60 protein-coding genes, 3 pseudogenes and 1 riboswitch (2 of these 64 only partly in view) are annotated in these 57671 nt (G+C 35.2%); of the genes and pseudogenes, 45 read left to right on the top strand and 18 right to left on the bottom strand.

Annotation, left to right across the window (positions count from 1 at the left end; translation table 11 throughout):
• From AB1284_RS11390 to AB1284_RS11375, 4 genes are all read left to right on the top strand, one after another.
• Nucleotides 1-50, top strand: partial view of a fumarylacetoacetate hydrolase family protein gene (locus AB1284_RS11390; protein ID WP_429749312.1) — the final stretch only. It extends 910 nt beyond the left edge of the window; 50 of the gene's 960 nt are visible here — the last part of the coding sequence; its start codon lies beyond the left edge, outside the window; it ends in the stop codon at nucleotides 48-50.
• Complete coding sequence (locus AB1284_RS11385; RefSeq protein WP_429749313.1) at nucleotides 50-547, top strand: DinB family protein; 498 nt, start codon at nucleotides 50-52, stop codon at nucleotides 545-547. Before AB1284_RS11390 ends, AB1284_RS11385 begins: the two co-directional genes overlap by 1 nt.
• A gap of 20 nt (nucleotides 548-567) precedes the next feature.
• On the top strand, nucleotides 568-1683 hold the full coding sequence (locus AB1284_RS11380) for a cupin domain-containing protein (RefSeq protein WP_429749315.1): 1116 nt from the start codon (nucleotides 568-570) through the stop codon (nucleotides 1681-1683).
• A gap of 130 nt (nucleotides 1684-1813) precedes the next feature.
• Entirely contained in the window at nucleotides 1814-1993 is a 180-nt protein-coding gene (locus AB1284_RS11375; protein ID WP_429749317.1) for an aspartyl-phosphate phosphatase Spo0E family protein, read from the top strand.
• A gap of 317 nt (nucleotides 1994-2310) precedes the next feature.
• On the opposite strand, the gene AB1284_RS11370 is transcribed toward AB1284_RS11375, so the two are convergent.
• Nucleotides 2311-2613 (bottom strand): iron-sulfur cluster biosynthesis family protein, encoded by a 303-nt coding sequence (locus tag AB1284_RS11370; RefSeq protein WP_429749318.1) that lies wholly within the window; start codon nucleotides 2611-2613, stop codon nucleotides 2311-2313.
• Between the two features lie 399 nt (nucleotides 2614-3012).
• Here AB1284_RS11370 and AB1284_RS11365 point away from each other — a divergent pair, with 399 nt between their 5' ends.
• Together AB1284_RS11365 and AB1284_RS11360 are read left to right on the top strand one after the other, a co-directional pair.
• Nucleotides 3013-4074 carry a M4 family metallopeptidase gene (locus AB1284_RS11365; RefSeq protein WP_429749319.1) on the top strand — a complete coding sequence of 354 codons (1062 nt, stop codon included), beginning with the start codon at nucleotides 3013-3015 and terminating at the stop codon, nucleotides 4072-4074.
• Between the two features lie 38 nt (nucleotides 4075-4112).
• On the top strand, nucleotides 4113-4430 hold the full coding sequence (locus tag AB1284_RS11360) for a protealysin inhibitor emfourin (RefSeq protein WP_429749321.1): 318 nt from the start codon (nucleotides 4113-4115) through the stop codon (nucleotides 4428-4430).
• A 230-nt stretch (nucleotides 4431-4660) separates the two neighbouring features.
• Here the strand turns inward: AB1284_RS11360 and AB1284_RS11355 are convergent, their stop codons facing one another.
• Nucleotides 4661-6130, bottom strand: a complete 1470-nt coding sequence (locus AB1284_RS11355) for an amino acid permease (protein WP_429749323.1) — start codon at nucleotides 6128-6130, stop codon at nucleotides 4661-4663.
• Nucleotides 6131-6237: 107 nt separating this feature from the next.
• Nucleotides 6238-6431: riboswitch (Lysine riboswitch) on the bottom strand.
• Between the two features lie 302 nt (nucleotides 6432-6733).
• Nucleotides 6734-6940 (bottom strand): annotated as a pseudogene (locus AB1284_RS11350) (sulfite exporter TauE/SafE family protein); the annotation flags it as partial.
• A gap of 255 nt (nucleotides 6941-7195) precedes the next feature.
• Between AB1284_RS11350 and AB1284_RS11345 the strand changes: the two are divergent.
• Both AB1284_RS11345 and AB1284_RS11340 read left to right on the top strand, forming a co-directional pair.
• On the top strand, nucleotides 7196-7999 hold the full coding sequence (locus AB1284_RS11345; RefSeq protein WP_429749325.1) for a VOC family protein: 804 nt from the start codon (nucleotides 7196-7198) through the stop codon (nucleotides 7997-7999).
• 24 nt (nucleotides 8000-8023) lie between these two features.
• Nucleotides 8024-8209 (top strand): annotated as a pseudogene (locus tag AB1284_RS11340) (aminoglycoside phosphotransferase family protein); the annotation flags it as partial.
• Between the two features lie 12 nt (nucleotides 8210-8221).
• On the opposite strand, the gene AB1284_RS11335 reads toward AB1284_RS11340, so the two are convergent.
• Nucleotides 8222-9667, bottom strand: a complete 1446-nt coding sequence (locus AB1284_RS11335) for a PLP-dependent aminotransferase family protein (protein ID WP_429749327.1) — start codon at nucleotides 9665-9667, stop codon at nucleotides 8222-8224.
• A gap of 124 nt (nucleotides 9668-9791) precedes the next feature.
• Between AB1284_RS11335 and AB1284_RS11330 the strand changes: the two genes are divergently transcribed.
• Nucleotides 9792-10703: a DMT family transporter gene (locus AB1284_RS11330; protein ID WP_429749329.1), complete on the top strand. Its 912-nt coding sequence runs from the start codon at nucleotides 9792-9794 to the stop codon at nucleotides 10701-10703.
• Between the two features lie 32 nt (nucleotides 10704-10735).
• Here AB1284_RS11330 and AB1284_RS11325 read toward each other — a convergent pair whose 3' ends face one another.
• A complete protein-coding gene (locus AB1284_RS11325; RefSeq protein ID WP_429749330.1) occupies nucleotides 10736-11188 on the bottom strand; it encodes an NUDIX hydrolase in 453 nt (150 codons plus the stop codon).
• A 146-nt stretch (nucleotides 11189-11334) separates the two neighbouring features.
• Here AB1284_RS11325 and AB1284_RS11320 point away from each other — a divergent pair, with 146 nt between their 5' ends.
• The 8 genes from AB1284_RS11320 to AB1284_RS11285 all read left to right on the top strand — a co-directional run bounded on the left by AB1284_RS11320 (nucleotide 11335) and on the right by AB1284_RS11285 (nucleotide 17709).
• On the top strand, nucleotides 11335-11805 hold the full coding sequence (locus tag AB1284_RS11320) for an N-acetyltransferase family protein (protein ID WP_429749332.1): 471 nt from the start codon (nucleotides 11335-11337) through the stop codon (nucleotides 11803-11805).
• Between the two features lie 279 nt (nucleotides 11806-12084).
• On the top strand, nucleotides 12085-12963 hold the full coding sequence (locus tag AB1284_RS11315) for an AraC family transcriptional regulator (RefSeq protein WP_429749334.1): 879 nt from the start codon (nucleotides 12085-12087) through the stop codon (nucleotides 12961-12963).
• 429 nt (nucleotides 12964-13392) lie between these two features.
• The gene (locus AB1284_RS11310) at nucleotides 13393-14034 is read left to right on the top strand and encodes an FMN-dependent NADH-azoreductase (RefSeq protein ID WP_429749336.1); all 642 of its coding nucleotides are present in this window, start codon (nucleotides 13393-13395) and stop codon (nucleotides 14032-14034) included.
• Between the two features lie 76 nt (nucleotides 14035-14110).
• On the top strand, nucleotides 14111-14575 hold the full coding sequence (locus AB1284_RS11305; RefSeq protein WP_429749338.1) for an NUDIX hydrolase: 465 nt from the start codon (nucleotides 14111-14113) through the stop codon (nucleotides 14573-14575).
• 401 nt (nucleotides 14576-14976) lie between these two features.
• Nucleotides 14977-15405, top strand: a complete 429-nt coding sequence (locus AB1284_RS11300) for a MarR family winged helix-turn-helix transcriptional regulator (RefSeq protein WP_429749340.1) — start codon at nucleotides 14977-14979, stop codon at nucleotides 15403-15405.
• 35 nt (nucleotides 15406-15440) lie between these two features.
• On the top strand, nucleotides 15441-16079 hold the full coding sequence (locus tag AB1284_RS11295; protein WP_429749342.1) for a nitroreductase family protein: 639 nt from the start codon (nucleotides 15441-15443) through the stop codon (nucleotides 16077-16079).
• An 87-nt stretch (nucleotides 16080-16166) separates the two neighbouring features.
• Nucleotides 16167-16463, top strand: coding sequence for a putative quinol monooxygenase (locus AB1284_RS11290; protein WP_429749344.1), 297 nt, complete (start codon nucleotides 16167-16169; stop codon nucleotides 16461-16463).
• Nucleotides 16464-16581: 118 nt separating this feature from the next.
• Nucleotides 16582-17709, top strand: a complete 1128-nt coding sequence (locus AB1284_RS11285) for an alkene reductase (RefSeq protein ID WP_429749346.1) — start codon at nucleotides 16582-16584, stop codon at nucleotides 17707-17709.
• A 197-nt stretch (nucleotides 17710-17906) separates the two neighbouring features.
• On the opposite strand, the gene AB1284_RS11280 is transcribed toward AB1284_RS11285, so the two are convergent.
• Together AB1284_RS11280 and AB1284_RS11275 are read right to left on the bottom strand one after the other, a co-directional pair.
• Nucleotides 17907-18590: a DUF4018 domain-containing protein gene (locus AB1284_RS11280; RefSeq protein WP_429754290.1), complete on the bottom strand. Its 684-nt coding sequence runs from the start codon at nucleotides 18588-18590 to the stop codon at nucleotides 17907-17909.
• A gap of 1 nt (nucleotide 18591) precedes the next feature.
• Entirely contained in the window at nucleotides 18592-18966 is a 375-nt protein-coding gene (locus AB1284_RS11275) for a PH domain-containing protein (RefSeq protein ID WP_429749348.1), read from the bottom strand.
• Nucleotides 18967-19860: 894 nt separating this feature from the next.
• Between AB1284_RS11275 and AB1284_RS11270 the strand changes: the two genes are divergently transcribed.
• Together AB1284_RS11270 and AB1284_RS11265 are read left to right on the top strand one after the other, a co-directional pair.
• Complete coding sequence (locus AB1284_RS11270) at nucleotides 19861-21309, top strand: PLP-dependent aminotransferase family protein (protein WP_429749350.1); 1449 nt, start codon at nucleotides 19861-19863, stop codon at nucleotides 21307-21309.
• Between the two features lie 5 nt (nucleotides 21310-21314).
• A complete protein-coding gene (locus AB1284_RS11265; RefSeq protein ID WP_429749352.1) occupies nucleotides 21315-22229 on the top strand; it encodes a D-alanine--D-alanine ligase in 915 nt (304 codons plus the stop codon).
• A 392-nt stretch (nucleotides 22230-22621) separates the two neighbouring features.
• Here the strand turns inward: AB1284_RS11265 and AB1284_RS11260 are convergent, their stop codons facing one another.
• Nucleotides 22622-22867 (bottom strand): DNA alkylation repair protein, encoded by a 246-nt coding sequence (locus AB1284_RS11260; protein ID WP_429749354.1) that lies wholly within the window; start codon nucleotides 22865-22867, stop codon nucleotides 22622-22624.
• 121 nt (nucleotides 22868-22988) lie between these two features.
• Here AB1284_RS11260 and AB1284_RS11255 point away from each other — a divergent pair, with 121 nt between their 5' ends.
• From AB1284_RS11255 to AB1284_RS11245, 3 genes are all read left to right on the top strand, one after another.
• On the top strand, nucleotides 22989-23372 hold the full coding sequence (locus tag AB1284_RS11255) for a VOC family protein (RefSeq protein WP_429749356.1): 384 nt from the start codon (nucleotides 22989-22991) through the stop codon (nucleotides 23370-23372).
• A 14-nt stretch (nucleotides 23373-23386) separates the two neighbouring features.
• A complete protein-coding gene (locus AB1284_RS11250) occupies nucleotides 23387-23950 on the top strand; it encodes a GNAT family N-acetyltransferase (protein WP_429749358.1) in 564 nt (187 codons plus the stop codon).
• A gap of 158 nt (nucleotides 23951-24108) precedes the next feature.
• The gene (locus AB1284_RS11245) at nucleotides 24109-24603 is read left to right on the top strand and encodes a GNAT family N-acetyltransferase (RefSeq protein WP_429749360.1); all 495 of its coding nucleotides are present in this window, start codon (nucleotides 24109-24111) and stop codon (nucleotides 24601-24603) included.
• 271 nt (nucleotides 24604-24874) lie between these two features.
• Here AB1284_RS11245 and alkA read toward each other — a convergent pair whose 3' ends face one another.
• A complete protein-coding gene (alkA, locus tag AB1284_RS11240) occupies nucleotides 24875-25786 on the bottom strand; it encodes a DNA-3-methyladenine glycosidase II (RefSeq protein ID WP_429749362.1) in 912 nt (303 codons plus the stop codon).
• A 207-nt stretch (nucleotides 25787-25993) separates the two neighbouring features.
• Between alkA and AB1284_RS11235 the strand changes: the two genes are divergently transcribed.
• The 8 genes and pseudogenes from AB1284_RS11235 (at nucleotide 25994) to AB1284_RS11200 (ending at nucleotide 30921) form a co-directional block, all read left to right on the top strand.
• A complete protein-coding gene (locus tag AB1284_RS11235) occupies nucleotides 25994-26707 on the top strand; it encodes a 2OG-Fe(II) oxygenase (RefSeq protein ID WP_429749364.1) in 714 nt (237 codons plus the stop codon).
• 88 nt (nucleotides 26708-26795) lie between these two features.
• Complete coding sequence (adaA, locus tag AB1284_RS11230) at nucleotides 26796-27434, top strand: bifunctional transcriptional activator/DNA repair enzyme AdaA (RefSeq protein ID WP_429749365.1); 639 nt, start codon at nucleotides 26796-26798, stop codon at nucleotides 27432-27434.
• Nucleotides 27418-27963 (top strand): methylated-DNA--[protein]-cysteine S-methyltransferase, encoded by a 546-nt coding sequence (gene adaB / locus AB1284_RS11225; protein WP_429749367.1) that lies wholly within the window; start codon nucleotides 27418-27420, stop codon nucleotides 27961-27963. Before adaA ends, adaB begins: the two co-directional genes overlap by 17 nt.
• 12 nt (nucleotides 27964-27975) lie before the next feature.
• A pseudogene (locus AB1284_RS11220) lies at nucleotides 27976-28047 on the top strand (tyrosine-type recombinase/integrase); the annotation flags it as partial.
• A gap of 49 nt (nucleotides 28048-28096) precedes the next feature.
• Nucleotides 28097-28411 (top strand): DUF3892 domain-containing protein, encoded by a 315-nt coding sequence (locus tag AB1284_RS11215; protein ID WP_429749368.1) that lies wholly within the window; start codon nucleotides 28097-28099, stop codon nucleotides 28409-28411.
• Between the two features lie 638 nt (nucleotides 28412-29049).
• Nucleotides 29050-29904 carry an ABC transporter ATP-binding protein gene (locus AB1284_RS11210; protein WP_429749370.1) on the top strand — a complete coding sequence of 285 codons (855 nt, stop codon included), beginning with the start codon at nucleotides 29050-29052 and terminating at the stop codon, nucleotides 29902-29904.
• Nucleotides 29897-30553: an ABC-2 transporter permease gene (locus tag AB1284_RS11205; RefSeq protein WP_429749372.1), complete on the top strand. Its 657-nt coding sequence runs from the start codon at nucleotides 29897-29899 to the stop codon at nucleotides 30551-30553. Before AB1284_RS11210 ends, AB1284_RS11205 begins: the two co-directional genes overlap by 8 nt.
• On the top strand, nucleotides 30550-30921 hold the full coding sequence (locus tag AB1284_RS11200) for a GntR family transcriptional regulator (RefSeq protein WP_429749374.1): 372 nt from the start codon (nucleotides 30550-30552) through the stop codon (nucleotides 30919-30921). Before AB1284_RS11205 ends, AB1284_RS11200 begins: the two co-directional genes overlap by 4 nt.
• Nucleotides 30922-31348: 427 nt before the next feature.
• Here the strand turns inward: AB1284_RS11200 and AB1284_RS11195 are convergent, their stop codons facing one another.
• Entirely contained in the window at nucleotides 31349-32779 is a 1431-nt protein-coding gene (locus tag AB1284_RS11195) for a PQQ-dependent sugar dehydrogenase (RefSeq protein ID WP_429749375.1), read from the bottom strand.
• Nucleotides 32780-33576: 797 nt separating this feature from the next.
• On the opposite strand from AB1284_RS11195, the gene ppsA reads away from it, so the two are divergent.
• From ppsA to AB1284_RS11180, 3 genes are all read left to right on the top strand, one after another.
• Nucleotides 33577-36177, top strand: a complete 2601-nt coding sequence (gene ppsA / locus AB1284_RS11190; protein ID WP_429749376.1) for a phosphoenolpyruvate synthase — start codon at nucleotides 33577-33579, stop codon at nucleotides 36175-36177.
• Between the two features lie 407 nt (nucleotides 36178-36584).
• The gene (locus AB1284_RS11185) at nucleotides 36585-37154 is read left to right on the top strand and encodes a DJ-1/PfpI family protein (RefSeq protein ID WP_429749377.1); all 570 of its coding nucleotides are present in this window, start codon (nucleotides 36585-36587) and stop codon (nucleotides 37152-37154) included.
• Between the two features lie 81 nt (nucleotides 37155-37235).
• A complete protein-coding gene (locus tag AB1284_RS11180; RefSeq protein ID WP_429749378.1) occupies nucleotides 37236-37433 on the top strand; it encodes a DUF4083 family protein in 198 nt (65 codons plus the stop codon).
• 122 nt (nucleotides 37434-37555) lie between these two features.
• On the opposite strand, the gene lsrF is transcribed toward AB1284_RS11180, so the two are convergent.
• Genes lsrF through AB1284_RS11160 form a run of 4 tightly spaced genes read right to left on the bottom strand, consistent with a single transcriptional unit; the run spans nucleotide 37556 to nucleotide 41228 of the window.
• The gene (gene lsrF / locus AB1284_RS11175) at nucleotides 37556-38338 is read right to left on the bottom strand and encodes a 3-hydroxy-5-phosphonooxypentane-2,4-dione thiolase (protein ID WP_429749379.1); all 783 of its coding nucleotides are present in this window, start codon (nucleotides 38336-38338) and stop codon (nucleotides 37556-37558) included.
• Between the two features lie 13 nt (nucleotides 38339-38351).
• Entirely contained in the window at nucleotides 38352-38708 is a 357-nt protein-coding gene (locus AB1284_RS11170) for a cupin domain-containing protein (protein ID WP_098307047.1), read from the bottom strand.
• A gap of 25 nt (nucleotides 38709-38733) precedes the next feature.
• Nucleotides 38734-40296, bottom strand: coding sequence for an autoinducer-2 kinase (gene lsrK, locus AB1284_RS11165; RefSeq protein ID WP_429749380.1), 1563 nt, complete (start codon nucleotides 40294-40296; stop codon nucleotides 38734-38736).
• Complete coding sequence (locus AB1284_RS11160) at nucleotides 40296-41228, bottom strand: sugar-binding transcriptional regulator (RefSeq protein ID WP_429749382.1); 933 nt, start codon at nucleotides 41226-41228, stop codon at nucleotides 40296-40298. Before AB1284_RS11160 ends, lsrK begins: the two co-directional genes overlap by 1 nt.
• Nucleotides 41229-41427: 199 nt before the next feature.
• Here AB1284_RS11160 and AB1284_RS11155 point away from each other — a divergent pair, with 199 nt between their 5' ends.
• From AB1284_RS11155 to lsrB, 4 genes are read left to right on the top strand one after another with little or no spacing between them, the layout of a single operon-like run.
• The gene (locus AB1284_RS11155) at nucleotides 41428-42921 is read left to right on the top strand and encodes a sugar ABC transporter ATP-binding protein (RefSeq protein WP_429749383.1); all 1494 of its coding nucleotides are present in this window, start codon (nucleotides 41428-41430) and stop codon (nucleotides 42919-42921) included.
• A complete protein-coding gene (locus AB1284_RS11150) occupies nucleotides 42918-43886 on the top strand; it encodes an ABC transporter permease subunit (RefSeq protein ID WP_429749385.1) in 969 nt (322 codons plus the stop codon). Before AB1284_RS11155 ends, AB1284_RS11150 begins: the two co-directional genes overlap by 4 nt.
• Nucleotides 43883-44878, top strand: coding sequence for an ABC transporter permease (locus tag AB1284_RS11145; protein ID WP_429749386.1), 996 nt, complete (start codon nucleotides 43883-43885; stop codon nucleotides 44876-44878). Before AB1284_RS11150 ends, AB1284_RS11145 begins: the two co-directional genes overlap by 4 nt.
• Nucleotides 44879-44925: 47 nt before the next feature.
• Nucleotides 44926-45918 (top strand): autoinducer 2 ABC transporter substrate-binding protein LsrB, encoded by a 993-nt coding sequence (gene lsrB, locus AB1284_RS11140; protein ID WP_429754291.1) that lies wholly within the window; start codon nucleotides 44926-44928, stop codon nucleotides 45916-45918.
• 362 nt (nucleotides 45919-46280) lie between these two features.
• Here the strand turns inward: lsrB and AB1284_RS11135 are convergent, their stop codons facing one another.
• Both AB1284_RS11135 and AB1284_RS11130 read right to left on the bottom strand, forming a co-directional pair.
• Entirely contained in the window at nucleotides 46281-46730 is a 450-nt protein-coding gene (locus AB1284_RS11135) for a DUF5946 family protein (RefSeq protein ID WP_429749388.1), read from the bottom strand.
• A 247-nt stretch (nucleotides 46731-46977) separates the two neighbouring features.
• Nucleotides 46978-47526 (bottom strand): DUF1572 family protein, encoded by a 549-nt coding sequence (locus AB1284_RS11130; protein ID WP_429749389.1) that lies wholly within the window; start codon nucleotides 47524-47526, stop codon nucleotides 46978-46980.
• 171 nt (nucleotides 47527-47697) lie between these two features.
• On the opposite strand from AB1284_RS11130, the gene AB1284_RS11125 reads away from it, so the two are divergent.
• Genes AB1284_RS11125 through AB1284_RS11115 form a run of 3 tightly spaced genes read left to right on the top strand, consistent with a single transcriptional unit; the run spans nucleotide 47698 to nucleotide 49300 of the window.
• Nucleotides 47698-48273 (top strand): GNAT family N-acetyltransferase, encoded by a 576-nt coding sequence (locus AB1284_RS11125; RefSeq protein ID WP_429749390.1) that lies wholly within the window; start codon nucleotides 47698-47700, stop codon nucleotides 48271-48273.
• Nucleotides 48248-48769, top strand: coding sequence for a cysteine hydrolase family protein (locus tag AB1284_RS11120; protein ID WP_429749391.1), 522 nt, complete (start codon nucleotides 48248-48250; stop codon nucleotides 48767-48769). Before AB1284_RS11125 ends, AB1284_RS11120 begins: the two co-directional genes overlap by 26 nt.
• A gap of 27 nt (nucleotides 48770-48796) precedes the next feature.
• Nucleotides 48797-49300: a GNAT family N-acetyltransferase gene (locus AB1284_RS11115; protein WP_429749392.1), complete on the top strand. Its 504-nt coding sequence runs from the start codon at nucleotides 48797-48799 to the stop codon at nucleotides 49298-49300.
• A gap of 510 nt (nucleotides 49301-49810) precedes the next feature.
• On the opposite strand, the gene AB1284_RS11110 is transcribed toward AB1284_RS11115, so the two are convergent.
• The gene (locus tag AB1284_RS11110) at nucleotides 49811-50365 is read right to left on the bottom strand and encodes a helix-turn-helix domain-containing protein (RefSeq protein ID WP_429749393.1); all 555 of its coding nucleotides are present in this window, start codon (nucleotides 50363-50365) and stop codon (nucleotides 49811-49813) included.
• A 189-nt stretch (nucleotides 50366-50554) separates the two neighbouring features.
• On the opposite strand from AB1284_RS11110, the gene AB1284_RS11105 reads away from it, so the two are divergent.
• The 3 genes from AB1284_RS11105 (at nucleotide 50555) to AB1284_RS11095 (ending at nucleotide 54326) form a co-directional block, all read left to right on the top strand.
• Nucleotides 50555-51886, top strand: a complete 1332-nt coding sequence (locus tag AB1284_RS11105; RefSeq protein ID WP_429749395.1) for a D-serine ammonia-lyase — start codon at nucleotides 50555-50557, stop codon at nucleotides 51884-51886.
• A gap of 240 nt (nucleotides 51887-52126) precedes the next feature.
• The gene (locus AB1284_RS11100; protein WP_429749397.1) at nucleotides 52127-53164 is read left to right on the top strand and encodes a DUF2332 domain-containing protein; all 1038 of its coding nucleotides are present in this window, start codon (nucleotides 52127-52129) and stop codon (nucleotides 53162-53164) included.
• Between the two features lie 457 nt (nucleotides 53165-53621).
• Nucleotides 53622-54326 carry a YoaK family protein gene (locus tag AB1284_RS11095; RefSeq protein ID WP_429749398.1) on the top strand — a complete coding sequence of 235 codons (705 nt, stop codon included), beginning with the start codon at nucleotides 53622-53624 and terminating at the stop codon, nucleotides 54324-54326.
• Between the two features lie 340 nt (nucleotides 54327-54666).
• Here AB1284_RS11095 and AB1284_RS11090 read toward each other — a convergent pair whose 3' ends face one another.
• A complete protein-coding gene (locus tag AB1284_RS11090) occupies nucleotides 54667-55116 on the bottom strand; it encodes a YndM family protein (RefSeq protein WP_429754292.1) in 450 nt (149 codons plus the stop codon).
• Between the two features lie 110 nt (nucleotides 55117-55226).
• Here AB1284_RS11090 and AB1284_RS11085 point away from each other — a divergent pair, with 110 nt between their 5' ends.
• Entirely contained in the window at nucleotides 55227-55472 is a 246-nt protein-coding gene (locus AB1284_RS11085) for a DUF2651 family protein (RefSeq protein WP_429749400.1), read from the top strand.
• Nucleotides 55473-55679: 207 nt separating this feature from the next.
• Nucleotides 55680-57671: the 5' portion of a DUF4020 domain-containing protein gene (locus AB1284_RS11080; RefSeq protein ID WP_429749402.1), read on the top strand. 1524 nt of this gene lie beyond the right edge of the window; the window shows 1992 of its 3516 coding nt (coding positions 1-1992); it begins with the start codon at nucleotides 55680-55682; its stop codon lies beyond the right edge, outside the window.

The following is a 57671-nucleotide window of genomic DNA, read 5'->3' as shown; positions in this document are numbered from 1 at the left end:
TTGAAAACCGTGTAATGAGTATCAAAGAAGTAGCTGAGGTAAAAAAGTGATGGCTACTTTAAAGGTTAAAGATTCCGTTAAATCCGTTCAACAATCGCTTGATCAGGTGATCCAAAAAGCAGAAGGGCTTTCCGACGATGTACTTCGTTGGAACCCTAATGAAGAAGAATGGTCTGTTATGCAAATTCTTTGTCATCTCGTTGAAGCGGTTCCTTATTGGCTTGATGAAATTGAACAGCTTTTAGAGGCTCCAGGTAAAGAGTGGGGGCGGGGTTTGCAGAATGAGGATCGTTTAGCTGCTGTAAAAAAAGGTAAGGTTGACAGCACTTCTTTATCCGATGTTTTAAACGAATTAGAAGCGTTAAAACCACAAGTAGAACAAACGCTTAACAAATTAGATGAGGAGAAATTAACGATGGAGGCACCTAGCCGAAATCCTCGTTTTGGTACAAAGCCTATTTTATTTATCGTGGATCATTTACTTGTTGAACATACGAGTAAGCATTTAGGACAAATCGAGCGCAATTTATTCAAAGCCAATAAGTAATGGAACAGGAGGAATAGGGAATGGCTGAAAAAATGGATTTTTTTAAAAGTAAAATAGTTCAAGACTTTACAAAAGATATTCGACAATACAATCTCGGGCCACTTTGGGAGGCAATTCCAGAATTGATGCATCATCAGCCGGAGCCACATGCACAGGCATACCTCTGGAAATGGGATTTACTTGAGAAAAAATTAGGAGAAGCGGCACAAATTTTCACTCCTGAGCGCGGTGGTGAACGAAGAGCAATTTATCTTCAAAACCCTGGTTTAGACTATCGTCAGCCGTGGGGATGGGCATCTACTTCTCAAACGCTTTACGCAGCAATCCAACTGCTTCAGCCTAATGAAGTAGCACCTTCTCATCGTCATACACAAAATGCCCTTCGGTTTATTACACAGGGTGAAGGCGCTTATTCTATTGTTGAAGGTGAACGTATTTTTATGGAAGAAGGAGATTTCGTTATTACTCCAAAAAACCTCTGGCATGGCCATGGTCATGAAGGTACAGAGCCGATGATTTGGATGGATGTTCTCGATATCCCGACAATCTATATGATGGGTGGTACGTTTTTCCAGCCTTATCCCGAAAGAATCGAACAACCGAAGGTACCAGATAACTATTCTGCACAGCGATATGAAGGCGGTATGGTTCGCCCAATTTCTGATCGTCATCCTAAGGTAGCTCCACTTGGTGCTTATAAATGGAATCAAACATTGAAAGCTATTGAGGGATTATCGCGCTTTGAGCCAGATCCATATGATGGTTATGCTGTAGAATTTATTAACCCATCAAATGGTCAAACGGCGAATCCAAATATTGGAGCATGGATGCAGAAGCTTCCAAAAGGATTTCATTCAAAAGCTCATCGCCACACGCATTCGACGATTTACCAAGTATTTAGAGGTTCTGGTTACAGCATAATTAACGGCGTTCGATTTGACTGGTCACAAGGAGATTACTTTATTATTCCGAACTGGGCAGTCCATGAACACATAGCGTTAGAAGATACGTTCTTCTTCTCTGTAAACGATTTACCGATTATGGAAAAATTCGATCTTGAGCAAGAGAAGCCATATGAAAGCAATAATGGTTATCAAGAAGTAAAGGGTGAGTTTAAACCTATTGTTTTAGTATAAATTCTGATATGTTTCACAATTCTGGTACAAAAAACATTTGATAAGGACATAGAATCTGAATGGGCTGTTTAATGACCGATTAGGGTGTAATTCCAAATAGCTTATATATAAATCCAACTTTAGCTAGGTGATGATCTTGTTATTAAAAAAACAAACTAAGACATGTTGTCTCCAATATCAATTGTTATTAGCAGAAATAGAAAAAATTAGGGAACTAATGATGTTTATTGCCCTTGAAAAAGGCTTTACGGATTCTAAAACGATAGAGATAATCCAAAAACTAGATCAACTGTTGAATAGAACTAACTGATAATTCCCTAAACGATAATATTTAGCATTTTTCTATCCAAATGGAAACAAAACTTTTGTTATGGGGGTGTCTCAAAATATTAGCTTGATGGGTATGTTAGCGTTACCCCTAATAGAATAAGAAGCAAGAACAAATAACGCATGGTTGGTTTCTTTTATCCATGCGTTATTTGTTTTATTATTTAGGAATTAATTCACAATAAGAGAGTTGCTTGTTATGAAAATTGAGTCTATTATCTCGCATTAATGGGAAGTAAGCCCTCCACCTCAAGATTATGAGGTGGGGGTGAAAAAAACTGATGGAAATTTCACTTTATATTATTTTTTTAATGATAAACCATAAACAATCGTTTCACTTGGTGTTGTGATTTTAAAGCCTGTATTGTAATCTAGCGTCATTGTGTTTCCGATATAATCTTTTGTGAAGTCATCGATTTGAATAACAAGCTGTTCGTCTTCAAATACGACATCATTGGCATGATATTCATCGACAATTAAATCGATATTTACATAGACAGTACATGTATTGCCTATAGTTCCTTTTACCCTAATAACTATTTTTCCTTCGTTTTGTGATTGTTCCAGTTTTTCTTTTGCTGTATTTGTAACACGAATATTCATGTAATCCCTTCCTTTTCTTAAACTATTATTCTATTATGGCAAAAATATAATAAACCGGCTACTCGTGCACATAAGAAAACTTATCAGCTTTTGTTAAACACACTATAAAATTATTAGGGGTACTGTCCTATCGCTATCAAGTTAAGAAATTTACTGTTTCCCAAAATGAAAATTTCATCTCTCCATAGTTGTTCGTGGGAATACAGATTTCGATTTTCTGGGTTTGAAATAAAGCCACGATGTTTATATAAAATAGGAAAGAAACAAGGAATTACTATATAAATAGTAGAAGAATTATATACAAGCAAGATTAGGATATTAGAAAAGCACTTTCAACCTAATGTAATAAGAGAAAGCTAATCGGGTTGTTTTTACTACTATTAGGAAGGGGTGTAAAACTTGCATACAAAACGGTGTACGCATAATAATTGCAAATGTTTTATTGTTCCTAACTATATTTTGGAGAATTTAGCACAAAATGAAGTAGAAGCAGCACGAATTACTTTAGATAAAAGTCTGAAAGTTCGAAATTATAGAATTTTTAAAGAATATGATATTGATGGTGTTGTCTCCTTAACTGATGCTGGAACAGGAACTCGAGGTGAGTCTGCTCGCCATGTATACGATTGCAAAGGGGGAACAAATCTTAGAGTGAATGAGGTTAGAAAAGAAGGAGACAGATCAAGCGGGGATACTGTCGTTAACCATGCGTACGATTATGCTGGAATTGTGCGTGACTATTTTAAGAATGTGTTCCACCGTAATTCTATTGATGATAATGGGCTAGATCTCATTCTGAATGTTCACTATGGGCATAACTTTCAAAATGCCTATTGGGACGGTGATGAAATGGTGTTTGGTGATGGAGATGGAATTATTTTTACAAGTTTTTCAAATTCACTCGATGTTATTGGGCACGAGCTTACACATGGTATTACTCAATTCACTAACGGATTAGAGTATGAAGGACAACCTGGAGCTTTGAATGAACATATTTCGGACGTGTTCGGAATAGCAATTAAGCAATCATATTTAAAGGAAACAGCACGAGATGCGGATTGGCTAATTGGTGCTGATATAATGGGACCAACACTAAAAGGACAAGCCCTTCGTTCAATGAAAGCACCTGGTACTGCATTTGATAACCGACTAATGGGTAAGGATATGCAACCTGATCATATGAAAAACTATTATCAAGGAGATCTTGATCACCATGGTGTCCATATCAATAGTGGCATACCAAACAAGGTGTTTTATCTAGTATCTATGGAGATTGGAACAGATAAGGCAGCTTTGATATGGTATAATGCAATACAAAATTTATTTACAACTACAAACTTCAATCAATTTGCACAAATCGTAATTAAAGCAGCGCAAAAACTTGTTGATAGTGGAAAAGTTCCTAAAACGGCTGCAAAAACAGTAGAATCTGCTTTTAAAACGGTGGGACTACCTTCTTAGACATATTCTTTATCATGAATTGGAGGCTTAATATTAATATGCATATCCAGTTTAGCTGCATTGGGGGGATCGCTAATCTCCATTTAACCTTTCAGACAAATACGGTCGAATTACCAAAGGAAATAGCTAAGAAATTACTTGATTTAATCAAGCAAGCTAATATTTTTAATCTCAAACCAAGTGAATTAGAGGTTGTTACAACCAAAGGAGCCGATGCTTTTTCTTATCAGCTAAGGATAGAAGATGGAAAAGAGTCAAAATCCTTTTCATTTACCGATGTAACAGCTCCGCAGGAAGTGCAACCTTTATTGGATTATTTACGTAACTTGGCGATTGCAGAAAAAATGGAAGAATAATTTCCCTGTTCCAAAGATACTTTTAGTAAATCCGATAGCACCATAAACGACCGTTTATGGTGCTTTATTTCTATCTAACTAGAGAAAAATACTATTCCAATTCAGTTTCAAAAATCATTACCAAAAATAAAAGGTCCTAACATATTAGACATATATAATATGTTAGGACCTTTATATTTTAAGTTTTTTGAATTTAGGTCTTGATAAAACGGTTTGATCGGTTGTTATTTTTAAAGTTCACATTTATCTAATGGAATGACTTTTGTTTTCTTTGTAAATTTATAACCTAGCCAAAGTATTAAGAAAAGAGGTAGGCCAATATATGAAACGAGTACACCGTTCCAGTCAATCGATTTTCCCGTAAATGCACCGTAGTTTTGACCAAGAATAACGATTACACATAATGTAAATGCAAAGATAGGACCGAATGGGAACCATTTTGCTTTATATGGTAAGTCATTTAAGTCTTTTCCTTGTGCAATGTATGCCTTGCGGAAACGATAGTGACTAATCGCAATTCCGATCCAAGCGATGAAGCCTGACATACCAGAAGCATTTAAGAGCCATACGTAGACCACGCCATCACCGAATAAAGAAGCTAAGAAAGCAGCACATCCAACTAATGATGTTGCAATCAATGCATTTACAGGTATACCACGACTATTTAGTTTTCCTAAAAATTTAGGTGCTTTACCTTGGTTTGCTAGATCCCAAAGCATACGTGATGCTGCATACATACCAGAGTTACCAGCAGACAGAACAGCTGTTAAAATAACGGCGTTCATTACTGATGCCGCAAAGGCAACACCTGCTTTAGCGAATACAAGTGTAAATGGACTTACTGTCACATCACTTGCTGCAAGGTTTTTGTCTGTATATGGAATGAGTAAACCAATTACAAGAATTGCTAAAATATAGAACAGTAGAATTCGCCAAAAGATGCTGCGAATTGCTTTTGGAATACTGCGTTGTGGATCTTTAGTTTCACCAGCCGCAACTCCTAATAATTCTGTTCCTTGGAATGAAAATCCAGCTGCCATAAATACACCGATAATTGCCATGAAGCCGCCGCTAAACGGTGCATCTGCAACTGTGAAGTTTTTAAAACCAACAGGCTCTCCACCCATAATACCGAAAATCATAAGAAAACCGACGATTAAAAAGGCAATAACAGTTACAACTTTAATAAGTGCAAACCAGTATTCAGCTTCCCCAAATCCTTTGACAGATAAATAATTTAAAAGGAACATAATAGCTAAACAAATCCCGCTCCAAAGCAGGGAAGAGGTATTTGGGAACCAAAACTTCATAATTAATGTAACTGCAGAGAGTTCAGCTGCAATCGTGATAGCCCAGTTATACCAGTAGTTCCAACCTAATGCAAACCCAAGAGATGGGTCAACAAATCTTGTTGCGTAGGTGCTAAATGATCCTGCTACAGGAATGTACGATGCTAATTCTGCTAAACTTGTCATTAAAAAATATACCATAATACCAATTGCAGCATAGGCGACGAGAGCACCGCCAGGACCAGCCGTGTGGACAACACCACCGCTTGCTAGGAATAAACCTGTTCCGATTGTACCACCAAGTGAAATCATTGTAAGATGGCGAGATTTCAATCCGCGTTTTAGCTCGCCATGTGTTTGTGCAGATTGATTTGTAGACGTAGAGGTAACTTTTGTAGTTGCGCCATTCATTTTCAACACTCCTTTTCTTGTAAGATAGGAAGGAGCGGGGGGAATAAAAAAAACCGCCAAAGGACTTTAGCGGAGCATTTCAAAAATAACCACCCCATCATACCTTCCGTTAAGATAGCGCCCCACGCTTACACGGTAATTTTGTAAACGTGACAGTTCTGTCCCTATTCGAAAACAGCCCCAGCATATACTTCCAGAGAAGAAGTATAAACTTCGGCAGCTTTTCCTTTCATTCGGAGTTATTGACGTTCTCTGTGTCTCGTCCGGACTACTAATAAAAGCCGCAACCTCTACCTCATCGGATTGATGAGGATTTCTCTATTGCTATGATTTTTAATATATCGCAATTGTAATGATTTTCTGAGAATATTGCAAGGATTTTTTTGTAGAAAAAAAGAGAAAAAGAATGGTTATTTTGGAAAAGCGCTTTCAAAATTCGTCCCGATCCTAAAAAATATGTAATAAGTAACCTCCCGATGAAAAAGGTTATACAATAGTTTCGCATTATGTTTCAAAAAATCCTTTAAAATTAACAGAAAATTGAGACAAATAAATTTCGACAAAATATATTGTCGAAGAGGAGACTAAAACAAAAACAAGCTTCCCTTTATGGGGAAACTTGTTTTTGTTTGTATGTTGTGATTGATTACGAATCGTAATAATCAGTGCGATTGTAACGACAAGACATATTGCAATGTAAGCAAGAAATATTATATCTTGATTTACTTTAAAAGTTGTTAAGAGCGTACGGATATTGGTCAAAATAATGAGTCCTCCGGCAAGTACTCCAAGTAAATGAGAAGGAACAATTTAATCATATAAAACAACTGGTTTTTAATTAAAAATTTTGAATTGAAAGAAATAAGTGAGAAGTAATACACTAAAAAGGATACAGTGAAACTTCCATCAGTGGCGCTATTCTTCATTCACCTCTGATGGAAAGCCCGTCCAATCGGGCTCATAGGGATAGTTATTCCCCATCTATCTTCTTTGACTTCTCAGGATCTTAAGGTAGCGGGGCTTACTACCCCAAAGTAGCGGGATAAAAATAAGGATGGTGAGAAGATGTTACAGTTTGATCATCTTGTTCACGTAGTTCAATACTCTCCAGCTGATGTAATAAATCAAATGAAGGGACTCGGATTTCATACAGTTCCAGGGGGAGAGCATACGAATTGGGGGACATATAATAGCTTATGTTATTTTGATTTAGCGTATATTGAGTTTTTAGCTGTTCAGAACAATGAAGTTGCAAACAGGGCAGAGAATCCCCTCATTCAGCAAACTGTTCATAAGTTGCAAAAAGGGGAAGGGATGATCCAAATTGCACTGCGTACAGAACATATGGAGGAGCTTGCTAAGAAATTGTTGGAAAAGGGGTTTCGTATAAATGGTCCGTTTGAGGGAAAACGTTTAAGGGAAGATGGTACTCTATTAAGTTGGAAAATGCTATTCATTGAACAGGAAGATAGTGGTCCTAGATTCCCGTTTTTTATTGAGTGGGGTGAATCGGATCAAAATAGAAGAACAGATTTACAGAAAAAAGGAGCGATTTCACTTCATGACAATAATGTAATTGGAATGAAAACGGTGTTTTATGCTGTTAATAATGTAAATGAAACAAGCAAACTATGGGAAGAGTTATTGCAAATAGAAATGAGTACATCAAAAATAGATAAAGAGTGGAATGCGGTATTTCGAAGTTTTTCTCTTGGGAAAATAACAATTCAATTTTGTGAACCGATAGGGAATGGAGTAGTTCAGAATCAATTACAGAACTGCGGGGAGATACCATTTGCTGTAGAGTTTCAAGGAGGCAAGGAAAATACGAGTGTATATCAGATATCGAATGGTATGTACATATTTTAGGGGGAATCAAGGTAAACGAAGTAATATTTTTGGAAGCTATACACACTATATGCTGCAATGATTTTTCCATCGGATATTGTATGGTCTTATAAAATGACCCCAAATCGTGTTGATATAATGAAAAAACGTTTGAATATGATTATAGATGATCATAACGGATTTACATCTTATATCCCAAATTGGTATAAATCGAAAGGCTTCCAATCGTAATGTTGGAAGCCTTTACGAATAACAAAAATTGATTGCTTTTTGAAGTCGAGAGACCCCTTCAGTAATATAGTTTATATCTACTTTTCCGTATGATAGACGAATATAACCATCTTCTGCACCGAAAATACTGCCAGGCATAAAGGCAACTTGTTGTTTTAAACTCTGCATAATCAGCTGCTTTTCTTGAACAGGTTGTTTCAATTTTCCCCATATGTAAATGCCACCTGTTGGCATGGGAAATGAGAGTTCTCTCTGTAATGAGCATTGTAATGCGTCTACTAGTACATTTCTTTTTTGTAATAATTCATAGCGTAGCTTTTGTAAGTGTGTTTCAAACGGAACTGTTTCAAAAAATTGTTGCATAAGCCATTGCGGAAAGATACTTAAGCCTAACTCCATTTGGTGCCTCGCATCTGATAGTCGTTCAACAACGGACTGCGGAGCAACGAGCCAGCCGATTCGTAATCCTGGTGCAATCATTTTAGATAGAGAATGAACATAAATGACTGTTCCGTTCGTATCAATTGATTTTAAAGTTGAACATGCTTGTTCTTTATTTTCTAATGTTAATAAGCTAGAAGGATCATCTTCAACAATTGGAATTCGTAAATCGGCACATAAGGATAGAAGTGTTTCCCTTCTTTTTGGATGAAGGAGTGTCCCTGTTGGATTTTGATAATTGGGATTTAAGAAAATCATTTTAATTCGGTGCTTTCGATAAAGTTCATGTACATCGTCTGGATGAATGCCATGTTCATCGACAGGTAATGGGAAAATACGAATGCCTGCCGATTGGAAAAGCGGTAAGGAATAACAATGCGACGGGCTTTCAAATGCTACTGCATCGCCTGGATTTAATAAACATTGCACAATAAGGTGCAGTGCTTGTTGTGCACCAGAAGTAATCATAATCGATTGTTCAGTTGCATCAATTTGTAAATGTTCCTTCATATATTTAGCTACAATTTTTCGTAAAGGGAGGTAGCCTTGTGGATGATCATAGCTTAATGATTGTGTTAACGGTTGTTCGCGTAAAATTGCTTGTAAATAGTGATGCGGAAACAAATCACATCCAAGCTCACCGTTTGCAAAGTCAATGATATTTTCATTTTGCTGCACTTGCTCACGAATGTAGCGAAGAAGTGGTAAGTTAGGCAAAAACGTCCCGCCTTCCACAAATCCTCTCCAATTTGGTGCGAATTTCGGAGATACACCCCACATCTGTGTACTGACCCTTGTTCCTTTTCCTGTTGTGCTTTCAACAATTCCCATTGCACGTAGTTCGTTATAGGCTGTTGTAATTGTACTTCGATTCACTTGAAGTTGCTCTGCTAGCTTACGTTCTGAAGGGAGAAAACTTCCAGGTGGAAGCTCTCCGTACATAATACGTCTTTCAATATAATCGACAACTTGTTGATAGATCGGAATTTTACTATCTGAATCTAACTTCCATTTCATTGTAATGTCTCCTTATTCCTTCATTATAATCATTATAACAAATTGGCTGGGTGAAAAAACAGCCAATTGGACGGTGTGCCAACGGTCCAATTTTACTATGCTAAATAAGGAAGGGGAGATTTGGATGAAACAAAGGCAAATGGAATGGCTTCTAATGTCAGTTGCTTTAGTATGGGGAGCAAACTATACGATAGGAAAATACGGCGTGACATATATGTCATCCATTCAATTTAATAGTATGCGATTTTTAGTTGCATCACCAATTTTGCTACTTATCACTTTTATTATGGAACGTTCATTACGTATAGAGAGAAAAGACTGGATGAGACTTCTAGTGGTTGGTATTGTTGGGACAACTTTATATCAAACTTTGTTTATGCTTTCAGTAAAATATACATCTGCGACGAACGCTTCATTACTAATTGCAATGTCACCAATCTTTACGGGAATTTTAGCTGTATTGCATAAACAAGAACGTTTTTCTCTGAAAATACAAATCGGATCTATGCTTTCTTTTTGCGGGGCAGCGCTTGTGCTATTAACAGGACATACGAATCAGTCTACATATGAATACGCTTGGCTTGGAAATATAATTGGATTAGTTGCGTCGATCGCGTGGGGCTGGTATCCGATTCTTGCTCAGCCGCTAATTACGAAATATTCTGCTATGCGAGTAACTGCTTGGTCAACATTATTAGGAATTGTTCCGCTTGTTTTATATTGCTTTATGAATGTAGACTCCTTAACATGGCCGACTGATATGCTGAGTTGGGGATCTTTAGGATATTCTATTGTATTTGCAACGATTTTTGGGCTTGCAATGTGGTACGTTGGAATTAGTAAAATTGGTTCAACAAAAGTAATGGTTTATATGTATCTTGTTCCATTATTCGCGGTTATATTTGCAGCTGTAACGATATGCGAACAGGTGAACATTATGCAATTGTTTGGTGGACTTGTTATTTTCGCTGGATTATATGTTGTGAAAAAAGGAACAGTGAAAAAGCCGGCACTCAATTTAAAAAAGGTAAGTTAGTATGAAAAGTGACCACGTCCTGAGAGGAGTGGTCATTTTTGTTTGCATAACAAGATTGCTTGCTTCACGGCCCATTGTTGATGATCGTGAATAAGAAGTTGCTGTGCTTCAGAAGAAGATACCCAATATAAGATGTGATCATCTGCAATAGGAACATGATGTTCTCGTATTTTGCTGCATATGTAAAAATGGCCATCATTTAAATAATGTATATCTTCTTTTCCGGCATAAAAGTAGCGCTTAGCATTTCCGATATAGTGGTGTACCTCAATTTCCCAGCCTAATTCCTCTAATAATTCACGGTGTAAGCAGTTTTCTTTTGTTTCATTATTTTCTATTCCGCCGCCCGGTAAAAAATATCTTACTCCTTTTTGAATGATTGCTATTTTATTGGTATTTTCTTTGAAAATAATGGCATAGGAGCTCGGACGTGAGGTGTATTCTATATCCTGTTTTTTATCGCCAAAAGAAGGTTTCATTTGCACACTTTTCACCTAACTTCATTTGTTTTAATTGTATTATCGCATATGGTGATATGAACATCCAAAGCTGAATTTCTAAGCTACAAAGGAAAGCACACCTCCATGTCGAATAACGTAAATATTAAGTGAGAAATGAGAGGACATGACATATGCATATTAGAAAAATTACGCCAGAGGATTATACTATCATTAAGTCTGTTATGAATGATTGGTGGGGCGGGAGACAGATGGCAGACATGCTGCCAAAGCTCTTTTTTGTTCATTTTCAAGACACTAGTTATATTATTGAAAAAGATCATGAAATTGCAGGATTTTTATGTGGTTTTTTCTCGCAAACTTTTGAGGACGAGGCATACGTTCATTTTATTGGTGTAAATCCGAAATTTAGAAGACAAGGGATTGCATCAGCACTGTATTCCTCCTTTTTTGATGCCGTTCGTTCCAATGGTCGTCACGTTGTAAAAGCAGTAACATCTCCTGTTAATCAAAAATCCATTCAATTTCATCTTGATGTAGGCTTTGACATTGAAAAAGGTGATAGTGAAATAGAGGGTGTATCTGTACATACAAATTATGATGGACAAGGTGGAAGTCGAGTGTTATTTATAAAACATTTATAAATGATGTAAGCGGCAAAACGATATAAAATTGTTATGCTGCTTTTTTATTATAAAGTATATACTTTTGTTTTTTCTTGAGAGATGTTTTTTCATAAAAAGTTATTGGTAATTTGGAAATAAAGTTTGATCATTTTGAAATCCTTTTTACACTAAAGCATCGGTTACTTTAAGCGTATATAATACTTTAACTCATTTTATAACCCGTCTGAAATGAACATAAAATATCGGGTTCTTATTTTATTAGAATGATAATCTATAAATGAAAGGGAGGTCATGCAAATGGATTTACTAAAAAATATGAATAAAGCGTTAGCTTATATTGAAGAAAACCTTGAACATGAAATAGATTATAAAAAAATTGCGAGCATTGCCCATTGTTCAGAATACCATTTTAGAAAAATGTTTTCTTTTCTAGCTGGAATAACTTTAGCAGAATACATTCGGCGTAGACGTTTAACTAATGCGGGTTTTGAGTTAAGTTCTCAGAACGTCAAAGTTATAGATATAGCTCTAAAATATGGCTATCAATCTCCAGATTCGTTTACGAAGGCATTTTATAAATTGCATGGTTTAACGCCCTCAGAAGTAAGACAGCGTGGACATTCGTTAAAAGCATTTCCGCGTATGACTTTCCAATTAACGATTCAAGGAGGAGTAGAAATGAATTATCGTATAGAGGATAAAGAAGCTTTTACACTTGTAGGAATCAAAAAAAGAGTACCTATTGTGTTTAAGGGGGAAAATACTGCAATTACAGCAATGTGGGCAGAATTAGATTCTGAAAAGATTAAACAATTAAACCAACTTTCAAATACAGAACCGAAAGGACTCATTAGTGCATCGTTTAACTTTTCTGAAGAACGTATGGAAGAAAAGGGAGAGCTCGATCACTTAATAGGTGTCGCTATAACCTCTAAAGAAATGCATCATTTTGAGACACAAGAAGTTAAAGCGGCAACTTGGGCTATTTTTAAAATTGAAGGAAATTTTCCAGAAGACACTCAAAATGTATGGGGACGAATTTATTCTGAATGGTTTCCTTCTTCTAATTATGAAGCAGTAGATGGTCCAGAATTGTTATGGACTGAAGGTAAAGCTACTTCTGCACCTAATTTCAAAAGTGAAATATGGATTCCTGTGAAAAAAAGAAAAGCATAAAGTGAAACTTCCATCAGTGGGGATCTTACTGCCCGTTAGTGCGGGATAAACGCTATTAAATAAAAAGTGGGTACTACTGTTTGTAGTTATCCACTTTTTTATATAACCATACTTTCCTTAAGAATCTTGCTTCGTTAGTTTAAGAAGAAAAACTGAAATGTCTATTTTAATCAGAATAGGATATTTCAGTTCATTATTTTTATAAACGATTTAACCTTTTTGTAAAAACAGTATCCATGATAGCGCTCGCAAAACATAATATCAGTGTAGTCCGAAGTAGAATTTGTAGTAAATAATCGCACTTTTGCAGTATACATCATGATAAGTTAATGAGGATTCTTTCGAACAAATATAAAATTTTTAATAAAAATTAAGATAAAAGGCAATATAAGGAGGGTTGAATTTATATTTCGAAAGGAAGGATAGCAAGTGAGTAAAGTTCTATACATTACCGCAAATCCGAAACCAACTGATCAATCGTATGGTCTTACAGTTGGACAAGCTTTTTTAGAAGCATATCGTCACGAGGCTCCAAATGATGAAATTATTGATCTTGATTTGTACAAAACCAATATTCCATATATTGATGCGGATGTACTTAATGGATGGGGAAAGCTACAAAAAGGGACAGCGTTTGAAAATCTTTCTGCAGAAGAGCAAAGTAAGATCGCTGCAATTAATAAATTAACAGATCAGTTTGTAGAAGCAGATAAATATATATTTGTAACACCGATGTGGAATTTTAGCTTTCCACCGCTTATGAAAGCATATATTGACACAATTTGTATGGCGGGAAAAACATTCAAGTATACAGCAGAAGGTCCTGTTGGCTTGTTATCTGGTAAAAGGGCCGTTCATATTCAAGCGCGCGGTGGTATATATTCAGAAGGGCCAGCAACAGAAGTAGAATTTGGAGATCGTTATCTTCGAGCGATTATGGGCTTTGTTGGAATTGAAGATGTACAATCTATTATTGTAGAAGGTATGAATCAAATGCCAGATGAGGCAGAGAGCATTAAAGAAAAAGCAATGGCACACGCGAGAGAAGTTGCGAAAGGTTTCTTTGAATAATTAGAAAAAAACCCACAAATTTCTTATAATGGAATTTGTGGGTTTTTATTTATTAGATAAGTGGGGGAGAATCGAGATGGATATTGTTTTCACAGAGGATGGGAAACGCTTTAATTATCGCGTAGCAGCTGTATGTATAGAGAATGGGAAGGTTCTTCTTCATCGCGGGAAGGGAGATAACTTTTGGTGTCTACCTGGCGGACGAGTTCAAATGCTTGAAAGTAGTGAATCTGCTCTTAAAAGAGAGCTGAAAGAAGAATTAGAAGTGGATGCAAATGTAAAACGATTAATGTGGATTGTTGAGAAGTTTTTTACTTATGATAATCATGAGTTTCATGAAATAGGCTTTTATTATGAAACACATTTAACAGGTTGTTCTATTCCAAAAACGGATTCTTTTATAAGAAAAGATGGTGGACGAGAATTTGAGTTTCAATGGGTTCCACTAGAGGAGATCAATCAATTTAATATGCAGCCTGCCTTTTTAAAAACAAAGCTAGATCATTTACCGCAGTGTGTAGAACATATTGTGACAAACTAAAAGAAAGATGGCTCAGTACGGTTAAGGTTACGTGTAATTTCAAACAAAAAGAGACTGCCCCAAAAGGTACATATGTGCCTTTTGGGGCAGTCTCTTTTTGTGAAATCCTATCTTTTAAAAATTGGATATAGGTCAGAGGAGAATAAGAAGGGTGAATTATGGTTTTGTCTAGCATATAAGACATCCGATTCTAAGTTGTACATGTGGAAATAAAGCTGAATAATAATTCTGGTGAGCAACGGGAATAGTAAATATAATTTTGAGCAGTAGAAGGGATAGCTACCCATTAAAAGGAGGATAAAATAAAATTATTGCTTTTCAAATGAAACTCATGTATATTGTTTGATGTATCAATTATTGATATGTCAAATTTTTAGTCAGTATAAAAAAGGGGTGGTAATTTGGGCGATTCATGTTCAAAGGAAGCAGTCATTTTATATAAATTACATTTCCTCAATAAAGACATTAGTTCGAAATTCGAAGGTTGTACGGGGATTAGCCAGTCTAGATTGGAACTTTTACATCAACTTTATCTAGTAGATGAAATAAGTCAAAAGGCACTTCAAAAAGAAATCAATATTGACAATGCAGCAATTACCCGACATTTAAAGCAACTTGAAGCTAACGAAATGATTACAAGACGTAAAAATCCGAATGATAATCGAATAACCCTTGTTAGTTTAACGGATGCTGGTCGGAATAAAATTCATTCCTTTCAAGAGGAAAAAGAGCGATTTGCCACTTCTGTGTTAAAGGATTTTAACGAAGAAGAACGGGATAACCTTCTAAATATGTTAAATCGCATTCAAAAAAATATAAAAGAATTCTAATATCATTATTAGACAGAAAAAGGGAGCATTCAACTATGATTAACACACAAAAAACAAATAATTTTACAGAAATTATAACAGGTCGACGTTCTATTCGAAATTACGATCCTACTGTGAAAATTAGTAAAGAAGAAATGACAGAGATCCTTACGGAAGCAACTCTTGCACCATCTTCTGTAAATATGCAACCATGGCGCTTCTTAGTAATTGATAGTGCTGAAGGAAAAGCAAAGCTTGCTCCACTTGCTAAATTTAATCAACGTCAAGTGGAAACTTCAGCAGCAATGATTGCTGTTTTTGGTGATTTGAATAATTTTGAAAATGGTGAAGAAATTTACGGTAAAGCAGTTGAACTTGGATATATGCCTTTAGACGTAAAAGAAAGTCAAATGGAGAAGCTTAAAGGTTATTTCTCAACAATTTCTCGAGAAGATATGAAAGACGTAGTTTTAATTGATGGAGGTCTTGCAGCGATGCAACTTATGCTTTCAGCTCGTGCTCACGGATACGATACATGTCCAATCGGTGGATATGAAAAAGACAAAGTTGCAGAGGTATTTGGTTTAGATAAGGATCGTTATGTACCAGTTATGTTAATATCAATTGGAAAAGCAGCTAACAGTGGTTACCCATCAGTTCGTCTTCCAATTGATAAAATTGCTCAGTGGAAGTAATTGATAGAAGAGCACAAGGTTTCATCATTTGCGTGATTGACTTTTTTATATACAAATACAAGTAGAAAAGTGAGAGGAGACAGTACTATGATTATAATCCATGCTAAATTTCATGTGGATCCAGCAAAACAAGAAGCGTTTTTAGATGAGATTCAGCCACTAATTAGTGGTTCAAGAAAAGAAAGTGGAAATATGTCTTATGATTTGTACAAGGATACCGAAAAAGAAAATGTCTATACAATGGTAGAAGTGTGGGAAAATGCAGAAGTAGTTGCTAATCACAATAAGAGTGAGCATTTCACTTCGTTTGTTGGCAAAGCAAATCAATTTCTAGTTGCACCATTAGATATAAAAGCTTTTGATGGAAAACCACTACAAGGGTAATAACAAGGAGATCGTATAAATTGACGCACTAGTTTGTGAAAAATTATGATACGGTTATAGACAGTTTCCATCGTTTCAATGAAATGTAAGTGGCATTTTTAATTAAGGGGGAAGAAAGATGACAAATTCAAATAATAAAATAGCCAGTATCTATGAAGGCACGAATATAAGCAATTGGGGATCATTTCAAAACGTGGAAGAAACAAAGTTATTTGATCCGATTCAAATTGGGGCTTGGTCTCTTCGTAATCGTGTGGCAATGGCACCGATGACGCGTTGTTTTGCTAATGATGAGACAGGGGTAGTTGGAGCTGATGTAGCCGATTATTACCGGAAACGTGCGGCAGATGGTGTCGGTCTAATTATTACAGAAGGAATAGTAATTAGCCCAAGAGCGAAGGGGAATCCAGGTGTTCCAGGTATTTATACCAAGGAGCAAATTGATTCTTGGAAGTCAGTAACAGATGCAGTACATGAAGAAGGTGGAACAATTATTGCGCAAATATGGCATGTAGGACGTATGAGCCATCATGAACTAACAGGTGGATTCTTACCACAAGCACCTTCAGCTATTGCGGCACAAGGAAATGTCCCACGTTTTCGGAAGCCTTTTGATACGCCAGAAGCGATGACAATAGAAGAAATTCAAGAGACGATCGAACAGTATGCACAAGCTGCTAAGAATGCGATAGAAGCAGGCTTCGATGGGGTGGAAATTCATGGGGCACATGGGTATTTAATTGATCAATTTGCTTATGAATTTGCGAATCATCGAAATGATCAATATGGCGGAGATTTAAAACAAAGGTTAACATTTATGAAAGAAGTATTGCAAGCCGTTATAAGTGCGATTGGTGCAGATAAAACGCTTATTCGTTTTTCAGCATTTAAAGGTGATAACCCTAGCTACATGTGGGAAAATCCTGAAGTAGCAATTCAAACTTTCGTAGAGATGTTCTGTGAAGTAGGATTAACGATGATTCATCCTTCAACAATGAATTATACGCAAGTTATAGCTGACGGAAAAAACTTACATCAATTAGTTCGTAAATATTGGGATGGTATAATTGTAGGAGTTGGGAATTTAAATCCAAAAGAGGCAGAAGAAGCACTACAAGAAGGTACAATTGATGTAGCGGCATTTGGTAGACCATTGATTTCTAATCCGGATTTTGTTCATCGTGTTAAACATGGGGAAAGTTTAGAGGAATACGATGCAAAGCAGCATCTTGCTACATTAATATGAGTAATAATAAAAGAAGAGCACAAAAGGTGTTCTTCTTTTATTATGTAAGCAAAAAATATAAGAGAAAATAGCATGATAGGGGGAAGCGAATTTATATTACCCTTATCATATTACTACGAACCTCGATGACTCCAGTAGGAGAAGTCGAGGTTTTTAGCTAGTATTGAGATTCAAGCTTATTTTTTCTTTTCTTTCAATCATTTTCGATATTTGTATAATGTATGAACTTCTTTTTTTAATTTCTGGAGAAGTTCAGTATCATCACGATTTGCATACCTTGTAGCGTTATATGCATCGATAATCACATCAAATTGAATGGCGACCTCTTCGTCTCTATGAAGTCGTTCCATCCATTGTTCAACTGTTTCACCGCGTAGCCGATTTAATGGTGGTTTTAGTTTCTTTTCCAAATTAAAAATTTCTTTGCGAATTGCATTGTTTGGTGGTCGTAACTTTCGGTTTCGCTTTTGTATATTTCGTTGTTCTGGACCAACAATGATAGGTTCATAGGAAGACATACGCCCAAAGTTGATTTCATGACGTCTCTTAAATAGTTTCCACATTACATATATGGCGATGATTATGATAATAAAAACTGTAATAGATTGTAAATTTAATGGATTATATTTTTCTGGAAGTGGGGGAGGGGGTGCGTCACCCTTATTTAATTTGCTATTTAAAGAATCGGCTTTATGACTAAGTTCAGCTGATAGAAAGAGCGGATTTAACATATAACCCATCCCTAAAGCAATCCATTGCATCACATAAGCAATAATTATTCGTACATAGGCGAGTATAGGTACAAATAAAAAACTAATAATTGCAATGGCTGTAACTGATATTAATCGCATCATTTTTTGATTTTGATTGAAACTTGTAATCCTATGTTAATGAGCTACTTACAATTTGCTGTTGTATGATTGAACAAAGTTGTTTTCTTATATTTTGATCGTATATTTTTTCAAAACGTACCCAATCATCGTTGTAATAAATAGACGTATGAGAGCTGAAAAAATAGGGATGTTCTTTTACTTCTTCAATACGTTCATATAAGTATTCTTCATATCTTTGAGAATTAAATTTGTTTTTCTCCTTATATACAAATAGCATTCTTTTATTTGTTGCTAGTATTACTCCTGGCATGGATGGCCCTCTATGCAGAAATAAAGAGAGAGAACATTGTGTGTAAAAAAGGATCGTTTCGTTTTCGTGGAGTAAGTTTTTTTCTGTATCTAGTAATGTTGGTATTACAATCACCTCTTTCTATATATGATGATTATATCATTTAAATAAGGTTCGATAATTTCCGTAGTCTTTTCAGAATAAATTAGTTAAAAATAAAAGACCACATACTATACGCGAAAGAGCTAATGTTGCTTTTAAATAAAGTCACGGTGTTTATAAAAAAGACACGATGTTTTGCCCCTTTGGATCTGTTTATCTAAAGGGGCGTTTTTATAGTGAAAAGAAGATCTAAACTGAAAGGCGGATTAAGGTACTGTTGAGTAGCAACAAATGGTTATCAAGACCTAAAAGGTAAAAAGTTATCAAAAATAAAGGATATCACATATTACATATAACTAATATGTGACTGTGAAATGACAATAAAGTCATTAAAAAAATAATAAAGTTGTTTAAAAAATACTAATCATTGTATTCAACAAACGGGCGCGATTGTTGAACAACATAGGTAGAAATGATCAAACTTTTTTATAAAAACCAAACTTAAATCTGCTGAAGAATCTATTTTGATCAATCTTTTTTCAAAATGGATTCTTTTATTTATCGTAAAATGCTAGTTTATGAAGTATTTTTGAACAAACTTTATTTCAAAGCTACATTAAAACTTAAAAAATATTAATTTCCTGTAAGTGTTTTGAAAGATAAAAAACAACTGTTTACGGTATAAAAATAGTACTATTACTAAGAGGGAATTTTTACTTTCCCTTAGGATAGCACTACACTATATAAAAAAAGCTTAATTTATAATGGGATAAGTAGGTGAAGTGAAATTAAATTTGCAACATGCTTCATCTTAAAATTGTAGGAATGATTCCTAAAACCATACCGCTGATTAAAGAAAATACATATGCTGTGGACCTTTTAGGATAGATATAGTTATGCAAAAATGATAGCAAGGGGGTCAAGGGAGTGTTTAATGATTTTAAACTTGTGGATGATCGTCCGTTTTATATTCAATTAAAGGATTATTTGAAAAAAATGATTATGAAAGGACATCTGCTGGAACACCAGAAGCTTCCATCTACCCGAGAACTTAGTAAATTATTATCGGTCAGCAGAAATACTGTTCTCACTGCTTACGCAGATTTAGAACAAGAAGGTTTAATCTATGCAATAAAGGGAAAAGGAAATTTTATAGGAAAAGTTAAAACATCCAAAACTCCATCCATCGAACTAAACTGGAAAGAAAAGGTCAATGAAGTTACCTTGTTAGCTGATGAATTAGATTTAATGAAGCACGGTGTTCGCTGGGAAAAAGGCATGATTTCATTTAATAGCATTGCTCCAGACGAAAAGCTTTTTGATGTTGAAAATTTTAAAAGAGCTTTTCTGAATCGAATGTCCATTGAAGGGGATATCGTTTTGAACTACGGATATGCAAAAGGCTATAAACCTCTCATTGATTACCTTCTTCACTATATGGAAATGAAAGGGGTAAATATTTCCAATAAGGATATTTTGATTACGAATGGTTTCACCGAAGGGCTGGATATTTTATTGTCTTCTTTAGCGAAGAAATCCGGTCGTATTATATGTGAAAACCCGACCCATCATGCTGCCTTAAAACTGTTTCGATTACATGGACTTGATGTGCATGGGATTGAAATGAAGGATGATGGTATTGATATTGATCAAGTTGAGAAAAGTTTATCCGAAATGGATTTTGATTTCGCATATCTAATCCCGTCTTATCATAATCCGACTGGAATTGTCACATCCTCAGAAAAAAGGACTGAAATCATGAATCTTTTTTCGAAATATGGAATCCCTATCGTGGAGGATGGATTTAATGAGGAATTGCGTTATTCGGGTTCTCATCTAGCACCCCTATTAACATTCGCTGGGTCCGGCAACAATGTTATCTATATCAGCAGTTTTTCAAAAATTCTTTTTCCAGGATTACGTGTTGGATGGATTTTAGCAGATAAAGAATTAATTCATTGCTTGGAAAGTGTGAAAAGGGCAAGAACAATTCATACATCTACACTGGATCAGGCAGTGCTGTATCAATATTTACATGATGGTTATTTTGAAAAATATTTAAAAAAGGCCAAGTCAGTTTATAAGAAAAAATATGAACTAGCTGTTCATGCTTGTCATCAATATATTCCTTTTCAAAGAATGACTGGGGATGGGGGACTTCATCTTTTTCTAGAGTTAGAAAAAGGAATGAATTCACGTACACTTTTGAAAAAATGCTATGAAAAGGGAGTCGTTTTTTCTCCTGGGGACGTCTTTTACACGGATGGAAGGGGAAGTAATACGTTTCGATTAGGATTCTCTCGGTTAAAAGAAGCGGATATTCTTAAGGGAATTAAGGTAATTGGAGATACATTGAAAAATGAAAATGGGAGTTGAAAAAAGTGAGAGTTGGCGTAATTATGGGAGGCGTGTCCTCCGAAAAACAAGTATCCCTCATGACTGGGGAAGAAATGATTGCACATTTGGATAAAAGTAAGTACGAAATTGTGCCTATTCAACTAAATAACAAAAAAGAGCTTATTGAAAAGGTAAGGGATATCGATATTGCCTTGTTGGCGCTTCACGGAGAATATGGGGAGGATGGTACAATTCAAGGTACACTGGAATCGCTCGGTGTTCCATATACAGGAAGTGTCATGTTATCAAGCGGTATTTGTATGGATAAAAATATGTCGAAAAAATTGATTCGTTATGAAGGAATTCAAACCCCGGATTGGATTCATCTTTCGAATATGGAAGAACTTCAGTTTGATGAAGTTGAAAAAATGGGGTATCCGTTAGTGGTAAAACCTAATTCGGGTGGTTCCAGCGTAGGGGTAAAGATCGTATACGATAAGGAGTCTTTACTATCCTCTCTTGAGGATGTATTGAAATGGGATTCTGAAATCGTAATTGAAAAATATATAAAGGGCGAAGAAATTACATGTTCTATTTTGGATGGAAAACTTTTGCCGATTATTTCGATTCAACATACGGCCGAGTTCTTTGACTATCATGCGAAATATGATGATGCGGCTACGATTGAAGAGATTGTAGAACTTCCGGTCACAACGCAAAAGCGTGTCGCTGAGGCTGCAATGGCGTGTTATAGAGCATTAAAATGCAGTGTTTATGCTAGGGTTGATATGATTATAAAAGATGGAATCCCATATGTAATGGAAGTGAATACATTGCCGGGGATGACAAAAAATAGCTTACTACCAAAAAGTGCTCATGCGGTGGGGATCACCTATAGTAAGCTATTGGATATGATTATTGAAACCTCCTTACAGGTTAGGAAAAAAGAAGGATTTTAATAGAAAGATAATTGTAGTGTTGAAATTTTAGGAACTTTAGACTTAGTGGGACCGTAGCTGCCTTAGTCCGTCTGATATTTTAATGGTATTAGAAAATATATTTTTGGAAAAAGAATACTATGTCTTATATTCTTTCCAAGGATTATTCATTTGTTTCAAGTGACTTCGAACTCATCCAGGTCCACATTTATCAATAATATAGAGGGATTCATTTTGACCAATCTTTTTTCAAAATGGATTCCTTTTTGTTTATTGTAAAAAAACCTCGTTCCATTAGTATGTTTGATCAAACTTTATAGGGAGGGATTGCCCACGGAATAGCGGGAGAAATTGAACTTCATCGAAAGTGAAAAAAGTTGCTTATTTTACAAGCAACTTTTTTATTTAAAAGACTAAAATGATTGGTTTTGTGCCGGTTTAATGAATTGTTCTGGGTTTTCAATTAAGCCGCATGCAGCACATTGTACGCGATATGTAGGACCTTTGTAGGCCATATGAAATGCACTCATATTTTCGTTTGTATACTCTTCCTCGATTTGACCAGTTTGTGGATTTAATTTTACTGGTTTTGCTGTTTGTTCAATGATATTAAATCTTGTTCGGTTTGTTTTACAATTTGGACAAAGCATTGGTTCCATATCAACACACCTCCATTGTTAGCATTTGTTGATATGGCGGAGTTTATTCATAAGGAAAAACCCTATAAAGGATTTCTGCATTTTTTGTCAAAATAGTAAGAATGTAAAGGAGGAGAAGAATGTGAAACTTCAAATGAAATACATCATTTTATATGCACAGCAATATGAGGAATGCATCCGTTTTTATCGTGATATATTACAGCTACCGATAAAGGGTGAGCACGGTACATATGTTGAATTTGATACAGGTTCTACAATTTTGGCAATCAATAGTAGAAATGATGTTCAAGAGTTAACGGGTTTATCAATTCCGAAAACGTTATCGGAATCATCTACATTTGAGATTGGATTTGTGGTCGATGATGTTACGGAAACAATACATAACTTCAAAAAACAAGGAGTAACGGTGTTAGTAGAGCCTGTTACAAAACCATGGGGACAAACAGTTTCCTACGTTTCTGATCCGGATGGAAATTATATTGAAATTTGCAGTTCATTAGACTAAAGGAGCGGGAGAGTATGCGAAAGTTTCCTATTTTAGAAACAAATCGTTTGCAATTAAGGGAATTAACGTTGGTAGATGCAGATGCGATGTTTCATTATTTTACGAAAGAACCTGTTATTCGTTATTTTGGAATGGATTCGTTTCAAAATATAGAAGAAGTAAAAAACGTGATTCGGAATTTTAGAGAAAGATATGAAGAGGGATCTGCATTTCGTTGGGGGATCGTATTAAAAGGAACAGATCAATTAATTGGCTCGTGCGGATTTCATTTAATTAATCACAAGCATAAACGTGCTGAAATCGGCTATGAATTAGATGAAACATATTGGGGAAAGGGATATGCGACAGAAGCATTACAAGCTATTCTTACATATGGGTTTGAAACACTTTATTTTAAGCGGATTTCAGCTGTTGTATACCCAGAAAATGAATTATCTCGTAAATTATTACAAAAAGCAGGCTTTACGGAAGAAGGGTTACTTCGAAAATATATGATTCAAAATGATGTCGAGCACGATGCGATTATGTATTCGTTGCTGCAGGAAGAATGGGCAACATTATTTCAAAAAGTGCGTTAATTACATGAATATGAATAAAGACAATATAAGACCTAAACCTCTAGTTTTAGGTCTTACAAAATATATATTTTTATCAAAAATTTTTATAAATGATCACACTTTTTTATAAATTATCGAACTTTATTTTAAATCTAAAACTATATTGGACGGTGTTATATATGAACGATAACCTTACCTTGAAAGAATATTCTTCTGATTATCAATCTCAAATTTTAGATTTAATTCTCTCCATCCAACAAGATGAATATAATATTCCTATTTCAAAAGAAGACCAACCTGATTTAGTTAGTATAGAAAGTGTTTACCAATCCGGAAGCGGTAACTTTTGGATCGCACTTTATCAAGGAAAAGTTGTAGGTACTATCGCTCTTTTAGATATTGGCAATTATCAAGTAGCATTAAGAAAAATGTTTGTAAAAAAGGACTTTAGAGGAAAGACATTTCAAACGGCCAGTCTTTTATTACATAATGCAATTACATGGGCAAGAACAAAAGAAGTGAAAGAAATATATTTAGGAACGACATTGCAATTTGTAGCAGCCCATAGGTTTTATGAAAAACATCGTTTCGAAAATATAGAATTTAACAAGTTACCTACCAATTTCCCTATCATGCAAGTGGACAAAAAATTTTATAAATACATTGTTTCCTAACTCAAAGACAATATAGAGTATTGCTTTGTTCAATAATCGGGCCATAATCTGGAAGAGTCAAGGCTTCCAGATAGGCTAGGGTTTCCCTAATCTAGGAGTTAAATCCAATCCCTATTAAGAAGGCAAACAGCACCTTTTAAAAAGTTTGTCTTATACTTGTCGTTCCTAAACAAGGTGCTTGTATATTTATATAGGATTAATTAATGAAGGGATTAGGTTTTAATGTTCATTCTCTTTTTATTGAGTACATTCCGGTTTGAGTTGTAATTATTCAATAAAGGACACGCCATAAATAAAAGGTAGCGTATGATTCCCAGTTTTTCCATGGAAACGATATTTCTAAGATTTCATCTTTCGTAGGCTTTCGGTTCATATTACGTAATATTTTTATCGAATTAATAAGGCCCACATCATCGATTGGAAAAGCTGTCTGGAACCTGAGGCAGCGCATTAGAACATAATTGGCTGTCCAAGGACCGATTCCTCGTATTTTAATTAAATTTTTTTCAGCATCTTTAAAGTTCATTTTCATTAATTTTTCCCTCGATAATTCTCCACTTGCCATTAATCTGGCAATTCCAATGATATATTCACTTTTTTTTACCGTCATTTTAATATCTGCTAGGTCGGTAGGTGTTAACTGTGCAATTCGTTCGTACGGTGGGAACACCCAATACTTTTTACCGTTCCATTCGATGGAATCGCCAAATTCTTCTACAAATTGCTTCTTTAAGGAGTACGCGAAGGCTAAGTTGATTTGTTGCCCTAAAACTCCCCAACATAAGGCTTCAAATAAATCGGGAATGCCGATAACTCGCAATCCATAGAATTTTCGGGCAGTCATTTTAAGTAATGGGTCTGCTTTTGCCATTTCATAAAATGGCGTTAAATCGTTATCAAGATCAAACCATTCATGAATATATTTTACAATCTCTTCCCGTTTCCACTTTTCAATGGGTCTAGAATCATTTAGGAATTGAACAACCATTTGTTTATTATTGATTACGCTTACCTGTACTAAGGACCGAATTTCCCCGACGGCTATAACTTTTGTAATTATATCGTTCTCTATTTCATACATGCATTCATTTTTTTCCCTTGTTAGATAGTCTAGGTTAGCATTTATGTCGAAATCTTCAGGTAATGTAATTACAATAACATCATTGACTTCATGCCATGTCACTTTTTCATTCTCCTCACCTTATTACGATTTTCTATACTCTTTACAAAATAATTACAAGAAAATTAACACTGATTGAAATTTTATTTTATCACATAATAATCTTTATTAATTTTGTTATCTTGCTATTACATTCTAAATATCTTATTTTTTTCTATTTATGAGGTTATAGTGTTAGTTATCAAGAATGCTAAATAGGAGTGGGTAAAAATGGCCCAAGATATAAAAACACGTGTCGAAAACTTAAATTGGGATTCAATTCAAAATGAATTAGATGAACAAGGATTTGCAAAGCTTCCAGCGATTTTAACAAAGGAGGAATGTGAATTCTTCATAGAATTGTATTGTGAGGAAGGGTCATACAGAACGACAATCGATATGACGAGATATCGCTTTGGGAATGGGGAGTACAAATATTTTTCCTATCCATTACCTGAAATCATCCAAATTTTAAGAGAGTCCTTTTATCTAGAATTGGCCAAAATAGCCAATCGATGGTTGGATTATTTAAAGAAAACAGAACAGTTTCCAGATCATCTTCAAGATTTTTTGAACACCTGTGAAGAATATGAACAAACTAGACCGACACCTTTAATACTAAAGTATGAAACAGGCGGGTTTAATTGTTTGCATCAAGATTTATATAGCGACATATTTTTCCCGTTTCAAGTAGTATTTGTATTAAATCAACGAGATAAAGACTTTTGCGGTGGAGAATCTCTATTAGTGGAACAAATTCCTCGTGCTCAGAGTAGGGGACATGTAATTGCTTTAGAACAAGGCAGTGCGTTGATCTTTCCTACTAACCATAGACCTGTTCTAGGTAAAAAAGGATATTACAAAAATACGGTTCGTCACGGAGTAAGCACGGTTACTTCTGGGGAACGATACGGTCTTGGAATCATTTTTCACGATTCTAAATAAAAATTAAACTTCAATATCTTGCTATTCCATTCCTAGAATTGTACATTCTGAATTTATAGGGAGTATATTGTGAGGAGAGGTGAGAGAAATGCTGGATAGTATCAATAACGGACATAAAGAGAGCCATGATCATAGAATTTCGAATGATGTAGAAATGATAACAGATGAAAAGTGGCAAGCAATTATAAATAATGATGCAGCGTACAATAATCAATTTTTCTACGCTGTAAAGTCGACAGGGATATTCTGTAAACCATCCTGTAAATCTCGCGTTCCGAAAAAAGAAAATGTATGCATTTTTCCAAACGCAGAACAAGCTCTCTGCGCAAATTTTCGCCCGTGTAAACGTTGCAAGCCCACTAATGAAAATCTGCCTGATAGCGAGTGGGTTGATTTAATTACTGAATACATTGATAAAAATTTCACAGAAAAATTAACTCTAGAATCGTTAGCAGATATTTGTTATGGGAGTCCGTATCATATGCATCGAACATTTAAAAAGATTAAAGGCATTACGCCGGTTGAGTACATGCAACAAGTTAGAGTACACGCGGCTAAAAAGTACTTGATTCAGACAAATAAAGCGATTGGAGATATCGCCATATGTGTGGGTATGGCTAACGCGCCTTACTTTATTACTTTATTTAAAAAGAAAACTGGACAGACACCAGCACAATTTCGTCAAATGAGTAAAATGGAGGAAAAGTACAATGGAAACAAAGAATAAACCAACCCTTTATTGGTGTTTACTAAAGTTTAAGGATTGGAATTTTTATATTGCTTCAACTTCAAAGGGGCTTGTGTTTGTAGGTTCACAGAACAAACCATTTGAGGAATTGTTCGAATGGGCTAAGAAACGCTTTCCAGGAAGTCCTCTTGTTGAAGATGATGAAAAGCTTGAACCCTATGTCGTTGAAATCACTCAGTATCTAGAAGGAAAGCGGAAAACCTTTACTGCTCCATTTGAGTACGTAGGTACGCAATTTCAACTAGCAGTCTGGAATGCACTTTGTGAAATTCCTTATGGACAGACGAAATCCTATTCCGACATTGCAAATGATATAAATAAACCAGCAGCTGTTCGTGCTGTAGGCGCGGCTATTGGGGCTAATCCGGTATTAATTACTGTACCGTGCCATCGTGTAATAGGAAAGAATGGCTCATTAACTGGCTATCGGGGTGGATTAGAAATGAAGGCACTACTCCTGGATCTGGAAAAGCGAGCTGGAATTAAAAAGAGTATACATCCGCATTAATTACGATACAGCTATGCAACGCATATGATAAATAACGGTGCACCAATTGATGTGATTCAAAGTTTACTGGGGCATAGTACATAAAACGAATAGCTTCCGAACATACTAATAAAATGTTTTGGAGGTGGGGTTTATGGATAAAAAAGACTTTCAAAAAATTTATAGTGAATACTTACAACAAGGGAAAGACCAAGCTCAATTGGAAGTAGTTGAGGAAGTCGATTCAGGAGTAGAACAAATTATTGCAGTTCGTAAAAATGATGAGGATGATATTATTGCTTTTAAAACAAGTAGTGGAAGAGAATTAGATTATATTACTGCTCTTGATGAAGCAAAATTAGGGAAGTTAGCTCATGTGGACGTATTTCATAAGTATGGCAGGGATATTATACGTAGTGAACCTGATGGTATGAAAGAAAATAACTTAGATAATTTACCTTCTTTTTAAAAGGGTAAACCTAAAGAAGAGAATGTTAATTTGGATATTCTCTTCTTTACTTTACTAATTTACTGTGATTTTCGTGAACTTGCTGGAAGAAAACCATTTTATAAAACCGAAACATAAACCTGCTGGATAAGAAACCATTTTGAAATACTATGTAATATTAAAGACCATAGTATTTCAAAATGGTTTCTTTTTGTTTCCCACTAAATAAAGGTCTGCAAAACATTTTTGAACAACCTTTATTCCAAAGCAACACTCTACACATATTACTCGTTATAGTCGTACTTAGGGTTAACTTCAATTTTACCATTGTACTTAATGACTTCGAATATATCTCCCATTTCTGCTTTCTTACATGTTTTATCACCTACATATATTTCTTCTAGTTTTCCGTTTTCCGTCTACCATGACCCTAAGAGCGTCTTTCCTAAAGATTATATACTCTTTATATATGTTTTTGTTTATCATAACTGCTTGCTTATGTTCACGATTCTTTAGTAAGTCTCTATCTATTAATCCTTGACCTACTATTGTGATGCATGAAAAATGGGTGCATATTGGAAAATTTGATAGTCAACTTAATAAGTACTCTGGCATATATTGTGCATATACGGTATACACAATTAATAAGGAGGTTCTGTATGCTGGCATTAGACATTAGAAATTTAAATAAGAAATATCAAGATTTCGAGTTAAAGGATGTATCGTTTCAACTGGAAAAGGGGTATATTATGGGTTTTATCGGTGCCAATGGCGCAGGAAAAACAACCACCATTAAATCGATCTTGAATATGATTCATCTTGATAGCGGCGAGGTACGTATTTTAGGAAAGAACATTGCCGAACACGAGATTGAATTGAAACAGGAAATCGGATACGCATTTAGCGGCATTGACTTTTATACTCGAAGCAAAATGAAGACGTTGACAAATGTGATTAAGAAGTTCTACACGAATTGGGATGATGAAACCTATTACAACTATTTACAAAGATTTAAATTGGATGAGAACAAAATAATATGTGAATTGTCGGCGGGAATGAAGGTAAAGTACAGTTTGGCCCTTGCCTTATCCCATGGGGCGAAGCTTCTCATCCTAGACGAACCGACAAGTGGACTTGATCCAGCCGCAAGAGATGATCTGTTGGATATTTTTCAAGAGCTCGTGATAGATGGAGAAATCAGCATTATTTTCTCTACTCATATTACATCCGACTTGGAGAAATGCGCAGATTTTATTACCTTTATCGAAAACGGTCAAATTATCAACAGTTCTGAGAAAGATGAATTTATTGCTTCATATCGCCTACTAAATGGTAACGAAAACCAACTAAATCAGGTGAAAGAAAAGTTGATTTCCTATAAAATAAATTCATTTGGTTTTACGGGATTGATTTACTCCAAAGACTTCGATTCCTCCTCCGATATTAAAGCAACTACGCCGAGTCTCGAAGAAATCATGATTTACTTCTCAAAAAAGGAGGGTATGTATGTATAACTTAGTGATGAAGGATTTAAAATTAGGCCTTAATCCCATGTTTTTTGTATTACCTGTTTTGACAGGTGCATTAATGCTTGTTCCCGGTTGGTTATATTTTATTGTCATTCTGTATTTTTGCTGGATAACGATACCGATTATGTTTGCAGGATATAGAACTCAGAACGATTTGATATTTACCACTATGATGCCTGTAACCAGAAAAGACATGGTGAAGGCAAGGGTGTTCGTTATTGTCATTCTGGAATTATTGCATATTGTTAGTGCAATTATCTTTGGAATGTTTAATATTCGCTTATATCCGAATCAAACTTACTATTTCTTCGCACCGCACATGGGTTTTTGGGGACTATGTTTTGTTATGCTCGCGATCTTCAACATCTTCTTTATTTCCATGTATTATAAGACAGCGTATAAATCTGGTAAAGCAACCTTCGCATCCGTTACAGCTGCCATGGTTTTTGCCGTAGTTGCACAATGGCTTGGAATCCAGAATTCTTTTGTGTCTGACATTTTCAATGGTAGCGGTGCTGACAATATGACGCTTCAAATATCCATCCTGATCGCGGGAATCCTGATATTTATTTCATTCACCATGATTGCTTATCGAATTGCGTATAAGCGATTCCTACAAGTGGAGATACAATGAACATAGCAATTTCGAACACATCTGAAAAGCCAATTTATCAGCAGCTTTTCGAACAAATCAGCGCCCAAATTTTGAAAGGCGAATTAGAAAGCGGCTATTGTTTACCACCAATTCGACAAGCAGCCAAGGAACTTCGTATTAGTATCATCACTGTAAAGAAAGCCTGGGAAGAACTCGAACGATGCGGTTTGATAAATACAATAACAGGTAAAGGGTGCTTTGTAGCCGAATTCTCACCCGATGAGATACTGCGAATACGCAACGAAATGGTCATGAAGCAAATGGTTAGCGACATTTCATACTACAAATCCTTTGGTCTTACAATAGAAGAAGTTATTGAACTTTTGAAGAAGGCTTATACAGTTTAAATAAAACGTTGTGATACGAAATGTGTTCTTTTTGCGCAGGAATCCCAAAGAAGCCCATCATTTTACGGGTGTGCTTTTGATTTTTGAGTTAGATCAGTCAGGCAACTTTGCTTTGTCTATGGACCATTCAATTTTTTAAATCTGTTCAACAATCGGGCACGATTGTTGAACAATACAGGTGGAAAATGATTAAACTTTTTTATAAAAGCCAAACTAAAGTCTGCTGAAGAAGAAAACATTTTGAGCAATCTTTTTTCAAAATGTTTTCTTTTTATTTATCATAAAATGTGGGTTTGCGAGGTATTTTTGAACAACCTTTATTCCAAAGCTGCAATTCGCCCTATTTTGAAATTTCCTACTTCTTTATCGTCATAAATATAGTAAATATATGACGAATATTCCAGTCGTCGAATTTTATAGTTATAAATCACGGAACAATTTCAAAAACAGTACCTTGGTTAAAATCAGTCACTTTCATAGAGCCGTAAGCCCCTAAATATAGTCTAGTTTGATCCAGATTTGTTCCCAAACTAACATAATAAGCTGATTGAGACCCAAAATTATAATCAGTTTCAATAACACTAAAATCATTTAGTTTACAATTTGTACTTACCTTGGTATAAGCTAAAACCCCTCTAACCGGAGGTCGAGATTCTTCTTTCTGGGCAAAATCTGTAAACACAACGCTTCCCGTTAAATTTGGGATTCCATTCCCCATATATGGCTGGAGTCCTGTAAGTGCAGTTCCTCCAAACTTATCGGGTCTGGGATCTGTATGAAAATAACTAGTTAAAGGCTGTAGACGCCTCACTGAAGTTTTTACTGTTTCATCGTAATAAGCAATTGTTTTCTCATTCAAAGGCGGATTCTCAGAGCAGCTCCTTATAAACGAAGTAGGAAAAGCACCTTCCCACCCCCGCCAACCAAAATTAATAAGTCCGTCTGGGGCAGGGTTAGATTCCATTAAAGAAGCTTGAATAAGCTGAGTAACCGGTATTGGTTTATAATGTACGAATGAAAAAATCGACTCTACCAAATCTTGTCCGACAATCCCTACATATTTGATATACTGATTATAAAACCTTTGAAATGAAATGCCTGTTATATTACGAACCCCTTTGGCAATTACCGTAAGCGTTTCCTGAATAGGTGCGGGAAGTTCATTAAAACGCGTGACTACGGGTGGATTATTGATAAATGTATTCTTAGCTACATCAATTTCAATTATTTTACCGAATATTTCCATATTATCCTGACTTAAATTAAATGGATCATATCCTGCTCCACCATCACCAGTTGTTAAAACAAGTTTTCCGGTTTCAGGTGAAAAGTTTAAGCTATTTACACCATTATGATTAAAAAATGGTCTTCTTATGTTAAGTAATGTCCGTCGTTTTTGAGGTTGACCATTCGATTGTAAAATCCATTCTTCAACTGTATCAATATGATCATACCCCGTTTCTCTATTTGTCCACCTTAGGTTTAAAGTTCTGGGATCACACGGGTTAGGCTTAAAATGTTCAGAAAGAGCACCTGGACCTTGTGTTCCAGCTACTGAATAATGAAGATAAAACAGACCGTTATAATAAAATTTTGGATGAAATGCTAGCCCTAGCAATCCCCGTTCATCATATCCACTACCAGAAACACCTTCCTCAGAAGTACCTAATTTTATGACTCGGGGGCGAATATCTAAAAAAGTCTTTATAACTCCGTCTCCTATGTAAAAGATCTCTCCTACCTGGGTTGCGATAAATAATCTTTCAATTGAGTCACCCGGAAGTATAGCTGTTTTCAAAACAGTGGGTAAATTTATCTTACTTACAATGGGGCGTAAACGAACCTTAACTTTTATCAACTAATTTTACACTCCTTCTTATAGTTTTCTTTTATAAGAATATGATTAGAATTGTGCTATTAGTATCAAATTAGGGACGGGGAATTAGGGGAATTTCCTTTTCATATTGGTCCGTTTTTGGTAGGTTCTATATGGATATTAAGATGGACATATGGAAATTTCAAACTGTTTATATTACTCAACGCAATTGTAGATGGTGTTTTTACTGTATGGATTTCAGTACATTACTGAAAGTAAAAGGGAATTTACTTAATAATATTGTGAATGAATCACTTAAAGTAACGGGTGCTTATCTTCAATAAGATCTTCCACAACTGGGCGCTTTAATAGGGTAACGAAAAAAGCCCAATTTCTTAATATTAATACTAAGAAGTTGGGCTTTTAATATTGGAATTTCTTAACGTTGTAAATCCGTATTTTCCTGACGCTACACGAAATGATTGGATATTTGGATATCATTTCGTGTAGCGTCATTTATCTTGTAAAATGGGGATTTTCTTCCTTTGAATTTGCGACAATTATGGTCGTGTAAATACATTGATAAAAATGAGAAACTGTGTTAAATTTATATAGATGCACCAATAATGGATTTTTATATAAATTATCCCTATTTTAATTATACATCATAAAATCCTTTTTAGTCAACTCCTATTTTTATTTTTTTAAAGGAGTGTTTGATATGAATATGGAACTTCGCCAGGAGCAAGAACGAGTGGACAGCGTAATTGGTTGATTAGATGAACAATTTTTGTCATATGATTCGTCTTGGTATTGAGCGATAAATGGGAGGGAAAGAAATGAAACCATATGTACTAGAGTTTCGGGAAATCGATAAAACGAGACAAATGTTGGTCGGTGGCAAAGGCATGAATTTGGGGAAACTATCGAAGATTCATGGAATACAAGTGCCAGAAGGATTTTGTGTTACCACTGAGGCTTATAAAAGAGTCATTGGGAAAAATGTGGAGCTTCATCAATTACTGGATCAACTAACACTGTTAAAAGTAGGGGATCGAGATCAAATTGGTGAAATCAGCAGGAAGATTCGGAAAATCATTATGGAAGTAGAGATTCCTTCCGATGTTGTGAAAGCTGTTGCTTACTCTCTCTCTCAGTTTGGCGATGAACATGCTTATGCAGTGCGTTCCAGTGCAACTGCTGAAGATTTACCATATGCCTCTTTTGCCGGTCAGCAAGACACCTATTTAAATATCATCGGAAAAGAATCCATTTTGCGGCACATCAGCAAATGTTGGGCTTCCCTATTTACGGATCGTGCCGTGATTTACCGTATGCAAAACGGATTTGACCACAGCAAAGTGTATTTATCCGTTATCATTCAACGGATGGTGTTCCCACAGGCTTCAGGAATTTTATTTACTGCTGATCCGATTACTTCCAATCGAAAGGTGCTATCCATCGATGCTAGCTTTGGACTAGGAGAAGCACTTGTCTCCGGCTTAGTATCTGCCGATTGCTATAAGGTGCAAGAAGAAAAGATCATCGATAAAATGATTGCAACCAAAAAACTAGCAATCTATGCCTTAAAAGAAGGAGGCACAGAGACTCAGCAGATTGATCACGATCAGCAAAAGACTCAAACACTTACTGAACAACAAATTTTACAACTAGCACGCACAGGAAGACAGATCGAAGCTTATTTTGGTTGCCCACAAGATATCGAATGGTGTTTGGCTGATGATACATTTTACATTGTCCAGAGTCGTCCAATCACGACTCTTTTCCCCATCCCTGAAGCGAATGATCAAGAAAATCACGTTTATGTATCTGTCGGTCACCAACAAATGATGACCGATCCCATAAAACCACTGGGATTGTCATTTTTCCTGTTAACGACTCCTGCTCCTATGCGTAAAGCTGGTGGGAGGTTGTTTGTTGATGTCACACATCAACTGGCTTCATCTATCAATAGAAACATTTTATTAAATGCCATGGGACAACACGATCCGCTCATGAAAGACGCACTTATGAACATCATTGATCGAGGAAATTTTATAAAATCGTTACCAAATGATAATAAAGCACCAAATCCCAGAAGAGGCAATACAGATATGCTGGCACAAATCGAAAACAATCCATCAATCGTTTCTGTTTTGATTAAGCGTAGTCAAACATCCATAGAAGAGTTAAAACAAAATATCCAAATGAAATCAGGATCAGATTTATTTGATTTTATTCTAGAAGATATTCAGGAATTAAAGAAGATTTTATTTGATCCACAAAGTTCAGCTGTATTTATGGCAGCTATGGATGCTTCAACATGGGTCAATGAAAAAATGAACAAGTGGTTAGGTGAAAAAAACGCAGCAGATACGCTTTCTCAATCTGTACAAAACAATATTACTTCGGAAATGGGTCTGGCGCTATTGGATGTCGCAGATGTGATTCGTCCATATCCAGAAGTAATTGATTATTTACAACATGTAAAAGATGATAACTTTTTGGATGAACTGATTAAGTTTGTTGGTGGACGGGAAGCCCAAGACGCTATCTATGCTTATCTCAACAAATACGGAATGAGATGTGCTGGAGAAATCGATATTACTAGAAGTCGTTGGAGCGAACAACCAACTACACTTGTCCCCATGATTCTGGGTAACATCAAAAACTTTGAGCCGAATGCTAGCAAGCGGAAATTTGAGCAAGGGCGACAAGAAGCTTTGAAAAAAGAACAAGAGTTATTAGATCGATTGAAGCAATTACCGGATGGTGAACAAAAAGCCAAAGAAACAAAACGAATGATTGATCTAATCCGGAATTTCATCGGTTATCGGGAGTATCCAAAATACGGCATGATTAATCGCTATTTCGTTTATAAGCAGGCTTTGATGAAAGAAGCCGAACAGCTTGTACAAGCCAAAGTTATTCGTAAAAAAGAAGATATATACTATCTTACTTTTGAGGAACTTCGCGAAGTTGTAGGTACAAACAAACTGAATTACCAGATCATCAGCAAACGAAAAGAAGAGTACAAACTATATGAAAAACTAACTCCCCCACGTGTTATCACGTCTGATGGTGAAATCATTGCAGGTGAATATAAACGGGAACACCTGCCATCTAATGCTATTGTAGGTCTACCTGTTTCTTCCGGTGTTATCGAAGGAAGAGCACGTGTCATCTTAAATATGGAAAATGCGAATTTAGAAGAGGGAGATATATTGATTACCGCCTTTACCGACCCTAGCTGGACACCGCTGTTTGTATCTATCAAAGGCTTGGTTACGGAAGTAGGTGGTTTGATGACCCATGGTGCTGTCATTGCCCGAGAATACGGTCTTCCAGCAGTTGTAGGTGTGGAGAATGCTACGAAGCTGATCAAGGATGGACAAAGGATTAGAGTGAATGGAACAGAAGGGTATATAGAAATACTATAATTCATTACATTTAAACCATAAAAGAAGAGAATTCGAATTAGGAGAATCGTTGACAACACGGTGCTTTACGGTCAATTGTAAGAACCCGGTCACTAGGACATATAAGGGGGCAGTAACTGAAAATCGATATTAATGTCTGTTAAGATTATCTTGAAATCGAGTCTTCTGTTAAAGGGTGCTTTAATTGAGAAAGAATCACAAAAATTATCAAACTTTTTTATAAAAGGATGATTCAATTGAATATAAAAAAAGCGTGTTTTAATCAATTTTTTTCAAAACACGCTTTTTCTATTTTTACACTTACACCACATATGATAGTCTGATAATAACAATATTATCCAATAAGGGGACTGAATTAAGGCTCTATAAGTAATAAAATAACAAATATAAGGGAGAAGGATTATCGCATGAAAAAAGTATTGTTTCTTGTTTATCCGCAATATGCTGATTTTGAAATAGCTCACGCATTATTTTTGCTTAGAAAAGTGGGTAAAGCAAAAATTACTACTGTTTCCGTAGATGGTAAACCAGTAGAGAGTATTGGTGGATTATGGACTCAAGCTGAAGCGTCTTTGCCTGAAATTAGAGTAGATGAGTTTGATTTAATTCTTATTTCTGGAGGAGACGGAGTTCGTGAAATACTAGATGAAGGTATTGTTAGTAATATGTTAATGAGTGCTTTTAATTCAAATATTCCTATTGCCTCTATATGTGCTTCTGCAATCTTGTTAGCGAAAGCAGGTATACTTAACGGTAGAAAATTTACGTGCCTTCAAAATACATATGAGAATCATAAATCACTTTTTGAAAGATCAATATATACAGGAACAGATATTGAAGTGGAAAACACAGTAATAACCGCAAAAGGTACTGCGTTCGCAGAGTTTGCAGTAGCTGTATGTCAACTAATGGGTTTGTTGAACGAGAAAGAAAAATTAGATTCAACATTAAAGTTTTGTAAGGGAATAACCTCTTAATTTAACAATCTTTTAAGTAGAATATTAACAATAAAAATTAACAAATCCTAAAAATAAAGAAGAAACAGGGGGATAGATAGGATGGTAAATCATTTTTCAATCATAAATATCATTTTTAGTATTCTCTTTTTCGGTTTAATCATATTATTTTTTGTTTCACTTGGAGCGTTTATACGATCTCGACTCGTCAATCAATCTGGTCAAAGAGCTTCTTTAGTTGAAATTGAAAAGAAATTGGATAAAATTATTGGGATGTTAGAAGAGAAAGAAAAAAATTAATATTTTCAATTATACAAGCGAAAGAATATCTTAAAATTAGAAAAGAACAAGAAATGTGGATGACCCATGTTTCTTGTTCTTAATAATAACAAATATATTGAACATAAATGTTATCTGAGTATTTAATTTATAATAGTATTATATAATTCTAGAGCTTCTTTTACATTCAATCCATTCTTTACGATGCCATGAATAGATTGAATCATAGCAACTGGATGATCGGATTGCCAAATATTCCGTCCCATATCTACACCGATTGCGCCTTCTTGCAGTGCGTTGTATGTAATTGTTAGCACTGCTTCTATTGTATCTAATTTTGGTCCTCCAGCAATAACGACTGGGGCAGGACATGTACTTGTGATTTTCTCAAAGCCTTCACAGTAATACGTTTTAATAATATCAGCGCCCATTTCAACACATACACGTGAAGCTAGTGCTAAAAAGCGTGCTTCTCGTTTTTGAAGTTCTTTTGCTACTGCAGTAATTCCTAATACGGGCAAACCGTAATCATGCGCTTCAGATACAACATTGGCAAGGTTTGTTACAGTTTGTGTTTCATAATCAGATCCAACAAAGACAGATACGCCAACTCCAGCCACGTTATGACGCAGTGCCTCTTTTATTGGAGTAACAATTGTTTCATTAGCAAGATCCTTTCCAACTACAGTGGCGCCACCTGACACACGAAGGACCATTGGAGTTTTACAATCTTCCGGTATACAAGAATTAAGAATACCGCGAGTTAAAAATAGGGAATCTGTGTATGGGAGTAAGCTTTTTACTGTTTCATGAGGCTGTTCTAAACCGTGAATTGGTCCTAAAAAGTATCCGTGATCAACTGCCAACATAACTGCTTTTCCGCCAGGTAAAATAGTATTTAAGCGATTTTGAAATCCCCAAGTCATAGGATATCACTCCTTAATTACATTTTGGATTTTCTGTTTGCACAGTATCTTTTTCTTGCAAATGAGGCGATTTAATAAAGAGCGCTTTAAAATTTTGAGAAGAACGATTGATGAGATAGTGAGATTCATGGGGACGAACTTGTAAGACATCGCCTTGTTTAATAGGAACTTTTACATGATTAATATAGAAATCTATTTCACCTTCTAATGCATAAAAAATTTCTTCACAAGTTGTATGATAATGGTTTTGAAAATCTTGCCCTGGTTTAATGACGACAACACCTATATCAATATTAGGCCCCTTCACTAAGTATTTTGGTCCATTATCACCGAAGCGATAAGAAAAATCTTCTTCATTTACTTTTAGCATGTTTTTCACTCCTTTATGTAACAGTTTACAGAGCACCAGGTGCAATCCACATATGAGAAGTAAACCCTTGATCAGCTAATTGTAGTTGCTGCTGGTATACAATTTTCCAGTTTTGATATAATTCTTGATACTGTTGATGATTTTCGATATTTGGTATATAAGTTGTCTCCCATTTTACAAATTGTTCAGAAACGGCCTCCATTGAATGATAAATACCAGCACCAACTCCCGCAACTATTGCTGTTCCTAAAGCAGCAGCTTCTTTCACTATTGGTACTTTTACAGGAACGCCTAATACATCAGCTACAATTTGACACCATAGCTTTCCTTTTGAAGCCCCCCCAGCAAAAACTACTTCTCTTGGGAACTGTCCTGTTAATTCTTCAATTAATTTTAAATTTCCATATGTTACAAAAGCAGCATTTTCTTCAATTGCTCGAAACATTTCCTTCTTCCCACATTGTTCAGAATCTAAGCTTAAATTTATAAAAGAGGGAGATGCATGGCGCCAAGAAATATAGTTCATGACATTAGAAAAAATCGGAATGATACCGTGTGATCCAACTGGGACATGCTTTGCTTGTTCCTCTAATAATTCGTAAGCATCGATACCTAGTTCTTTTGCTCGTTGTTTTTCTTCTTGACAGAAAGCGTCCCGAAACCAGCGCATAACAAGGCCCGGAAAAAAGGCAATTGTTTCGTATTGCCAAAGTGTAGGAAGAACGTGACAATTTACACGAATACGAGCGTTTGGATCAGGTACAGGATGGTTTACATTTACTTCTTGTTGCCAAAAACTTCCTCCGCAAATGAATGTTTGCCCGCTTTTGACAACTCCAGAACCGAGAGAAGCCATTTGCGCATCTCCACCTCCAGTAACAACAGGCGTTCCCTCGAATAATCCAGTTTCTGCTGCACCTTGTTTTGTTACGTTTCCAATAAGAGTTCCGGCTTCATTTATTTGTGGTGAGAGAACAGAGGAGAGTCTGCATTGGGTTGCTAATTCTGGAGCCCAATTTCTAGTTTGTAAATTGAAAATTCCCGTTGTACATCCATTGGAAGGGTCAACTTGTAATACGCCGCACAATTTATATAAAATCCAGTCATTTAACATGGTAATAGAATGTACTTTCTTATAAATCTCTGGTTGGTGTTTTGCAATCCATCGTAACCTTGGTAATGCACCTAGAGCGAACGTTTGCCCTGATATTGTATATACATCCTGTTCAATGTGAGGGTGTATTTGTTTCAGTTGTGTAACTTCAGCAGCAGCACGGTTATCAACATTTGCACACGCCCAAATTTCAGTTCCACCTTTGTCATATAAAACAAATCCTTCACGCATACTTGTTGCACTAATTCCTTGAATAGAAGAAGGGGGAATCCCACTTGTTTGCAGTATATCTTTTGTACAGTCTTGAATAAGCTTCCAGTTTTCCTTTACGTCAAAATCCATTGAGCCCGGGTATCGTGGGTTTTCTATGTGAACCCATTCTCGTTGACTAACAGCAAGTTGATTACCTTGTAAATCAAATAAAACAGCTCGGATACTACCAGTTCCGGCATCATAAGCTAATAGAGCAGCCATTATATTCCACTCTCCTTTTCCAATAAAGAAAGGGCAGTTTCTTCATCGATAATCAATGTATGAATGTACCTGCCTTTCAATGCTCCGTAAATTGCATCAACTTTTTGTCTTCCACCAGCTACTCCAACAACATGCCTCATATTTCGAAGTATAGAAAGAGGCGTACCAATGAGTCGTTTATGATGAGATAAATTTAGAATATCTCCATGAATGTTGTAGAATTGTCCAAGGATATCGCCAACACCATTTTGATTCCGAATGCATGTCATTTCACGAAGAGTCATTTTTTCTTCTTTCAAAATAGTTGCATCAGGAGATAGTCCGCCGATTCCAACAACAGCAGTATTTGCAAATGATGCAACATGTAATATGTCTTTCACAGATGGTTCTGAAAGTATACTGTTCGCCATTTCGTTCGTAGAAGCTAAAAATGGCGAAGGGATAATATGGAGCTGTCCATGTACTTGATTGAGATAATTTTGTTTTTTAGGGAGGTAATAATTTACTCCGCCAGTTAGTGTAACAATAGAAAGATTCATAGATGAATCGAAATTGATATTTTCTAATGTTTTTGAGATTGTTTCTCCCCAGCCAATACCAAGTAGGTCGCCGTTTTGCAAATGCGTTTCTAAATATTGTGCTGCTGCTTTTCCGAGTGAATCAGAAAGATTTTCTTTTGGCGTTGGAATAATGAAAGCATCTATTAGTTGAAATGCTTTTACAAGTTCTCTTTCTATACTTAAACAGTGTAAACCAGTACCTTTAATATGAAATGTAACGATTCCCTCAGTTCGAGCCTTCTCTAATAAACGGACAACTTTGTTCCGAGATATATGTAGTAATGAGGCGATTTCTTGTTGGGTAAGATGATCTTTGTAATAGTACCAAGCAGCTTTTGTTAACAAGTTTTCTTCAAAGTTCAACTGTGTCATGCTTTTCATCCTTTCAACAAATGACCGATGTTTAAACATATGTAAGTATATTTTTATTTATACCGTCTGTAATGGGAGATTTACTTGAGAAAAAATAAGTTCTAGATATGAGGAAAAGGATATACAATGCTACAAAACAAGTAGAGCAAAAAATTAACGCCTGAAAAATTGTTTCCTATTAAAGGTAGGTGAAAGAAGCTTGGAACAAGTTCCTTTATTGGAAGTTAAAAATGTAAAAAAAGCATTCTTACAGCAACCTGTGCTAAAAGGAATCGATTTAACAGTAAAGAAAGGGGATATTTTTGCATTAGTTGGTGGTAACGGGGCTGGAAAGTCAACGTTAATGAAGATATTGACAGGATTGTACACGTATGATGAAGGAGAAATCAAAATAAAAGGGAGGTCTGTTACATTTTCTAGTCCATCTGAAGCTCATCGAAACGGTATTTATTTAGTTCCGCAAGAACCGCTTATTTTTCCTAATATGACTATTGAAGAAAATATTCTATTAGGTATGAGGCAAAGCAAAAGAGAGCTTCGGACGAAACTAGATGTACTCATGAGACAACTTGGCTGGGATCTAAAGCTTGGTGAACGTGCTTCATTGTTGTCTATTGCACAGCAGCAATTAGTAGAAATAGTTAGAGGATTAATAAGAGAGGCAGAGATTCTTATTTTAGATGAACCTACATCGACGTTAACAGCCAATGAAATTAAGAGTCTATTTGTTGTGATGAAAAACTTGAAAGAACAAGGAATTGGCATGATTTATATTACGCATAGGTTTCCGGAGATTTTTGCAATCGCAGATCAGGTAGCTATTTTACGAGACGGTGTAATTTCTAACCAAGGTAATGTAAATGAATTTACTTACGATATCCTATTACAGGGACTTCTACCAGAAGGTTACCAGCAAATTCAAAAGCGAGAGAGTTTAAATAACAGGGCAGCGTCGTTAAAGCAAGTGTTACAAGTAAGTCATTTATCTAGTCATAGATTTCGAGATATTTCATTAGAAGTAAAAGCAGGAGAGATTGTTGGAATTGCTGGTGTTGTGGGAGCGGGAAGAACGGAATTAGCTGAAGTATTATATGGTATTACATCTGCAACAGAAGGGAACGTTCTATTAGACGGGAATGAAATTACAACGTGGTCAACAAAAAAGAGAATTGATGCAGGAATTATATATGTACCTGAAGACCGAGCGGGGCATGGGATTTTTCCAATTGCTTCTGTACAACAAAATATGACCTCTGTTCTCTTGTATCGTTTAAGTATATTTTTTTTAAATCAAGAAAAAGAAAGCGCTTTAACGCGTGGGTATATTAAAAATTTTCGAATTATGGTTCACGATATAAATCAGAGCATAGAGTCTTTATCGGGAGGAAATCAACAAAAAGTAGTGTTAGGGAAATATCTTGCTTGTCAGCCTAAGCTCATTATTTTAGATGAACCAACGCGTGGCATCGATGCAAAAGCAAGGTTAGAAATATATGACACGATTAAAGAACTAAGAGAAAATGGTTTAGCGGTATTGTTGATCTCCTCAGATTTAGAAGAAATTATGAATTTAGCAAATCGTGTGTATGTAATGCGAAATGGTAATATCGTTTCACATTTAGAACAGGAAGACATTTCATTGGATCGCATTACACGTTCTGCTTATGGGGGAGAGGAGGTTTCAAATGAATGAAACATGTTACATATATATTGAAAATGCGTGAAACCTCTATTGTAGGGCTGTTATTTCTTTATATTATCTTTGTTAGTGTAATGAACAAAGATTTTCTTCAATTTGATTCTTTTTCGATTATTTTAAAATCAAGTCTTATCCTAATCATTCTCGCAATTGGTCAATCATTTGTACTATTCACAAAAAATATTGATGTTTCGGTAGGATCAATAATGGGTTTATGTGCTGCTTTATGTGGAATGTTTTTGACGGGTGGAAATAATGCTTTTAGTGCAATTATAATTACACTTTTGCTCGGTGCGTTTATTGGAATTATAAATGGCGTAGGTGTAACAAAGTTTCATGTTCCAGCAATTATTATGACGTTAGGAATGCTTGGTATTATTCGAGGTTTGATGATTATATATACAGAAGGAAAATGGATCGAAGATATTCCCAATGACTATAAAAAATTATCTTCCGTAACATGGTTAGGGATTCCGATAACAGTTTGGTTCATCGGAATATTATTAATAGCTGCTTATCTTTTCCTAACGAAGATGTCGTTCGGAAGATATTTTTATGCGGTAGGAGATAACAAAGAAGGTGCAAGACTGATTGGGATTCCGGTATCGTTTGTGCAAATTTTAGCCTTTATGATTTCAGGCATTACTGCTGCAATTGCTGGATGTCTATTTGTTATGAATATTGGGTTTGTACCGAATCAAACAGGAACAGGAATTGAACTGCAAGTAATCGCTGCTGCGGTGCTTGGTGGTATTCGTTTAAAAGGTGGTACGGGATCAGTTTTTGGTGCAGCTTTAGGCGCATTGTTTTTAGAGGTGATTAGTAGTTCATTAGTATACCTAAAAATCCCAGCCTTTTGGAACAACGCAATTTCAGGATTTTTATTATTACTTATTATTATTCTTGATAGCGTAGTACAGAAATGGAGGAAACAGAGGCAGAGGGAGGTGGAAGTATGAAGTCTATTCAATGGCTCTTTCGCTGGGAGGGAGCACTCCTTCTTTTGTTATGTATGGAGTTTACCGCTTTTAGCTTATTAAATGCAGATTTTTTTAATATAGGGAATTTATTGTTTAGTATTAATGATTTTATTTTTATTACAATCGCCGCGATACCGATGACATTTGTCATTATTACGGGAGGAATCGATGTTTCAGTTGGTGCAGTTATGGGGCTTACATCTATTCTTATCGGTGTATTGTGGATAAATGGGGTATCTATTGTCATTGCTGTAATAATTGCTCTTATCATAAGCGTATTAGCTGGTTTTTTGAACGGTGTTATTATTCAAATGACATCTGTTGAACCGTTAGTTGTAACTTTAGGAACAATGTTTTTATATTCGGGTATCGCTCTTGTAATTTCGGGTGGTTCTAAAGTAACTGGATATGAAGGAATTAGCGGATTGCCAGATTCATATGTTCAGTTTGCAAATGGGATATTTTTAGGGATTCCTAATTTATTTTGGTTACTTCTTATTATGACTGTTATATTCTCTATTCTGCTGCGCTATACAAAATATGGTCGGTATGTAATTTTAATAGGCATGAATGAAAAAGCAGCTAAATATTCTGGAATTCAAACGAAGCGAATTGTTATTTTAGCATATATGCTTTCTGGTTTAGGCGGTGGATTAGGTGGAATATTTCTAACGGCTTACTTTGGTTCAGCTCGAGCGGATTTAGGAAATGAAGCAATTTTACCAGTCATTACAGCAGTTGTATTAGGCGGTGCTCTTATTACTGGTGGAAAAGGAAGTATAGTAGGAACTGTTCTTGCCAGTATTGTTATTGGAATTATGCAATATGGGTTGCAGATGACAGGATTAACAAATGAGCAATCTAATGTTGTAATCGGTTTTATTTTAATTCTTTCTGTTATGGTACGCCATTCCAAGATAAGATATTTCTTTATCAAAAAAATTGTTTCACATAGGGAGGAAACAACATGAAAAAGAAGCTAAGTGTATTCATCGTTTTATTGGTGTTTGTTGTTTCTATGATGGCATGTGCAAATACAAAATCAGATGGAAAAAAATCAAAAGATGTGAAATTCGCCTTTATTCCCAAATTAACTGGAGTTGGTTTCTTTACATCGGGTGGAGAAGGCGCAAAAGAAATGGCGGATAAGCTCGGTGTAAATTTAAAATACGATGGACCTTCTGAGGCAAGTGTATCAGGGCAGGTAAAATATATTAATAACTTTATTAATCAAAACTATGATGCGATTATGGTTTCATCTACTTCTGTTGACGGTTTATCACAAGCTTTGCAACGGGCAAAGAAAAAGGGAATTACAGTATTAACATGGGATTCTGACGTTAATCCGAAAGATCGCTCTTTCTATATTAGTCAAGGAACACCAGAACAATTGGCCAATTTGCTTATTCAAATGACTGCTTCGCAAATTGGTGATAAAGGAAAAGTAGCATTCTTCTATTCTAGTCCAACAGTAACAGATCAGAATCAATGGGTTACAAAAGCGAAAGCAATTATAAAAGAAAAATATCCGAATTGGGAAATTGTGACTACCCAGTATGGTGAAAATAATGCTCAAAAATCACTAGCAATAGGTGAAAGTATTTTGAAAACCTATCCAGATATTAATGCAGTCATTTGTCCTGATGCAACTGCATTACCAGCAATGGCACAAGCCGCAGAAAATTTAAAAGTGGATAAGAAAGTCGTTGTGACTGGCTTTTCAACACCTAATGTTATGCGTGATTACGTAAAACGCGGAACAGTTCAACAGTTTGGCTTGTGGGATGTAAAACAACAAGGTGCACTTGCAACCTATGTTGCAAATGAAATGGTTGTAAAGGGTAAAAAATTAAAAGTCGGTGACAACTTTGAAGTTCCTGGTATTGGAAAAGTGAAAGTGGAACCAAATTCAATTCAAGGATACGATTATGAAGCAGAAGGAAATGGAATTATTGTATTGCCAGAACGGGTTGTGTTTACAAAGGATAACATTGAAAAATATAATTTTTAATAGAGTGTTTATAAAGAAAAATTAATTATAATGATGAATATTTTCAAATGAAGAGCAACCTAATATGGTTGCTCTTTTTTATGAAATAAAAATAAAACTTTTTTGAAAATCGAGAGAATATAGAGTGAAAGCTTTGAGAAAGGAGCCCTGATGTGAGTGAAGTAGAATTACAAGAATGGTTGCAGCAAATGATTGTTGTCCAAAGGGAAAAATAGTTGAAGACTGAAAAAGCGGGGGCTAGATATAGAAACAAAAGGCTCTGTTAAACTAAAATGTTGATAAGTGAATATGAACAATGATTGTCTAAATTTTACAGTCATTGTTCAAATAATGTAATCCGTTGGTTGAATATACGTATTACATTATTTTTCTAAATCCTTTCTAATTGTTTCTTTCCATTTATTGATGTTGTTTATTGTATTTTTCTCTCCACCACTATATAAATCCTCAATTGTCATTGACCATCTTCTATATATACGTTTTCTTTTATGGTTTGGCAGTGGATTGGTTATTTTACCTACTTTTGAAACGAGTTCCCTATTTTTTCTAAGAATATAACTAGTATCCCAATTATTATCATAAGCTCCAGTGAATAAGCTTATCAAATGATTATATCCATCTTTAGTATAGTTAGATGGGTGTTGAATCATATAACAAGAAACAAGCCAAAAATGTAAATCATATAATTTAGGGTCGTTATGCTCCCAAACCAGTGGGAATTGAAACATCTCATAACAGGAAAGTCCATCTATTTCATTTGCTCCACATTCAATACATTTACCAGATTCCATTATTGTATTATTGTCAACCATTGTAGTTAAATCCTCCACTGATATACTTGTTCTTTTTGGATATGCGGTAATTTATCAATTTGCTTTAGTAGATTACTAAATGCTTTGCTCATTCTTGCTTCCTCCACGAATGTTTGTTCTTATAACAATTATACTAAGGATTCGGGAATGTATTAAATATCAACACTATACTTTAACAGAGCCTATCATAAAAACGGACAATATTTTATCGCCATTTTTACCTTTGATTGTCCCAAAAGTATGATTCTCATTTATTCTTTAGATTGTTATGTTTGCTCATGAGGTTCTCGGTATATTCAATAGATTTTCCTCTAGGAACAGAAAGACATTCCCATTTTTCATTTTTAAGTAACTTTCCTACGTATACAATTTGGCCAATATGATAGGAATAATGTGATATTTGCCTTTCAATGGCTTCAATTACAGAATGAGCCTCTCCGCGTATATGAATTGTCTTTTCTAAATCGTTTTCTTTCAAACTATTCAATGTTGTAAATAAAACTTCCCATCCCTGATTCCACGCCTCATATAAGGCTGCTTTAGAGGGAAATTCCCCAGTAAATTCATCATCACGGTTTCTAGTTGATTTTTCCCCATCTGTTGTTAAAAAATCAGTCCATCTAGAAAGCATGTTTCCCCATATATGTTTGATGATAATGGCGATACTATTAGATTCTTCATTCGGATATATATGGAGTTCTTCGTAACTTAATTGATCCATAGCATCTTCGCCTAACTTTTTCATAGACTGAAATGTTTTTAATATACAGCGTAAATACTCTTTTTCAATTCCCATTATAAACACCTTCCTAAAAAATACTTTTTATAAAGGATTCGATACTTAGCTGTTTTAACCTTTTATCTCAATGAAGTGGAATATAAAGTTCTTAACAACCCTTAATTTCATAAGGAAGGGTTAAATCATTAAAAGTCGAATACAGTAATGTTGCAAGAGAGGAGTAATCATATGTTATTTCAACAAGGAGAGCTATCTACTCGATACATAACGGAGGATGATGTTCAAACATTATCAAACTGGTTATCAAATCCTGAAGTTTTACGTTTTTATGAAGGGCGAGACAAACCACAATCAGTAGAACAAGTTGGAGAGCGTTATATAAGTAGTTCTGAAGGTAAAGAGAAAAAGTGTATTGTGGAATATAAAGACCGAGCTATTGGCTATGTACAAATGTATCCTTTAGATGCAGAGTGGAAAGCGTTATATGGATATGGTAAGAAAAAGAATGTATGGGGAATGGACCAATTTATTGGAGAAACAGCATACTGGAACCGAGGAATTGGTACAGAGCTTGTGCAGGCTGCAATTACATATATCAGTAACGAATTAGGTGCAGTCACAATTGCGATGGATCCAAGGGTAAGTAATGAACGAGCAATTCGTTGTTATGAAAAGTGTGGTTTTCAAAAAGTAAAAGTTTTGAAAGAGCATGAATTACATGAAGGAGTATTGGAAGATTGTTGGATGATGGAGTATAAAAAGAAGGGAGAATTTGCTGATGAAACGAGCACTTGTAGTAATTGATGTGCAAGAAGGAATGTATACAGTAGGTATCCCTGTACATAATGGCTCTAGCTTATTACAAAATTTGCAGGAGGTAATTCAGAAATGTCGTTCGCATGAAATTCCTGTTATTTATGTGCAACATAATGGATCTAAGGGTCATCCATTAGAAAAAGGAACAGCAGGTTGGCACATTCATTCTAAAATTACTCCGATGTCAAATGAGGTTGTAGTGGAAAAAGAAACACCTGATTCTTTTCATGAAACGAACCTTCGGGAAGTTTTGCAAGAAAAAGGAATTGAACATCTTTATATTTGTGGATTGCAAACCGAATATTGTGTAGATACAACCGTTCGCCGTGCCTTTAGTGAAGGGTATAAAGTAACACTCATTCATGGTGCACATAGTACGTTTGATTCAGAGCAATTACGTGCAGAAGATATCATTCAGCACCACAATAAAGTGTTAGCCTGGTTTGCGAATATAGTAAATGTTCAAGATTTAAAGTTAAATTAGAAAAATAATAACTAGGAGGTTTCCGCTATGACAGCTTTCTTTAAACCTATGGCGTTCCAGCTGAAAACCGAACGACTTGATCTGAGTATGTGGGAGGAATCCGATGCAGCCTGGTTGAGAAAACTAATTGGTGAACGTGGTGTGGACATGCCGACTCTTGACGCCGCCCGTAGCCGGATTATCGAGATGCGCAAGAGAGCAGTCGAAAATGGCATTTCCCTTCTCACTATTCGCCGCCGAAACGAAGGCGATTTCATCGGATACTGTGGCTTGATTATCGGTCGTTCCACACTTGAAGAGCCAGAGATCGCATATGAGTTGTTCCGCAGCGTTCACCGTAAAGGCTATGCGACTGAGGCAGCATCCGTGGTCCTGGACGCTGCGATTGCTACGGGGCGCAACAGGCTTTGGTCGACTGTAGGCGCTTGGAATGCTGCGTCCTTCCGAGTGCTAGAAAAGATAGGATTTGAGCGGCACCACAGCACGTGGGACGAGCGCGGCGAGATAGTTTGGAACTTACGCGATCTTTAGAGATTTCGAACTGATCCGAAACTATGGAAAAGGAGAAAAGGTCATTGCTTTAGGGGAGAATCCAGATACAGGTAAAAGGACTGGTTTATAACCCAAATAGTGACAAACTATAACCAATACGGAGCATTTACTCCTGCTGAAGCAGTGACAAAAAAGGTGACTGGACAAAAAATCTTATTGCATTAACTGAGTACTTATCTTGAATAAGATTTAAGCGACGATCTTCCACAATCGGGTGCGATTGTAGAACAACATAGGTAGAAATGATCAAACTTTTTTATAAAAACCAAGCTTAAATCTGCTTAGAAGAATCCATTTTGATCAATCTTTTTTCAAAATGGATTCTGTTTATTTATCGTAAAATTTAGGATTGCGAGGTATTTTTGATCAAACTTTTTTTTCAAAGCTACATAAATCCCTAGAAATGATGGCTTATTTATGAGTAAATTTAGTTTTTCATTAAGTCCTTACACAGTTTTTCTCGCCGAAATTAGTCAATGTCATGCACAGTTAAAAAGTAGGAGGAGTAATTGCAAAAATTACTACTGCTTTCTCTTTATACGGATTTTCCCATTTATGCTTCATATAAGATGGGATTTTTACACTATCACCTGTGTATAAAGTTAATGTTTCTTGATTTAAATATAGAGTAACAGTTCCCTCTAAAACAAAGGCGATTTCTTCACCTTTATGCTCTAGTAGTTTTTCGGAAGAAGAGGCTTGAGGTAATAAAGTCATAAGAGCAAGTTCAAGAGCTCCAGTTAAATCGGGAGATAGTAGTTCATATGACAAATTTTCAGTTTCAGGAAAGCTAATTTTTTTTCGTTGATTGGCTCTTACAACTAAGCTTTGAGCACTGGTATCTTCCAAAAAGAAATTAAACATAGGAATATTTAATGCGTTAGATATTAATTTAAGGGTTTGCAGGGATGGGTTTGCAGATCCTTTTTCGATTTGACTTAACATAGAAGGTGTGACATTGACGAGTGTTGCCAGTTCTCGACTACTCAAGCCTTGTGCCTTTCGGTATTCTGCTATTTTTTGTCCGACATTTATATCATTCATGTTGATTCTCCTTGTATATGAATTACTATAGGGTTTGTTAAATATAATTAAAATTTATTAATATATATTTAATTTATTTTATTTGTGTGTTAAATTTAGTTTAATTATAATAAATAAAATTAAATTTTAAAATGTTAACATCAAACTCTAATATTAATTTAATAAGGATAAAGAAGGGAGAATATACAAATGAAGAAATTTGATAGTGCAGATATACAAAATTTGAAAGACAAGCACCCATTACTAAATCAACTTGTTTTAACGGAAGAAGTATTTTGGGTTAATCCAAATAAAGAAGGTTTTGAAACAGGTATAAAAAAAGCTCCTCTTACTACAGATGATGTAAAGGATGCAGAGGAAAGGTTAAAACGATTTGCACCGTATATTGCGAAAGCTTTCCCTGAGACAAAAGATACGGGTGGAATCATTGAATCTCCTTTAGTGGCAACTCCTTCTATGAAACAACATCTAGAAGAAGAGTATGAGCAACATATCGTAGGTGAATTGTTACTAAAATGTGATAGTCAGCTTCCGATATCAGGATCTATTAAAGCAAGAGGTGGCATTTACGAAGTTCTTAAACATGCGGAAGATTTAGCTCTGGAACATCATTTATTAAATAAACAAGATGATTATTCCATTTTAGATAGTGATCAATTCCGTACGTTCTTCTCACAATATTCAATCGCAGTAGGTTCAACTGGGAATTTAGGGCTTAGTATTGGCATTATGAGTGCAAAATTAGGATTTAATGTGACAGTTCATATGTCGGCTGATGCAAAACAGTGGAAAAAAGATTTACTTCGAAGTAAAAATGTTACAGTTATTGAGTATGCAGCAGATTATAGTAAAGCAGTAGAAGAAGGAAGAAGACAAGCAGAAGCGGACGCTATGTGTTATTTCGTTGATGATGAGAATTCAAAAAATCTGTTTCTTGGATATGCTGTAGCTGCTTCTCGCTTGCAAAAGCAACTGCAGGATCAAAATATTATTGTTGATGCTGACCATCCGTTATTTGTTTATTTACCATGCGGTGTCGGGGGAGGTCCTGGCGGCGTAGCATTTGGTTTAAAATTATTGTTTGGTGATCATGTACATTGCTTCTTTGCGGAACCAACTCATTCTCCATGTATGCTAATTGGTTTACTGACAGGCCTTCACGATGAAATTTCCGTCCAAGACTTTGGTATTGATAATGTTACAGAAGCTGATGGTCTTGCGGTAGGAAGAGCATCGGGATTTGTAGGAAAAGTAATTGAACCGTTGCTAAGTGGATGTTACACAGTTAGTGATCAAGAATTATATAGACTATTAAAAGCTTTTGTCGATACAGAAGGAATCAAGTTAGAGCCGTCAGCATTGGCAAGTGTATACGGGCCGGTTCAATTGTTTAAACAACAGCAATATATACAAGAAAATTATCTGCAAGAAAAAATGAAGCAAGCAACGCATATCATGTGGGGAACAGGTGGAGGAATGGTTCCACCTCACATTATGGAAGAATATTATAAAAAAGGGTAAATAACTTATAAAATCAAGAAGAGTTTTTAATTAATTTTTATTGTAGATTAAAGTAACTTATTTGTATGAGTACATCACTTATCTAAAGTGGTGTACTTTTTGTTTTTATAAGTTTCTTTATGGTTTCATATATTGCCATAACAAAACTGTAGCAATAGTGATTTACCGTAACATCAGTTTCAGTTATAATAAAATTGTTTGTAAAATTTAGAAAATTCATACTGGTAAGGAGGAATTAATTTGAATACAACTCAACTATCTGAACGATTTAAGAACTTTGCCCAAATTGAATGTAGAGGTTCAAGTGAACTGTATGAGTATTTATCTATAAAAATTTCAGAGGATGATGAATTGATAGAGTTATGCATGAATTCCCGAGAAGGACAACCAGTTCCTAATTTATTTTTAGGGGCTGTTCATTATCTTTTGTTAAAAGGAAAAGAACATGTTTTAAAAGAGTATTATCCAAGTATTACTAAGAATCCAAGAGGAATAGATGGTTCTTTTATTCATTTTAAGGATTTTTGCCAAATGTATAGAGACGAAATTATTTCTCTTTTAAAGAGTAGGTTAGTACAGACTAATGAAGTAAGACGCTCTGCGTATCTGTATCCAATTTTTTGTTATATTTATGGTGTTGTAAAGAAACCGTTATCACTAATAGAAATTGGAACAAGTGCTGGTCTGCAATTGTTATGGGACAAGTATAGTTATTCATATGGAGCAAATGAGATTTATGGAGATAAAGACTCAAATGTCCATATAACATCTGAAATAAAAGGAAATCATACGCCGTCATTTCTCTTAGCTAGTCCTCCAGTAGCTTCAAAGGTAGGATTAGACTTACATATTAGTGACTTAAACAATTCAGAAGATTATTTATGGTTAAAGTCGCTTATTTGGCCTGAACATGAAGAAAGGTTAGCACTTTTTGAAAGTGCAGCTAAATGTTTTATCGAGAATCTAGTAAAACTTATAGAAGGAGATGGAGTGGCATTACTTACAGAAGTTGCAGAAAAACTTCCAAATGATACTGCTATTTGTATTTTTCATACTCACGTTGCAAATCAAATACCAGAAGATTCTAAGTATGAACTAATAGAAAAAATAAAAACGATTGGTAGTAAAAGAGATGTTTTTCATCTTTATAACAATATGTGGGATCGAAAACTGCATCTTGATTATTTTTTAAATGGTATAGAATATAATCAAACTGTCGGAGAAACAGATGGGCATGGAAGATGGTTTGAGTGGAACTTGAAGGGAAGAGTTAACTAAGGAAGGTATGGACGTAATTTTCCGGATTAAAATTTAAATTAATTAGTACTGATGACTATAACATAAGGTAACCCCAAAAGTGATTCTGTGTAAGAAAACTTTTGGGGTTATTTTTGATAAAGAGAGCTATCCTTTTTTTCTGCTTTGTACGTGATGAGGAACTGTTATGCCGGAAAAATTTTTCCGTCAATTTGATACTCTGTTATAACGGTAACATCTTTAAATGTGAACGAAATTCAACAAATAAAATACGTTAAATAATTGTATTGATTATAGTAAAAAAACTTGGTATGGTTATACATTGTTATAGCTAATATGGGAAAAAGAAAAGGAAAGCGAAATCAAGATAAGGTTGATATTCTACTCTAGAGGATTTTAAAGGAACGTTGCTTTTGTATAAATAGAATATTAACTATACAATGAATATTTTCAATATAAGGTACAAGGAGATAATAATATGAAAGACAAACTAAGTACGATCCCCTCATTATCTTCAAACTCTGTTTATTTGGGTGTTTTGCTAGCTGTAGTTGGAGGCTTTTTAGATGCTTACACTTTCATTAGTAGGGACGGAGTATTCGCCAATGCACAGACAGGAAATGTAGTACTACTCGCTATAAGAGCAGCTAATGGAGAGTGGAAACATGCTTTACTTTATATCCCGCCTATTTTAGCTTTTATATTAGGTGTTTTAATATCAGAAGTAGTAAAGATTCCTCATATAAGGCATTTATTACATAGTTATAGACGCTCTATTCTTATACTAGAATGTATTGTCTTAATCATTGTAGGTATCTTACCAAAAAGTATACCTAACATAGTGGTAACAGTATGTATTTCATTTGTATCATCTTTACAGATCTCTACTTTTAATAAACTAGACAAGTGGGCCTACAGTTCAACGATGACAACAGGTAATCTTCGAATTGCAACGCAGGCAGCATATTTAGCATTCAAAGAACATGATCAGGAAGAGAAAAAACGATTTAAAGAATTTCTTGTTATCATTTTTTCTTTTATATTAGGCGTGCTGTTAGGGACTTTTTCCACCACTCATATAGGGATCAAATCTATTTGGATTGCATCCGGAATTTTAGTGATTGCTCTTATTTTGTATCATAAAGATAAAGGTTATTGGAGAAAATCCGTAACGTCGAAATAAAAAAATTTGAAAAATGCTGCTTTGATAATCCCTCATGTGGAGTGCAACGCGTAGGTAACATTTAAATCGTAGATCGGTAAAGAATTCCCTCAAATTGATAAAAAATCCTGAGAATATTATTACACGACGACACATGTTTTTTAATAATGTAGTTTTAAGGTGTATCAACAATTTGGTTGATACACCTACTTTTTATGAATTTTCCGTCCTTTCATTTTGAATTTAAGGTCAGTGCCTACTGACGACTATAACCTATTGCAATTCAAAAAGTGATCCTGTGAGAGATCACTTTTTTGTTATCTTTGATAGAATATTATCGTAAAAAGCTGTGTGAAATGTATTATTTCTGTTTTTTTGCATCTGTAACATTCTGTTCTTCAGCAAACTCTGTTCCATAAGCAAGCGATCGATGGAAATTAACACCTTTTCTTTCGCGTGTTTGCTCAGTTGAAATACGGCTTAGTAAATAACGATGAACAAAGACTTCTGCTACTGTAACTACAATTGCTGATAAAATACTTCCCCAAGCAATTTGCATATAATTATCTAGAAGTACGCTGCCGAAAATCCATACACTCATATAAGTGAAAAGAAAATCAACCATGATTGCAGCAGTATTTCCTGCACGTGGTAAGACGATTAGATCTCCTAACATATACGAGGCAATTGTGATAAATAGACTAAAGGAAAAGATGTCAACGATTGTTGCATCAAAGAAAAAATCCAAGCCAATTGCAAAAGCAATCATGCAGGATACAAATTTTAAAAGCAGAATAGTAATATGATTCATCATTTGAACCTCTCTTTTTCTATTTAGTTTGAATGAAAAAAGGGAGTTTATACATGGAATTTTAAAGTTCAAATTGTAAGGTGTTTATATACCTAAATAGGAGTGAGATAATGACTCAATTATTAATCAATCCGATGTTCTTAGTACTCATTTTGTTTCCAGTTATTACGGTAATTTTAAGTGCAATCGCTTATGTAAGGTTTAAAAAATTGTTTGTTATGCCTTTAATCATATTTTTGCTTTCATTAGTCTTTATGATTGTGTATGCAAATGAATCATTTCTCTTTTGGGTAATTGCATATCCAGTGTTATCAATATTAGTTGGGCTTTTGTTCAAATATATTTTGTCTAAATGAATGTAGTGATTTGAACTGCTGTTTAACTTTAAGTTGAAGGGTTTTTGAATGAACTGAAAGGAAAATGAAATATTATTCTACAAAGGTAGAACTGATTTTTAAAAGTAAAAATTTTTATTACCTTTCATTTATCTGAATGTTAAAAAAACACAAAAAATGTTATATTAAAAAGAGAAAATTAACATTTTTAGGTAAGGAGAGATCGAGATGTGGATTACTTCAGAGGTGGAAATTCCAGATGAACTATTTGATAAACTCGAACAAGGGAAACTCGTAGTATTTGTTGGAGCTGGAGTATCTATGAAAGGCAATTCAAACTTACCGAATTTTGATGATTTAGTTGATTATATTGCGAACGCTCTATATGTAGAAAGACGTGAGGAAAATGAACCGCACGATTATTATCTTGGAAAAATTGCGAAAACGAAAGATGTTCATCAGATTGCTAAGAACCTTGTTCATGTAGCGTATTCAAAGCCAAATCCATTGCATCATTCTATTTTGCAGTTATTTGCGGCGGATGAGAATGTTCGTATTGTGACTACAAATTTTGATCAGCATTTTACAACTGTGCTTGAAGAATCGGAGCGTAACGTGAATATGTATTATGCCCCGGCACTTCCAACTGGAAGAGCTTTTAAAGGATTGGCGTATATTCATGGCAATGTGGAACAAGAAAAAGAAAATTTAATTTTGACAGATGGTGATTTTGGAAGGGCTTACTTAACAGAAGGATGGGCAAGGAGATTTTTAGTAGACCTATTTTCTAATTATACGGTTTTGTTTATTGGTTATAGCCATAATGATCCTGTTATGAAGTATTTAGCAACTGGATTACCACCTAGTACGAGACGATATGCATTTGTTGCAGAAGGAGAAAATACATATCATTGGGAGCATTTAGGGATTAAGCCAATTGTATATCCGAATAAGGCACAAAATCATCAATCATTAGCAAAGGCAGTACAACGATGGGCAGAGCTAATGGGGGATAATTATATTACAAAAAGAACACGAATTCGTGATATTGTAACGGCTCCACCATCTTTAGAGCAGGAACAGCTGTCTTATATTAAACAATCTGTAAAAAAAATTGAAACACTCCGTTATTTTGTAGAGTTTGCAAGAGACTACGAATGGGTGGAATGGTTGGAAAAAGAGGGACAATTACGAAATTTATTTTCGGAAGAAGCCGAGACTTCTGAGAAAGATCAATTGCTTGCACAGTGGATTGTAAATCATTTTTTAGTAAGTCATCAAAATGAATTATTTCAGTTAATGCATAAAAATAATACGAAAATATCCGCCTTGTTATGGGATACGATATGTGCATGTTTAGCAGAAATGGAACAGCCGATACATACAGTTTCATTTGCGAAATGGATTTTATTATTGTTAGAAAAAGCGAAAACAAATGAATTTTTCATTGAAAATCTACCTTCTTTACTTCAGAAGTGTATGTACCCAGAGCATAAAGAAATTATGGTTCTTTTACTAACTTTTATGTTAGATGGAAAACTAAAATTAAAACGAATTCGACAATGGGAACAGGAGATGCCGGATATTGTAGAGTTAGCGGAAACGAATCATCTGTCAGCTGTAACTTTTTCAAGGATGCAGTCTATATGGGAAGTGAAAATGAAGCCGCATCTTTCTTATTTTGCTATACCAATTTTGCAGACTGGATTAGAAAAAATACAGAGATTAGCGTTAAAACAGCAGTCACTTCAAATTCATGACACAGTTAGTGAATTACGAAGTGCAATTGAACCGCATGAGCAAGATAGCCAGCCACGTGAGTTTTCGTTTTTAATTAATATTGTTAGAGACTGTATGGAATATGTTTGTGCCCATTATGAAGAAAAAGCAAATTTTTATATTACTTTTATGCTTGAATTTGGAAGCATCCTGCAAAAGAGAATTGCAATTCATAGTATGAACCATACTGTTTTTCGAACGCAAAATGAAAAAATAGAATGGTTATTACAGCATGGAATGCTTACGGAAGATTCTTGCAAGCATGAAGTGTTTCAACTGTTAAAGAATCATTATGAAGGTGCATCTGAATCTACAAAACAAAAAGTGCTAAGTAACATAGTGAAACAGTTTGAAGCGAAAACTTATTTTGGAGCTTGCAACTTAATAGATTGGCTTTACATGTGTGCTCCAGCTAACGAGTCTACAAAACAAACATATGAT

The organism is Bacillus sp. S2(2024) (assembly GCF_050474045.1).
GTDB lineage: Bacteria > Bacillota > Bacilli > Bacillales > Bacillaceae_G > Bacillus_A > Bacillus_A yunxiaonensis.
This window is presented reverse-complemented; position numbering and strand designations above follow the sequence as displayed.

Excerpts from the sequence above, each read along its gene's own strand:
- adaB (WP_429749367.1), top strand. The coding sequence starts at position 27,418 with ATGGAAACAAAGAATAAACCAACCCTTTATTGGTGTTTACTAAAGTTT.
- AB1284_RS11370 (WP_429749318.1), bottom strand. The coding sequence starts at position 2,613 with ATGAATATTCGTGTTACAAATACAGCAAAAGAAAAACTGGAACAATCA.
- AB1284_RS11375 (WP_429749317.1), top strand. The coding sequence starts at position 1,814 with ATGATCTTGTTATTAAAAAAACAAACTAAGACATGTTGTCTCCAATAT.
- AB1284_RS11235 (WP_429749364.1), top strand. The coding sequence starts at position 25,994 with ATGGCCCAAGATATAAAAACACGTGTCGAAAACTTAAATTGGGATTCA.
- AB1284_RS11085 (WP_429749400.1), top strand. The coding sequence starts at position 55,227 with ATGACTCAATTATTAATCAATCCGATGTTCTTAGTACTCATTTTGTTT.
- AB1284_RS11355 (WP_429749323.1), bottom strand. The coding sequence starts at position 6,130 with ATGAATGGCGCAACTACAAAAGTTACCTCTACGTCTACAAATCAATCT.
- AB1284_RS11380 (WP_429749315.1), top strand. The coding sequence starts at position 568 with ATGGCTGAAAAAATGGATTTTTTTAAAAGTAAAATAGTTCAAGACTTT.
- AB1284_RS11215 (WP_429749368.1), top strand. The coding sequence starts at position 28,097 with ATGGATAAAAAAGACTTTCAAAAAATTTATAGTGAATACTTACAACAA.
- AB1284_RS11110 (WP_429749393.1), bottom strand. The coding sequence starts at position 50,365 with ATGAATGATATAAATGTCGGACAAAAAATAGCAGAATACCGAAAGGCA.
- AB1284_RS11285 (WP_429749346.1), top strand. The coding sequence starts at position 16,582 with ATGACAAATTCAAATAATAAAATAGCCAGTATCTATGAAGGCACGAAT.
- AB1284_RS11125 (WP_429749390.1), top strand. The coding sequence starts at position 47,698 with ATGTTATTTCAACAAGGAGAGCTATCTACTCGATACATAACGGAGGAT.
- AB1284_RS11315 (WP_429749334.1), top strand. The coding sequence starts at position 12,085 with ATGGATTTACTAAAAAATATGAATAAAGCGTTAGCTTATATTGAAGAA.
- AB1284_RS11160 (WP_429749382.1), bottom strand. The coding sequence starts at position 41,228 with ATGACACAGTTGAACTTTGAAGAAAACTTGTTAACAAAAGCTGCTTGG.
- adaA (WP_429749365.1), top strand. The coding sequence starts at position 26,796 with ATGCTGGATAGTATCAATAACGGACATAAAGAGAGCCATGATCATAGA.
- AB1284_RS11245 (WP_429749360.1), top strand. The coding sequence starts at position 24,109 with ATGAACGATAACCTTACCTTGAAAGAATATTCTTCTGATTATCAATCT.
- AB1284_RS11185 (WP_429749377.1), top strand. The coding sequence starts at position 36,585 with ATGAAAAAAGTATTGTTTCTTGTTTATCCGCAATATGCTGATTTTGAA.
- AB1284_RS11360 (WP_429749321.1), top strand. The coding sequence starts at position 4,113 with ATGCATATCCAGTTTAGCTGCATTGGGGGGATCGCTAATCTCCATTTA.
- AB1284_RS11120 (WP_429749391.1), top strand. The coding sequence starts at position 48,248 with ATGAAACGAGCACTTGTAGTAATTGATGTGCAAGAAGGAATGTATACA.
- AB1284_RS11295 (WP_429749342.1), top strand. The coding sequence starts at position 15,441 with ATGATTAACACACAAAAAACAAATAATTTTACAGAAATTATAACAGGT.
- lsrF (WP_429749379.1), bottom strand. The coding sequence starts at position 38,338 with ATGACTTGGGGATTTCAAAATCGCTTAAATACTATTTTACCTGGCGGA.
- AB1284_RS11345 (WP_429749325.1), top strand. The coding sequence starts at position 7,196 with ATGTTACAGTTTGATCATCTTGTTCACGTAGTTCAATACTCTCCAGCT.
- AB1284_RS11205 (WP_429749372.1), top strand. The coding sequence starts at position 29,897 with ATGTATAACTTAGTGATGAAGGATTTAAAATTAGGCCTTAATCCCATG.
- AB1284_RS11250 (WP_429749358.1), top strand. The coding sequence starts at position 23,387 with ATGCGAAAGTTTCCTATTTTAGAAACAAATCGTTTGCAATTAAGGGAA.
- lsrB (WP_429754291.1), top strand. The coding sequence starts at position 44,926 with ATGATGGCATGTGCAAATACAAAATCAGATGGAAAAAAATCAAAAGAT.
- AB1284_RS11180 (WP_429749378.1), top strand. The coding sequence starts at position 37,236 with ATGGTAAATCATTTTTCAATCATAAATATCATTTTTAGTATTCTCTTT.
- AB1284_RS11200 (WP_429749374.1), top strand. The coding sequence starts at position 30,550 with ATGAACATAGCAATTTCGAACACATCTGAAAAGCCAATTTATCAGCAG.
- AB1284_RS11145 (WP_429749386.1), top strand. The coding sequence starts at position 43,883 with ATGAAGTCTATTCAATGGCTCTTTCGCTGGGAGGGAGCACTCCTTCTT.
- AB1284_RS11115 (WP_429749392.1), top strand. The coding sequence starts at position 48,797 with ATGACAGCTTTCTTTAAACCTATGGCGTTCCAGCTGAAAACCGAACGA.
- AB1284_RS11135 (WP_429749388.1), bottom strand. The coding sequence starts at position 46,730 with ATGGTTGACAATAATACAATAATGGAATCTGGTAAATGTATTGAATGT.
- AB1284_RS11305 (WP_429749338.1), top strand. The coding sequence starts at position 14,111 with ATGGATATTGTTTTCACAGAGGATGGGAAACGCTTTAATTATCGCGTA.
- AB1284_RS11330 (WP_429749329.1), top strand. The coding sequence starts at position 9,792 with ATGAAACAAAGGCAAATGGAATGGCTTCTAATGTCAGTTGCTTTAGTA.
- AB1284_RS11385 (WP_429749313.1), top strand. The coding sequence starts at position 50 with ATGGCTACTTTAAAGGTTAAAGATTCCGTTAAATCCGTTCAACAATCG.
- AB1284_RS11320 (WP_429749332.1), top strand. The coding sequence starts at position 11,335 with ATGCATATTAGAAAAATTACGCCAGAGGATTATACTATCATTAAGTCT.
- lsrK (WP_429749380.1), bottom strand. The coding sequence starts at position 40,296 with ATGGCTGCTCTATTAGCTTATGATGCCGGAACTGGTAGTATCCGAGCT.
- AB1284_RS11095 (WP_429749398.1), top strand. The coding sequence starts at position 53,622 with ATGAAAGACAAACTAAGTACGATCCCCTCATTATCTTCAAACTCTGTT.
- AB1284_RS11150 (WP_429749385.1), top strand. The coding sequence starts at position 42,918 with ATGAAACATGTTACATATATATTGAAAATGCGTGAAACCTCTATTGTA.
- AB1284_RS11090 (WP_429754292.1), bottom strand. The coding sequence starts at position 55,116 with ATGAATCATATTACTATTCTGCTTTTAAAATTTGTATCCTGCATGATT.
- AB1284_RS11260 (WP_429749354.1), bottom strand. The coding sequence starts at position 22,867 with ATGGAACCAATGCTTTGTCCAAATTGTAAAACAAACCGAACAAGATTT.
- AB1284_RS11335 (WP_429749327.1), bottom strand. The coding sequence starts at position 9,667 with ATGAAATGGAAGTTAGATTCAGATAGTAAAATTCCGATCTATCAACAA.
- AB1284_RS11130 (WP_429749389.1), bottom strand. The coding sequence starts at position 47,526 with ATGGGAATTGAAAAAGAGTATTTACGCTGTATATTAAAAACATTTCAG.
- AB1284_RS11290 (WP_429749344.1), top strand. The coding sequence starts at position 16,167 with ATGATTATAATCCATGCTAAATTTCATGTGGATCCAGCAAAACAAGAA.
- AB1284_RS11105 (WP_429749395.1), top strand. The coding sequence starts at position 50,555 with ATGAAGAAATTTGATAGTGCAGATATACAAAATTTGAAAGACAAGCAC.
- AB1284_RS11210 (WP_429749370.1), top strand. The coding sequence starts at position 29,050 with ATGCTGGCATTAGACATTAGAAATTTAAATAAGAAATATCAAGATTTC.
- ppsA (WP_429749376.1), top strand. The coding sequence starts at position 33,577 with ATGAAACCATATGTACTAGAGTTTCGGGAAATCGATAAAACGAGACAA.
- AB1284_RS11170 (WP_098307047.1), bottom strand. The coding sequence starts at position 38,708 with ATGCTAAAAGTAAATGAAGAAGATTTTTCTTATCGCTTCGGTGATAAT.